At 38.3% G+C, this 57,671-nt stretch carries 54 protein-coding genes, 3 tRNA genes and 1 pseudogene (1 of these 58 running past the window's edge); 28 read left to right on the top strand and 30 right to left on the bottom strand.

Translation table 11 applies throughout. The features are described 5' to 3' along the window. The 3 genes from B091_RS0105460 to B091_RS0105450 all read left to right on the top strand — a co-directional run. A protein-coding gene (locus tag B091_RS0105460) for a uracil-DNA glycosylase family protein (protein ID WP_018109002.1) crosses the window boundary here: on the top strand, positions 1–50 show its final stretch. It extends 544 nt beyond the left edge of the window; the window shows 50 of its 594 coding nt (coding positions 545–594); the start codon falls outside the window, past its left edge; the stop codon is at positions 48–50. Between the two features lie 11 nt (positions 51–61). Next, the gene (locus tag B091_RS0105455) at positions 62–418 is read left to right on the top strand and encodes an arsenate reductase family protein (protein ID WP_018109001.1); all 357 of its coding nucleotides are present in this window, start codon (positions 62–64) and stop codon (positions 416–418) included. 60 nt (positions 419–478) lie between these two features. Further along, a tRNA-Trp gene (locus B091_RS0105450) sits at positions 479–551 on the top strand. A gap of 66 nt (positions 552–617) precedes the next feature. Here the strand turns inward: B091_RS0105450 and B091_RS0105445 are convergent. From B091_RS0105445 to B091_RS0105430, 4 genes are all read right to left on the bottom strand, one after another. Further along, positions 618–1,202 carry a LutC/YkgG family protein gene (locus B091_RS0105445; RefSeq protein ID WP_018109000.1) on the bottom strand — a complete coding sequence of 195 codons (585 nt, stop codon included), beginning with the start codon at positions 1,200–1,202 and terminating at the stop codon, positions 618–620. Next, on the bottom strand, positions 1,199–2,581 hold the full coding sequence (locus B091_RS0105440; RefSeq protein ID WP_018108999.1) for a lactate utilization protein B: 1,383 nt from the start codon (positions 2,579–2,581) through the stop codon (positions 1,199–1,201). Before B091_RS0105440 ends, B091_RS0105445 begins: the two co-directional genes overlap by 4 nt. Beyond that, complete coding sequence (locus tag B091_RS0105435; RefSeq protein ID WP_025069479.1) at positions 2,578–3,318, bottom strand: (Fe-S)-binding protein; 741 nt, start codon at positions 3,316–3,318, stop codon at positions 2,578–2,580. Before B091_RS0105435 ends, B091_RS0105440 begins: the two co-directional genes overlap by 4 nt. A 336-nt stretch (positions 3,319–3,654) precedes the next feature. After that, positions 3,655–4,221: a 5'-methylthioadenosine/S-adenosylhomocysteine nucleosidase family protein gene (locus B091_RS0105430; RefSeq protein ID WP_018108997.1), complete on the bottom strand. Its 567-nt coding sequence runs from the start codon at positions 4,219–4,221 to the stop codon at positions 3,655–3,657. 422 nt (positions 4,222–4,643) lie between these two features. Between B091_RS0105430 and B091_RS0105425 the strand changes: the two genes are divergently transcribed. The 10 genes from B091_RS0105425 to B091_RS0105380 all read left to right on the top strand — a co-directional run bounded on the left by B091_RS0105425 (position 4,644) and on the right by B091_RS0105380 (position 14,746). Further along, positions 4,644–4,937, top strand: coding sequence for a hypothetical protein (locus tag B091_RS0105425; protein ID WP_018108996.1), 294 nt, complete (start codon positions 4,644–4,646; stop codon positions 4,935–4,937). Positions 4,938–4,959: 22 nt separating this feature from the next. Beyond that, on the top strand, positions 4,960–5,307 hold the full coding sequence (locus B091_RS0105420) for a cell division protein ZapA (protein ID WP_018108995.1): 348 nt from the start codon (positions 4,960–4,962) through the stop codon (positions 5,305–5,307). Between the two features lie 111 nt (positions 5,308–5,418). Next, positions 5,419–6,984 carry a ribonuclease Y gene (gene rny, locus B091_RS0105415; protein ID WP_018108994.1) on the top strand — a complete coding sequence of 522 codons (1,566 nt, stop codon included), beginning with the start codon at positions 5,419–5,421 and terminating at the stop codon, positions 6,982–6,984. Between the two features lie 79 nt (positions 6,985–7,063). Continuing rightward, complete coding sequence (locus tag B091_RS0105410) at positions 7,064–7,810, top strand: copper homeostasis protein CutC (RefSeq protein WP_018108993.1); 747 nt, start codon at positions 7,064–7,066, stop codon at positions 7,808–7,810. A 56-nt stretch (positions 7,811–7,866) separates the two neighbouring features. Further along, positions 7,867–10,779 carry a golvesin C-terminal-like domain-containing protein gene (locus B091_RS0105405; protein ID WP_026166324.1) on the top strand — a complete coding sequence of 971 codons (2,913 nt, stop codon included), beginning with the start codon at positions 7,867–7,869 and terminating at the stop codon, positions 10,777–10,779. A 66-nt stretch (positions 10,780–10,845) separates the two neighbouring features. Continuing rightward, positions 10,846–11,187, top strand: coding sequence for a hypothetical protein (locus B091_RS0105400; RefSeq protein ID WP_018108991.1), 342 nt, complete (start codon positions 10,846–10,848; stop codon positions 11,185–11,187). Further along, positions 11,174–11,386, top strand: coding sequence for a hypothetical protein (locus B091_RS0105395; protein ID WP_018108990.1), 213 nt, complete (start codon positions 11,174–11,176; stop codon positions 11,384–11,386). Before B091_RS0105400 ends, B091_RS0105395 begins: the two co-directional genes overlap by 14 nt. Then, complete coding sequence (locus B091_RS0105390; RefSeq protein WP_018108989.1) at positions 11,387–11,728, top strand: hypothetical protein; 342 nt, start codon at positions 11,387–11,389, stop codon at positions 11,726–11,728. 228 nt (positions 11,729–11,956) lie between these two features. Further along, positions 11,957–12,739, top strand: coding sequence for a glucose 1-dehydrogenase (locus tag B091_RS0105385; protein WP_018108988.1), 783 nt, complete (start codon positions 11,957–11,959; stop codon positions 12,737–12,739). Between the two features lie 165 nt (positions 12,740–12,904). Then, positions 12,905–14,746: a YgiQ family radical SAM protein gene (locus B091_RS0105380; protein ID WP_018108987.1), complete on the top strand. Its 1,842-nt coding sequence runs from the start codon at positions 12,905–12,907 to the stop codon at positions 14,744–14,746. 46 nt (positions 14,747–14,792) lie between these two features. On the opposite strand, the gene mfd is transcribed toward B091_RS0105380, so the two are convergent. Next, positions 14,793–18,167: a transcription-repair coupling factor gene (gene mfd, locus B091_RS0105375; protein ID WP_025069480.1), complete on the bottom strand. Its 3,375-nt coding sequence runs from the start codon at positions 18,165–18,167 to the stop codon at positions 14,793–14,795. Between the two features lie 120 nt (positions 18,168–18,287). Here mfd and B091_RS0105370 point away from each other — a divergent pair, with 120 nt between their 5' ends. The 4 genes from B091_RS0105370 to B091_RS0105355 are packed head-to-tail and all read left to right on the top strand — an operon-like array spanning position 18,288 to position 22,179. Next, positions 18,288–19,031 carry a polyprenol monophosphomannose synthase gene (locus B091_RS0105370; RefSeq protein ID WP_018108984.1) on the top strand — a complete coding sequence of 248 codons (744 nt, stop codon included), beginning with the start codon at positions 18,288–18,290 and terminating at the stop codon, positions 19,029–19,031. Next, positions 19,028–20,374: a dihydroorotase gene (locus tag B091_RS0105365; protein ID WP_018108983.1), complete on the top strand. Its 1,347-nt coding sequence runs from the start codon at positions 19,028–19,030 to the stop codon at positions 20,372–20,374. Before B091_RS0105370 ends, B091_RS0105365 begins: the two co-directional genes overlap by 4 nt. Beyond that, positions 20,371–20,982, top strand: coding sequence for a vitamin B12 dependent-methionine synthase activation domain-containing protein (locus tag B091_RS0105360; protein ID WP_018108982.1), 612 nt, complete (start codon positions 20,371–20,373; stop codon positions 20,980–20,982). The genes B091_RS0105365 and B091_RS0105360 overlap by 4 nt, the downstream gene beginning before the upstream one ends. An 18-nt stretch (positions 20,983–21,000) precedes the next feature. Beyond that, a complete protein-coding gene (locus B091_RS0105355; RefSeq protein ID WP_018108981.1) occupies positions 21,001–22,179 on the top strand; it encodes a metallophosphoesterase in 1,179 nt (392 codons plus the stop codon). A gap of 176 nt (positions 22,180–22,355) precedes the next feature. Here B091_RS0105355 and B091_RS0105350 read toward each other — a convergent pair whose 3' ends face one another. Then, entirely contained in the window at positions 22,356–25,289 is a 2,934-nt protein-coding gene (locus B091_RS0105350; RefSeq protein ID WP_018108980.1) for an AAA family ATPase, read from the bottom strand. A 6-nt stretch (positions 25,290–25,295) separates the two neighbouring features. Then, positions 25,296–26,537, bottom strand: coding sequence for an exonuclease SbcCD subunit D (locus B091_RS0105345; protein WP_018108979.1), 1,242 nt, complete (start codon positions 26,535–26,537; stop codon positions 25,296–25,298). 85 nt (positions 26,538–26,622) lie between these two features. Between B091_RS0105345 and B091_RS0105340 the strand changes: the two genes are divergently transcribed. Beyond that, positions 26,623–27,387, top strand: a complete 765-nt coding sequence (locus tag B091_RS0105340) for a lysophospholipid acyltransferase family protein (protein ID WP_018108978.1) — start codon at positions 26,623–26,625, stop codon at positions 27,385–27,387. 408 nt (positions 27,388–27,795) lie between these two features. On the opposite strand, the gene rplT is transcribed toward B091_RS0105340, so the two are convergent. The 8 genes from rplT to B091_RS0105300 form a co-directional block, all read right to left on the bottom strand. Then, positions 27,796–28,146, bottom strand: coding sequence for a 50S ribosomal protein L20 (gene rplT, locus B091_RS0105335; protein ID WP_018108977.1), 351 nt, complete (start codon positions 28,144–28,146; stop codon positions 27,796–27,798). A gap of 95 nt (positions 28,147–28,241) precedes the next feature. Beyond that, complete coding sequence (gene rpmI / locus B091_RS0105330; RefSeq protein WP_018108976.1) at positions 28,242–28,439, bottom strand: 50S ribosomal protein L35; 198 nt, start codon at positions 28,437–28,439, stop codon at positions 28,242–28,244. Between the two features lie 83 nt (positions 28,440–28,522). Then, the gene (gene infC / locus B091_RS11800; protein WP_018108975.1) at positions 28,523–29,050 is read right to left on the bottom strand and encodes a translation initiation factor IF-3; all 528 of its coding nucleotides are present in this window, start codon (positions 29,048–29,050) and stop codon (positions 28,523–28,525) included. Between the two features lie 119 nt (positions 29,051–29,169). Continuing rightward, positions 29,170–31,110 carry a threonine--tRNA ligase gene (thrS, locus tag B091_RS0105320; protein WP_025069482.1) on the bottom strand — a complete coding sequence of 647 codons (1,941 nt, stop codon included), beginning with the start codon at positions 31,108–31,110 and terminating at the stop codon, positions 29,170–29,172. A gap of 90 nt (positions 31,111–31,200) precedes the next feature. After that, on the bottom strand, positions 31,201–33,168 hold the full coding sequence (locus B091_RS0105315) for a tetratricopeptide repeat protein (protein WP_026166323.1): 1,968 nt from the start codon (positions 33,166–33,168) through the stop codon (positions 31,201–31,203). A 286-nt stretch (positions 33,169–33,454) separates the two neighbouring features. Next, positions 33,455–34,021 (bottom strand): peptide deformylase, encoded by a 567-nt coding sequence (gene def, locus B091_RS0105310; protein WP_018108972.1) that lies wholly within the window; start codon positions 34,019–34,021, stop codon positions 33,455–33,457. Positions 34,022–34,043: 22 nt separating this feature from the next. After that, positions 34,044–34,463: a Holliday junction resolvase RuvX gene (gene ruvX / locus B091_RS0105305; protein WP_018108971.1), complete on the bottom strand. Its 420-nt coding sequence runs from the start codon at positions 34,461–34,463 to the stop codon at positions 34,044–34,046. Between the two features lie 92 nt (positions 34,464–34,555). After that, positions 34,556–35,005 carry a NanQ anomerase/TabA/YiaL family protein gene (locus B091_RS0105300; RefSeq protein ID WP_025069483.1) on the bottom strand — a complete coding sequence of 150 codons (450 nt, stop codon included), beginning with the start codon at positions 35,003–35,005 and terminating at the stop codon, positions 34,556–34,558. Positions 35,006–35,292: 287 nt separating this feature from the next. On the opposite strand from B091_RS0105300, the gene B091_RS0105295 reads away from it, so the two are divergent. The 4 genes from B091_RS0105295 (at position 35,293) to B091_RS0105280 (ending at position 38,754) form a co-directional block, all read left to right on the top strand. Then, a complete protein-coding gene (locus B091_RS0105295; RefSeq protein WP_018108969.1) occupies positions 35,293–36,501 on the top strand; it encodes an ROK family transcriptional regulator in 1,209 nt (402 codons plus the stop codon). A 145-nt stretch (positions 36,502–36,646) separates the two neighbouring features. After that, complete coding sequence (gene mltG, locus B091_RS0105290; RefSeq protein ID WP_025069484.1) at positions 36,647–37,690, top strand: endolytic transglycosylase MltG; 1,044 nt, start codon at positions 36,647–36,649, stop codon at positions 37,688–37,690. Positions 37,691–37,703: 13 nt separating this feature from the next. Then, a complete protein-coding gene (gene xpt, locus B091_RS0105285; protein ID WP_018108967.1) occupies positions 37,704–38,270 on the top strand; it encodes a xanthine phosphoribosyltransferase in 567 nt (188 codons plus the stop codon). A gap of 13 nt (positions 38,271–38,283) precedes the next feature. After that, the gene (locus B091_RS0105280; protein WP_018108966.1) at positions 38,284–38,754 is read left to right on the top strand and encodes a PaaI family thioesterase; all 471 of its coding nucleotides are present in this window, start codon (positions 38,284–38,286) and stop codon (positions 38,752–38,754) included. A gap of 66 nt (positions 38,755–38,820) precedes the next feature. On the opposite strand, the gene B091_RS0105275 is transcribed toward B091_RS0105280, so the two are convergent. After that, positions 38,821–40,689 (bottom strand): NAD(+) synthase, encoded by a 1,869-nt coding sequence (locus B091_RS0105275; protein ID WP_018108965.1) that lies wholly within the window; start codon positions 40,687–40,689, stop codon positions 38,821–38,823. Between the two features lie 406 nt (positions 40,690–41,095). Here B091_RS0105275 and B091_RS0105270 point away from each other — a divergent pair, with 406 nt between their 5' ends. Continuing rightward, the gene (locus B091_RS0105270; protein WP_018108964.1) at positions 41,096–41,506 is read left to right on the top strand and encodes a Fur family transcriptional regulator; all 411 of its coding nucleotides are present in this window, start codon (positions 41,096–41,098) and stop codon (positions 41,504–41,506) included. 37 nt (positions 41,507–41,543) lie between these two features. Continuing rightward, positions 41,544–42,101: an NADH peroxidase gene (locus B091_RS0105265; RefSeq protein WP_018108963.1), complete on the top strand. Its 558-nt coding sequence runs from the start codon at positions 41,544–41,546 to the stop codon at positions 42,099–42,101. Between the two features lie 113 nt (positions 42,102–42,214). Here B091_RS0105265 and B091_RS0105260 read toward each other — a convergent pair whose 3' ends face one another. Continuing rightward, positions 42,215–44,245 (bottom strand): protein-disulfide reductase DsbD family protein, encoded by a 2,031-nt coding sequence (locus B091_RS0105260; protein ID WP_018108962.1) that lies wholly within the window; start codon positions 44,243–44,245, stop codon positions 42,215–42,217. 24 nt (positions 44,246–44,269) lie between these two features. Continuing rightward, positions 44,270–44,569 carry a Dabb family protein gene (locus tag B091_RS0105255; RefSeq protein WP_018108961.1) on the bottom strand — a complete coding sequence of 100 codons (300 nt, stop codon included), beginning with the start codon at positions 44,567–44,569 and terminating at the stop codon, positions 44,270–44,272. Positions 44,570–44,667: 98 nt separating this feature from the next. Between B091_RS0105255 and udk the strand changes: the two genes are divergently transcribed. After that, positions 44,668–45,288, top strand: a complete 621-nt coding sequence (gene udk / locus B091_RS0105250) for a uridine kinase (RefSeq protein WP_018108960.1) — start codon at positions 44,668–44,670, stop codon at positions 45,286–45,288. Positions 45,289–45,301: 13 nt separating this feature from the next. After that, on the top strand, positions 45,302–46,702 hold the full coding sequence (locus tag B091_RS0105245; RefSeq protein ID WP_018108959.1) for an MltF family protein: 1,401 nt from the start codon (positions 45,302–45,304) through the stop codon (positions 46,700–46,702). Positions 46,703–46,712: 10 nt separating this feature from the next. Here B091_RS0105245 and smpB read toward each other — a convergent pair whose 3' ends face one another. The 4 genes from smpB to B091_RS0105225 all read right to left on the bottom strand — a co-directional run bounded on the left by smpB (position 46,713) and on the right by B091_RS0105225 (position 49,054). Next, complete coding sequence (gene smpB, locus B091_RS0105240; protein ID WP_018108958.1) at positions 46,713–47,165, bottom strand: SsrA-binding protein; 453 nt, start codon at positions 47,163–47,165, stop codon at positions 46,713–46,715. Between the two features lie 7 nt (positions 47,166–47,172). Further along, positions 47,173–47,745, bottom strand: coding sequence for a Yip1 family protein (locus B091_RS0105235; protein WP_018108957.1), 573 nt, complete (start codon positions 47,743–47,745; stop codon positions 47,173–47,175). A gap of 4 nt (positions 47,746–47,749) precedes the next feature. Next, entirely contained in the window at positions 47,750–48,484 is a 735-nt protein-coding gene (locus tag B091_RS0105230; protein WP_018108956.1) for a hypothetical protein, read from the bottom strand. A 66-nt stretch (positions 48,485–48,550) separates the two neighbouring features. Then, complete coding sequence (locus tag B091_RS0105225) at positions 48,551–49,054, bottom strand: DMP19 family protein (RefSeq protein ID WP_018108955.1); 504 nt, start codon at positions 49,052–49,054, stop codon at positions 48,551–48,553. A gap of 229 nt (positions 49,055–49,283) precedes the next feature. Between B091_RS0105225 and B091_RS0105220 the strand changes: the two genes are divergently transcribed. Next, the gene (locus tag B091_RS0105220; RefSeq protein ID WP_018108954.1) at positions 49,284–49,991 is read left to right on the top strand and encodes a hypothetical protein; all 708 of its coding nucleotides are present in this window, start codon (positions 49,284–49,286) and stop codon (positions 49,989–49,991) included. Between the two features lie 206 nt (positions 49,992–50,197). Here the strand turns inward: B091_RS0105220 and B091_RS0105215 are convergent. The 8 genes from B091_RS0105215 to B091_RS0105180 all read right to left on the bottom strand — a co-directional run bounded on the left by B091_RS0105215 (position 50,198) and on the right by B091_RS0105180 (position 57,329). After that, a tRNA-Phe gene (locus tag B091_RS0105215) sits at positions 50,198–50,270 on the bottom strand. A gap of 116 nt (positions 50,271–50,386) precedes the next feature. Then, entirely contained in the window at positions 50,387–51,424 is a 1,038-nt protein-coding gene (gene thiL, locus B091_RS0105210; RefSeq protein ID WP_018108953.1) for a thiamine-phosphate kinase, read from the bottom strand. A 3-nt stretch (positions 51,425–51,427) separates the two neighbouring features. Further along, complete coding sequence (locus B091_RS0105205) at positions 51,428–52,234, bottom strand: purine-nucleoside phosphorylase (protein ID WP_018108952.1); 807 nt, start codon at positions 52,232–52,234, stop codon at positions 51,428–51,430. Continuing rightward, complete coding sequence (gene lpxK / locus B091_RS0105200; protein ID WP_018108951.1) at positions 52,206–53,303, bottom strand: tetraacyldisaccharide 4'-kinase; 1,098 nt, start codon at positions 53,301–53,303, stop codon at positions 52,206–52,208. Before lpxK ends, B091_RS0105205 begins: the two co-directional genes overlap by 29 nt. A 6-nt stretch (positions 53,304–53,309) precedes the next feature. Further along, a complete protein-coding gene (sppA, locus tag B091_RS0105195; RefSeq protein WP_018108950.1) occupies positions 53,310–55,076 on the bottom strand; it encodes a signal peptide peptidase SppA in 1,767 nt (588 codons plus the stop codon). A 317-nt stretch (positions 55,077–55,393) separates the two neighbouring features. Continuing rightward, positions 55,394–55,466: transfer RNA gene (locus tag B091_RS0105190), tRNA-Gly, on the bottom strand. A 169-nt stretch (positions 55,467–55,635) separates the two neighbouring features. Continuing rightward, the gene (locus B091_RS0105185; RefSeq protein ID WP_018108949.1) at positions 55,636–56,892 is read right to left on the bottom strand and encodes a Y-family DNA polymerase; all 1,257 of its coding nucleotides are present in this window, start codon (positions 56,890–56,892) and stop codon (positions 55,636–55,638) included. Then, positions 56,889–57,329, bottom strand: a complete 441-nt coding sequence (locus B091_RS0105180; RefSeq protein WP_018108948.1) for a LexA family protein — start codon at positions 57,327–57,329, stop codon at positions 56,889–56,891. The genes B091_RS0105185 and B091_RS0105180 overlap by 4 nt, the downstream gene beginning before the upstream one ends. A gap of 146 nt (positions 57,330–57,475) precedes the next feature. On the opposite strand from B091_RS0105180, the pseudogene B091_RS11795 reads away from it, so the two are divergent. Then, positions 57,476–57,671: pseudogene (locus tag B091_RS11795) on the top strand (hypothetical protein); the annotation flags it as partial.

Here is a 57,671-nt window from a genome sequence, read left to right as displayed (position 1 = left end):
CAGATGCCTACCGAACTGTGTTCAAATCGTATTTTAATATTAACCCTTAAAACAGAAGATTATGCACGTTTTATTTATTCAATATCCAAGTTGTAGCACGTGTCGTAAAGCAAAAAACTGGCTTGCGGAACATAAGATAGCTTTCGAAGACCGACATATTGTTGAGAGCACACCAACTCTCGAAGAGTTGACGAACTTTTATCAAAAGAGTGGACTTGCGTTAAAGAAGTTTTTTAACACAAGTGGCCTTGTTTATAAAGAGCTAGGACTCAAAGACAAACTAGCAAGCATGAGTGAAAAAGAGCAGTTAGAACTTCTCTCAAGCAACGGAATGCTTATTAAAAGACCACTCCTAATAACAGATAATACGGTCTTGGTGGGTTTTAAAGAGGCTGATTGGAGCAAAGCACTTATTTGATTGATATTTTACAAAACTGTTTGGAGGATTGAAATAATCTACTATCTTTGCACACGCAATACGGGTGTAGTTCAGTTGGTAGAGCACTAGTCTCCAAAACTAGGTGTCGGGAGTTCGAGCCTCTCCGCCCGTGCAAAAATAAGCCTGTCAGATTCTTCTGACAGGCTTATTTTATATCTATATGCTAAAACTATTACAATCAAGTAAGAATAACCAATACTTGTCGAGCACCATGCGCACCAAATACTAAGGCTTGCTCAATATCGGCTGTCTTCGATGGTCCAGAAATAAACGCGCCAAACTTATAATCGTGTTTTTCGAGCCAAGCATAAGCTTCGTGCATATTAGTCTTTATCTCATTTCTATCAACTAAAACTACTAAAGCTTCGGCTATAAAATAGATCGCTTTATAAGTTTCAAGCTCTTGCGACACCCAAACTGCAGCATTCTCGGCCACGCCAATCTTTCCTTGCACTACAGCTACATCGGTTCCGTTTAAGTCTTGAACTTTCTCAACCTCATTGGGGTTATAGGTTGCACATTTTATAAAAGGCAATACCGAACCAATGCGCTTAGCATCGGGAAAATAAGTTTTGATAACCTGATCAATATCTTCACCCTGTTTTAGGACATGCGCTGTACCTCCTACTATTTTTTCCATATCGCAAAAGGCCTGAATATTATCAGCATAAGTAAGGGGATTAATAATCTCCAAACTAGGCATCTCATGCTTAGCCTTCGTATGCTTTTTGATACTTTCTAAAATTGATTCTCTACTGCTCATCGTTTAACCTCCCCTTGAATTTTATTTTTCTTCCACATCGTATTGAAGCTCTCTTTTGCAAACTCAGGTAACTCTCTACCCTTACCCCAATCGTTTAATCCATTATATTTCATAAAACGAGGAGTTACGTTGACTATCGGCGCACATTTTAGGGCGAAGTTAAAGAGCTTGGGTCGTTCAATAACAAATTTTAGTCCACCCGAAATAACTTTTTTCTCTTTCGAGGCCTTACCCACCGAGTCGAGCTTTTGTCGCCACTTATAAATTTGTTCTCCCAAATCAATTCGTGAGGGACAAACTTGCGAACACGACAAGCAAAGTGAACAAGCCGAAACGTTATCCGAATATTTGCGAGGATCCTTAGCCATTGACAGGTTTACCCCGATAGGGCCAGGAATAAAGTAGGTATAAGAATATCCACCACTACGTCGATAGACTGGGCAAGTATTCATACAAGCACCACAACGCAAACAGTTGAGTAAATCAACGTGATCAGCATCTGCCAAAAGCTCAGAACGCCCGTTATCAACAATAATGATATGGTATTCACCACCTTGGCGAGGATTTCTATAGTGTGAAGTATAAGTAGTGATTGGTTGACCTGTGGCTGAGCGTGCTAAAAGACGTGTAAACACACCGAGTGATTCAAGATTGGGAACAATCTTTTCGAGTCCTAAGGCTGCAATGTTCAATGTAGGACACGAAGTCCCCATATCTGCATTACCCTCGTTTGTACAAACTACAACATCTCCCGTTGAAGCTACAGCAAAATTACACCCCGTCATAGCAGCTTGTGCATGAAGGAAATTATCACGAAGGCTTTTACGAGCTGCATGTGTTAGGTAAGTAGGATCGGAGTTTCCTTTTTCGGTACCGAGCTTTTCTTCGAATACCTCACCAACTTGCTCTCTTTTAATATGGATAGCAGGAAGGACAATATGACTTGGTGGCAAATCCATAAACTGCAAGATGCGTTCACCTAAATCGGATTCAACCACGTCAATGCCTTTTTCTATGAGGAAAGGGTTTAAACCACACTCTTCGGATAACATTGATTTACTCTTAATAAATCGTTCTACCTTGTGGTTCTTCAAAATTTTATAGACGATTTCGCGATACTCTTCGTCGTCTTTGGCCCAATGCACAATTGCACCATTTTTGGTAGCATTTTCTTCGAACTGAACCAGAAGTTCAGCCAAATGGCTATTGGTATATCTTTTAATGTCTTGAGATTTATGTCGTAACTGCTCCCACTCTGGGACTTCCTTGCTTATTTTATCTCTCTTTTCTCGAACCATCCACAAGGTCTCGTTATGCCATTGAGCTTGTGCTTTGTTCTTTAGGAATTTTTCGGCAGCTTTTGAATGTTTTGTACTCATAATCCTGATGCTAAAATTTCAACAATGTGAATGATTTGAATCGGGAACTTATCACGCTTGATTACCCCCTGCATGTGCATAAGGCAAGAGCTATCGGGTCCTGTAATATAGGTTGCACCTGTGCTCATATGGTCTTTAACTTTATCAATTCCCATTTGGGTCGATACAGCTTCTTCTTCGATAGCAAACATCCCACCAAAACCACAACATTCGTCAATATGCTTAGGCTCGACAATTTCGATATCACCGACAAGTTCGAGTAAATCTCTTAATTTATTTTTGTAGGGCATATTCAGCTCACTGGCTGTCGATAAACCCAATTCACGTACTCCATGGCAACTGTTGTGAATACTTACTTTGTGAGGAAATTTTGCGGGCAGGGATTTAGGTTTTACCACATCGTGAATAAAGTCACAGATGTCATATATCTTTTTTGCACTATGGCACTCATGTCCTTCTTTTTCAAGGATATGAGGGTGATTCTCTTTCACAAAAGAGACGCAACTAGCCGAGGGCCCCACTACGTAGTCATACTTAGCAAACTGTTGATCAAAACGCTCAGCCACTTTGAGCGCCTCACCTTCAAAACCTGCATTGGCCATAGGTTGTCCACAGCAAGTCTGATCTAAAGGATAATCAACATCAAGTCCAAGACTTGTTAGTAACTTATATGATGCTACTCCGACGTTAGGATATATAGCATTCACATAACATGGAATAAACAATCCAATTTTCATAAGTGTATTTTTGTTGTTGTAAGAATTATTTAAGCCCAAGATATTCAAGGGTATCTCAACAAATGTAACATAGTTTATGAAGAAATCTTAATAAAAAAACTTGTTATAAAACATAAAACCTATGATAATCAAATTATTTCATTTTCGCATGTATTATTCAAAGAGATCATACTGAATCAAGGATTCACGCTTAAGCACTAACATTAAAACGAGTAGGTAGCAGTTGTGCTGCGAGTAATAGACATCACATAAACCACTAGTTCGTTTTACTGAGTAGAATAGGACAAAAAGCCCCTATTTGAATATTCAAATAGGGGCAGTAATTAGAAGCCTTGATTAAAGCTTAATAGATTTTATATAGTTGGCAAGATGTTCTTTAGCTTCAGTTAGCTTATCTTCCCAGTGTTTTACAGAGTTTTGACCTATAATATCCGTTACGCATTTAATAGATACAAAAGGGACACTGTGCTTTTCACAAACCCAAGCCTGGGCAAAAGCCTCCATATCGACTACATCTCCTTCAAGACTTTCAACATCGGTTACAAAACTATCGCCTGTATTGCAAAGACCTTCACCTGGCCAGTTTAGCGCTATACCTTTTTCCATCAAAGGCAGACTCATATCTACACGATAACTCAAACCCAGATCTCTGGCTTTATACAAATCGCGATCAACAAACTGAGTACAGTAAAACACATCCCCCACTTTATGCTCTACCGAGCCTGCGGTACCTATATTAATAACTAAATCTGGCTTAAAGTTGAGAATAGCAGAGGTTAAATAGTAGGTTGATTTCATCTTTCCAATACCTGTTCTTAAGTAATAGAATTCGGCATCGGGCCATTCAAAGTTAACCATCTCTTGGGCTACAGCATAGGTTACGAGTATTTTCTTTTCTTGCATAACTAAAAGTGTTTACTAACTAGGTAGTCAAAACTGACTACCCTAACTTAGGGCTAAGATAATATAAAACCTAAATTAAGACCCTCCCGGGAAAGTAGAAAGTTAAATTAATAAATCATCTAAAACCTTCGGACTCTATAATTAGTAATTTATTAGGACAACTAATTCGGCAAACAATTTGAGAATAGACTAGATAAAAAAAACACCATTGAATATAAGAACATCACTGACCTAGGTAAAACATAAAGTAGGAAAAGTTTCAAATTGAATTTATTTTGCATTAAAAAAAAATAAACACAAGTATTTATATATCATCTAGTGAAAATATGCTATGTTTGGTACTATTACACATGAAATTAAGAACAAAAAGCTTTTGATATTTCTTAAGAAATAGTATTTTTGTGTATAAATGAGGTGTAGTGATGGCAAACAGTAATAAAGATTTAATAAGCTCTTTTGAAGCAAAGCTACGTCACTTACTTTTTCTTTACGATAAAGTAAAGGAGGAGAATATCAATTTACAAAAATTACTTGCTCAAGAGAAGCGTAAATATTTGGAATTAGAGAATAAGCACAGATGCTTAGAAGGTGATTATACCCATTTGAAAACAGCCTTGACAATCAATCCCAATCGAAAGGATATCAAAGAGACCAAAGAACGGTTGTCAAAGTTGGTGCGTGAAGTCGACAAATGCATTGCTTTGCTAAATATATAGTGCTTGTTTAAGGAAGCTATGTATGGACGATAATAAGATTAAAATTAATATATATTTAAACGGTCATCACTCCTCTCTAACGGTTAACCGAGAAGACGAAGGAGATGTAAGAGCCGCTGCGAAAAAGGTAAATGAGTACATTATCAAAGCTAAAAAGTATTTTGATTCTCCACAACTCGGCGAAGATAGATTACTAGCAATGGTTGCGTATCAATTTGCTTTATCAGGAATACGAGCTGAGAAAAAAGCTAATTCTCAACAATTTATCAACAAAATAGAAGAGTGGGATAAATTACTTGAGCAACAGCTATTATCTGATTATACAGATGATATTGCCTTTGTAAGTAAGAGAAAGAAAGAAGAAGAGTAATCTTCTGATTATAAATATATTTGAGACGTTAATATTCACGCACTGCATTATCTTGGTTGGCTATACTTCAAGATAAACAGTGCGTTATTTTTTATAAATAATATAAGTACAATGACACAAATAGTGGTAGGAATAATTTGCTTTATCCTAGGAGCTGGACTAGTCTTTCTCCTAAATAAAACTGCACTCAAAAAGAAGATTGATTCGACTTTAGAGAAAGCAGCAGGTAAAGCAGCAAATACGCTAAAGGAAGCTGAAATAGAGGCCGAAGTAATAAAAAAGAATAAACTCCTTGAGGTAAAGGAAAAATTCTTAAATAAGAAGGCGGATTTAGAAAAAGAGGTAGCAATTCGCAACCAAAAGATTCAGCGCGTAGAAACTAAATTAAAGCAAAGAGAACTTTCAATCAAACAAGAATTTGATGAAGCTCGTAAAAAACAAGGTGAAGTAGATGCTATTCGCCAAAATTTAGATAATCAACTCGCTATAATTGAGAAGAAACAAGAAGAGCTTGACAAGATCAAAAATCAAAAGATAGAAATCTTAGAAAACCTTTCTGGTCTATCAGCTGACGATGCTAAAAGTCAACTCATCGAATCACTTAAAGAAGAGGCTAAAACAGAAGCTCAATCCTATATCAATGATATTATGGACGAAGCTAAAATGACAGCCAATCGTGAAGCAAAGAAAATCGTAGTACAATCTATTCAACGTGTGGCTACCGAAACAGCTATTGAGAACTCAGTAACCGTATTCCACATTGAGTCGGATGAGATTAAAGGACGAATTATCGGCCGTGAAGGACGTAATATTCGTGCACTAGAGGCTGCCACTGGAGTTGAAATCGTTGTTGATGATACCCCTGAAGCAATTGTACTTTCGGCTTTTGACCCTGTCAGAAGAGAAATTGCTCGTCTTGCACTTCACCAATTAGTGACCGATGGCCGTATCCACCCTGCTCGTATTGAAGAGGTAGTGGCTAAGGTAAAAAAACAAATCGAAGAAGAAATTATTGAAACAGGTAAACGAACAACTATTGATTTGGGTATTCATGGTCTTCACCCCGAACTCATTCGTTTGGTTGGTAAGATGAAATACCGTTCATCTTATGGGCAAAACCTGTTGCAACACTCACGTGAAACGGCCAACCTTTGTGCTGTAATGGCATCGGAACTAGGACTAAACCCTAAGAAAGCCAAAAGAGCTGGTCTATTACACGATATAGGTAAAGTGCCTGATGAGGAGCCAGAATTGCCTCACGCACTACTTGGTATGAAACTTGCTGAGAAGTTTAAAGAAAAAGCAGACATCTGCAATGCTATCGGTTCTCACCACGACGAGATCGAGATGACCAGCCTTATAGCTCCTATCGTACAGGTATGTGATGCTATTTCGGGCTCAAGACCAGGTGCACGTAGAGAAATTGTTGAAGCTTATATCAAACGTCTGAACGACCTTGAACAACTTGCTTCTTCATACCCTGGTGTAACCAAAACTTATGCTATCCAAGCGGGTAGAGAGTTACGTGTTATCGTTGGCGCTGACAAGATTAACGATATGGATACAGAAAAGCTATCTCACGAGATTGCACAAAAAATTCAAGACGAAATGACTTACCCAGGACAGGTTAAGATTACGGTAATCCGAGAAACTCGCTCGGTTAGTTTTGCAAAATAACGAATTAAGATAACTTATTATCACAGATATAAAAGAGGGCGGTGGATTTACTATCGTCCTCTTTTTAAATATAAGTCGCATGAAGAAATACAAATTTGAAATCTGCACCAACTCTGTAGAGAGTTCAATAGCCGCCCAAGCTGGGGGTGCAAATAGAGTCGAACTCTGCGCAAGTATTCCTGAGGGAGGTACCACACCATCCTACGGAGAAATCGTAATGACACGAAAACTTCTTAACATCAAAGTACAAGTCATTATAAGACCTCGTGGTGGTGACTTTTGCTATTCCCCACTCGAAATCCAAACTATGATTAAAGACATAGAGCTTTGTAAAGAGCTTAAGGTTGATGGGGTGGTTTTTGGCTGTTTAAATACAGATGGTTCTATAAATATGCCAGCCATGAAGCAACTTATGGATGCGGCCAAAAATCTATCGGTAACTTTTCATCGTGCATTCGATGCCTGTAAAGACCCAAGCACTGCTCTAGAACAAATCATATCCTTGGGATGTGATCGAGTTTTAACCTCAGGGCAAGAAACAAATGCTGAGCTTGGCATTCCGCTACTAAAGTCAATCAATGAGCAAGCAGCAGGCCGTATCATTATTTTAGCAGGATGCGGAGTGAACGAGCAAAACATAAAGAAGATAGCTGACCAAACAGGTATTAGAGAGTTTCACTTTTCAGCCCGTGAAACAGTTCCAAGCCTGATGACATTCCGAAGAGAAAGAGTGCCCATGGGAGGAGCCGTAAAAATTGATGAGTTTAGCCGCGCTATAACTACTGAAAAGCGAGTGAAAGAGACCATAGCAAAGCTTTCTGAATAAACTTAACAGACTACCAAAGCGTTTAGTAATCGTAAATAAAACACAGCAGACTTATGATGAATAGATTGATTATTGCCCTGCTCCTTGTCGTGTTGAGCGGAGCGTCAGAAGCACAAGCACAAGACCTTGACAGAAATGTACGCCAACGCTTAGAGCAGTTCTTCAACGAATATAAAAGTACTAATGTTGACTTGGGTAAGACCAAACTCGAACGCATCGAAGTTGATCACTCCAACCGTAATCTTCTTATTTTTGCCGATAGCCGTTTTGGCTACCAACCTTTTCGAGAAGAGAATGTACAGGCCATATACAGACATATAAAACAGATTTTACCTGGGCCAGTAGCAAATTATAGAACAACCATAATGGTTGGTAATAAGAGTATCGAAGATCTAATCCCCAACTACTACCGCAGCAAAGACATTGACCCCACCCGCCTATACGAACCTATCAGTAAAGGTACTACTCCCTGGGTTAGCCCACTGTCGAAACCTTATAAAATTACCAAAGGCTTAGAGGGAAGACACCTCTCACTTTGGCAAAGTCATGGCAAGTATTATATCAATAAACTCGACCGTTGGGGGTGGCAAAGACCTAACCTTTTCTGCACCAACGAGGATTTATTCACACAATCCTTTGTAGTGCCCTACCTGATTCCAATGCTAGAGAATGCAGGTGCTGTGGTTTTTACTCCCCGTGAACGAGATACCCAAGTCAATGAAGTCATTGTGGACAATGATGTTAAAACCAGCTCAATCTATAATGAGGAAAACCATAAAAAACACCGATGGACTAGATATCAAGGTGCCGGTTTTGGCTCAAGCCAATCGTATTATCATCTAGACGAAAATCCATTTTTAAGGGGAACTAGTCGGATAATAACAACACAAAAGTCCAAAGCTAAAGCCTTTGCTCAATGGGTACCAAACATCCCGCAAAAAGGACAATATGCAGTTTATGTGAGCTATCAAAGCACTCCAAACAGCGTATCTGATGCTAAGTACATCGTCTTTCACCAGGGTGGAATATCAGAGTTCTCAGTCAACCAAAAAATTGGCGGCGGCACATGGGTATATCTAGGTCACTTCGAGTTTGCTAAGGGTAATAGTCCCCTAGGCATGGTTATCTTAACCAACGAGAGCAAAGAGGGTGGCGTAGTTTCTGCTGATGCTGTGCGCTTTGGTGGAGGTATAGGCAGTATAGTACGTGGTAACACAACTAGTGGTGTTCCTCGATACCTCGAAGGAGCTAAATATAGTGCCCAATGGTATGGACTACCCTCGGAAGTCTATAATGGGAAACAAGGTAGTAACGATTACACTGATGACATCAATACCCGAAGTAACGCTATAAACTATCTTTCGGGAGGATCGGTCTTTAACCCTAACCAAAATGGATTGGGAGTACCTCTAGAACTTAACTTAGCACTCCACAGCGATGCAGGATATAAAATCAATGATAAGATAGTAGGAACACTGGGCATCTATACTACCGTAGACAATAATAAAGCCTTAGGTACAAACCGTGAGCGCATCAGCTCAAGAGACTTTGCCGATATTGTGCTTACGAATCTTGAAAAAGACATACAAGCCAATTTTGATATCAGTTGGACTCGCCGAAGTTTATGGGATAAGAACTATAGTGAAACCCGTCTACCCGAAATCCCCTCAATTATCATTGAGCTACTTTCACATCAGAACTTTGGTGATATGCAGATTGCTCACGACCCTAATTTCAAGTTTGTGGTGAGTCGATCCATCTACAAATCAATCTTAGCCTACCTGGGGGACCAACGACGAAAAGATTATGTGGTACAGCCTCTCCCAATACGTGCTTTTTCAGCACAACTCAAAGACAAAAACAGGGTAAGCCTCAACTGGAGCCCTATGCCCGACCCTACAGAACCCTCGGCAACTCCTCAAGAGTATGTGGTCTATACAAAAGTAGGAAACACTGGTTTCGATAACGGGACCCTAGTACGTAGTACGCACCATACAGTAGATATTAAACCAGGACTTATTTATTCATTCAAGGTCACTGCCGTCAACCGAGGAGGTGAAAGCTTCCCCTCCGAAACTTTGGTAGCCTATAAAGCACCTAAAGAGAAGTATGAAGTACTGATTGTAAACGGATTTCAACGGATCAGTGGACCTAAAACAATAAACACCGATTTTGAAGCTGGCTTTGATCTTTATGCCGATCCTGGAGTTTCGTATCTCTACAATATTTCTTTAGTGGGTAGTCAGCAAAACTTCCGTCGCACTGGAGCAAACAAATCGGGGTCGCAAAGTTTGGGACATAGCAGTAACGAGCTCGAAGGATATAAGTATGCGGGGAATAGTTTCGACTATCCCTATGCCCATGGCAAAGCCATGCAAGCCGTAAAAGGAATTAGCTTCTCGTCGGCAAGTCGTGAAGCCGTAGAACTCGAAAAGGTAAACTTGAATCACTATCCGATGGTCGACTTTATCATGGGTTTGCAAAAAGTAGAAAATTATAACCCGCATAGCAACCAATACTATAAGACATTTACACCCAAACTGCAAAGCTTAATCAACGCATACACCCAAGGAGGTGGAGCAGTAATGGTAAGTGGCTCTCACATTGGTTCAGATATGAATAAAGATGAGGGCGACAAGGAATTCATACAATCGACACTGAACTACGACTATGCTTACGCAATCGAAGATAAGAGCTATGACCAAATCACAGGGCTCAATCGTACCGTACGCATTCCTCGCCAACTTAACGAGCATATTTTTACAGTATCACAACCGGAGGTGCTAACTCCTGTTGGACAGGCTTTCCCAATCATGACGTATGATGGGCTAAACCACCCTGCTGCAATTGCATCGGAAGGAGCATATAAAACATTTGTTATGGGTTTCCCCTTTGAGACCATTTCAAACTCAAAAGACAGAGCTAACATTATGGCTTCGGCTTTATATTTTTTATTGAATTTAGAGTAGAGCATATGCTTAAGTGAATTATTCTACTATCTTTGTTTACACAGAAACCTTAAAAAGATTGCCAATATGAATACAATTCAAGCCAATAATCACGGTACCCGTTTCATCGAAGTTTCGGATGCCAACCTATCAACAATACAAAAATACAACCTATTCAATCAGTTAACATCAAGTCATGGTATAATTGATGAGGATGTTCTCGAAAAACTTCGACTCACGATTCGCTCACTTATTGCACACCAAGAGGAAGATTCTAACGATCTACTCGACTTGTGTATTGATGTGATATATCATAAAGATATGAAGGCTTTTGGGCTAAAGCAGCTTATCAAGCTCTACGGAGATAAAGCAACTCTAGCAGTTAGCCAAGATGAAAGTACGGAGGAACCTAGCCATGAAGACAGTTGATACAAGAGATCAAAAACGCTATAACCCTTTGATTCCTGCATTGGAAGCAATCTTATTATCGCCCAAAGATTCATCTTTAGAACTTATATTTAATAATTTAGGTTCTGCAAAAGATATTAAGGAGTATCTGATGGAAAAGGAGATTGGGTTTAGAGAGATCTACGACAGAGACATAATAATATTACAATTTAAAGTATAAATGAGCCAAACAAAGAAAAAGCTTTCCGCTTTGCCCTTACCACTTAAAGGTAAGTTAATAGAAACTTTTGGTAGCTTAGATAAATTCTATGCCACAGTTTATCTTATAGCAAGAAATGCACATCAAGCCGAGATAACAAATATCCCTGCTGCTCAGCAACGTTTAAAAACGATCAAGGCCTATCAAGGAATGATTCAGTTCCAACTCGATGAAGCAGGAATAGACGGTAAAGCTTTAATGGACGATATTACGAGCGATTACTTAGAAGACTTTGTTCAATATAAAGAGCAAGATTTTGGTCTTACAGACGAAGAGTTTATAGCCATTATAAAACGCATCTAACGAAACCTCATACGTATATAAAGCCCTGTTTGTTACAATAAATTCAACAAACAGGGCTTTTCTGTATCCCAAAGGCTCGAATTGTGAACGCAGTAATTATGTTACCCAATAATAAAATAAAGGTGCAGTTCTGTTAAACTTTACACATCTAGTATTGGTTTAACTGTTAAAGATAGAAAGAACTGTAGCTGATGAAAAGTAAACCATAAACACTTAACTAGAAAAACTATGTATAAAGATTTAAAAGACAAGGTTGTAGTCATTACAGGAGCTGCTTCTGGAATTGGTGCAGCAATTGTAGACAGACTCGCTAAAGAAAAGTGTAAAATAGTTATCAACTATTTTAAGGAAAAGAAAGTAGCTGAAGAGATGGTCAAAATCATCAAAAATAAAAAGGGCGACGCTATTGCTGTCTATGGCGATGTTGGTAACGAAAAAGACATCAAGAACCTCATGGCAGAAGGTATTAAAGCTTTTGGAGAGGTTGATATTTGGATTAATAATGCAGGCCACGAAACACCCTATCCTACCCATGAGATGCCACTCGAAGCTTGGGAATCTGTAATAAATACAAATCTTACTGGTGTGTTTCTGGGTGCTAGAGAAGCCTTGCGCCACTTCATAGAAACAAATAAAAAAGGAAACATCATCAATATATCAAGTGTACACGAGGTTATACCTTGGCCACGGTTTGCGCATTATGCAGCAAGTAAGGGAGGAGTAAAGCTTCTAACCCAAACCATTGCTATGGAGTATGCCGAAAAAGGCATTCGTATCAACTCAATTGCTCCAGGAGCAATCGATACACCTATCAATGCTGATAAATTTGCCGATCCTGAACAACGAGATAGTGTCGAAGGACTAATTCCTATGGGGTATATCGGCTCGGCACATGAGGTAGCTAATGTTGCTGCTTGGCTTGCTTCTTCAGAGGCGAGTTACGTAACTGGTACTTCAATTATGGTTGATGGTGGTATGACGCTTTATCCTTCTTTCAAAGACAATGGATGATTAAAGCTATATTTAAGCAAGTAAATAGTTTCTAAGAGTCCCAGTCTTCGTGATCAATTAAATCTGATTCAATCGAATGACTGGGATTTTTATATTTAACACCAGAAACTTAACTTCTTAAAATATTTTATATTTCAGGCCCATAATATTGATTATCTTTGTACCATGACAAAATATGATTTAACCGACTGGTTGCCAACAACCAAAAAAGAGATGAAGATTCGTGGTTGGGAAGACGTTGATGTTGTTCTCTTTAGCGGTGATGCCTATGTGGATCACCCTTCTTTTGGAGCAGCAGTCATAGGACGTATTCTTGAAGCCGAAGGTTTTAAAGTTGCTATCGTACCCCAGCCCAACTGGCGTGACGACCTACGCGACTTTAAAAAGATGGGGCGTCCACGTCTATTCTTTGCTGTGAGCGCTGGGTGCATGGACTCTATGGTTAATAAATATACTGCCAATAAGCGACTACGTAGCGAAGATGCTTATACTCCTGACGGACGTCCTGATATGCGTCCTGAATATCCTAGCATTGTCTATAGTAATATTATCAGAGAACTTTTTCCTGATGCTCCTATTGTATTGGGAAGTATTGAAGCAAGTATGCGTCGCCTTACGCACTACGACTATTGGCAAGATAAAGTCCACAAAAGTATACTTTGCGACAGTAAGGCCGATTTATTAATCTATGGTATGGGTGAACTTCCCATTATCAAACTGGCCAAAGATTTAGAGGCTAAACTTCAAGCCAATCCTGAGCAAGAACATTTAACTCGAGATATGGTCGATGTAAGTGATGAACCGCAAATAGCTTATATAACCAACAACTATACTCCTAAGGAGAATGATATCGTACTCTATAGTCATGAAGAGTGCCTAGCTGACAAGAAGAAACAGGCTGCGAACTTCAAGCATATTGAGGTACAAAGCAACAGTTACGAAGCCGATCGAATCATCCAACAGGTAGATGGTAGATATGTAATAGTTAATCCACCCTACCCTCCAATGAGTGAAGATCAGCTCGACCGCTCATTCGATCTGCCCTATATGCGTATGCCCCATCCCAAATACAAGGATAAGAGAATACCTGCCTACGATATGATTAAGTTTTCGGTTAACATGCACCGAGGTTGTTTTGGTGGTTGTGCTTTTTGTACCATCTCGGCTCATCAAGGCAAGTTTATTGCCAACCGTTCTCGCAAGAGTATTATCGGGGAGGTAAAGAAAATTATTGATCATCCTGAGTTCAAAGGTTATATCAGCGATTTGGGTGGCCCATCAGCCAATATGTACCAAATGGCGGGCATTGATAAGGAGATTTGCAAGAAGTGTAAGAAACCTTCGTGCATTCACCCTAAGGTGTGCAAGAACCTAAACACGAGCCATCAGGCACTACTCGATATCTATCGCGAGGTCGATGCTCTACCAGGAATAAAGAAAAGTTTCATTGGTAGTGGGGTGCGTTATGACCTGCTATTGCATGATAATCCCGATAAGAATATCAACCGCATTAATAGAGAATACACCAAAGAACTTATTAAGAATCACGTAAGTGGTCGACTTAAAATTGCCCCAGAACATACAAGCGATAAGGTACTCGACATCATGCGAAAACCGAGTTTCAATCAGTTCTACGAGTTTAAAAAGATATTCGATCAAATCAACAAAGAGACGGGACTCAAGCAACAATTGATCCCCTACTTCATCAGCAGTCACCCTGGCTGTAAAGAGGAAGATATGGCCGAACTAGCCGTAAGGACTAAACAACTTGATTTCCATTTGGAGCAAGTGCAAGACTTTACACCAACTCCGATGACCATTGCTACTGAGGCTTGGTACACAGGCTATCATCCTTATACTCTTGAACCTATCTACAGTGCAAAGACTAAAGATGAGAAGTTGGCTCAACGCCAGTTCTTCTTCTGGTATTCACCCAAAGAGAAGGCAAGTATCATTCGTGAACTCCGCAAAATAGGAAGAGAGGATCTTATTAATAAACTCTATTAATAAACCCCTCTCCTCAAAATCTTGTATTCAAACTATTATATAGCTCTTAGTTACTGGGTGTAGCAAGTATCTCTTGAAGAATACTTACTGCATCCTTTACAGAGGTTACCTCTTTGATTAACATCGAACGCTTACCGTTTTTCTCTCTTAAGTCACAACGTTTGGTGTGTGCCATCATGTAATTGATTAGACGACCAAACATCTCACTCTGATAATAAGTACTACTCGAATCGGACACCAAGAAGAGTGTCATACGCTTTCCTTTTAAGAAGACACGCTCTATACCAAGTCGTGCAGCAATTCGGCGTAATGGAACAACACGAAGTAGCTCCTCAGTTTCGGCTGGGACTTCCCCAAAACGATCAATTAGTCGCTGTCTGAAGGTTTCGACATCTTCGTCAAGTTTCAGATTGTCGAGTTCACGGTAAAGTAACATTCTTTCGCTGCTACCTGTAACATATTTATCTGGAAGAAGAAGTTCTAAATCACTCTCTAGCTGAGTTTCAAGTACAAACTGCTCACCCGTAATTTGTCCTGTCTCTTCATTCTGATCTTCGAGGTAGAGATCTGAGAACTCGTCTTGCTTGAGTTCATGCATCGCTTCGGTAAGAATCTTCTGATAAGTTTCGTAGCCCAAGTCGGCAATAAATCCACTCTGCTCTGCACCCAAAAGGTTTCCAGCACCACGGATATCCAAATCTTGCATAGCAATATGAATTCCACTACCCAAATCACTAAAGTTCTCGATGGCTTGCAAACGTCTGCGAGCCTCATCAGTTAAACTCGTCAGTGGTGGAGCTAACAGATAACAAAATGCTTTCTTATTGCTTCGACCTACACGACCACGCATCTGATGCAAGTCGCTCAGTCCAAAGTTTTGAGCCTGATTGATAATAATCGTATTGGCATTGGGGATATCAATTCCACTTTCAATGATTGTAGTGGCTAATAGCACATCATAATCATAATTTACAAAGTCCAGAATCACTTTTTCGAGTTCTTTGGGATCAAGCTGACCATGCCCAATACATACTCTACAATCGGGAATATTCTTCTCAATCATAAACTTAAGGTCAATCAAATTGGCTATGCGGTTATTGACAAAAAAGACCTGCCCATTACGGCTCATCTCGAAGTTGATTGCATCCACAATAATCTCCTCATTAAAGGTATGTACCTCCGTTTGGATGGGGTAACGGTTGGGTGGTGGTGTTGAGATGATACTCAAATCACGAGCACCCATTAGTGAGAATTGCAGTGTACGTGGAATCGGAGTTGCCGTTAGCGTAAGGGTATCAACGTTCACCTTAATCTGACGTAATTTCTCTTTTACAGACACACCAAACTTCTGCTCTTCGTCGATAATTAGAAGTCCTAGGTCTTTGAATTCTACATTCTTACTCAATATCTTATGTGTACCAATGAGAATACTAACCTGCCCCTCTTTGAGTTCTTTCAATACCTGTTTGGTCTGACTTGCACTACGAGCTCTCGAAAGGTATTCAACGGTACAAGGGAAATCTTTTAAACGATCTTTAAAGGTTTGGAAGTGTTGATAAGCCAGAACAGTGGTTGGTACCAAAACTGCGACCTGCTTATTATCACATACCGCCTTGAATGCTGCACGAATAGCAACCTCGGTCTTACCGAAGCCCACATCACCACAGACTAACCTATCCATAGGCATACTGCCTTCCATATCCTCTTTCACTGCTTGAGTAGCCTTGCCCTGATCGGGGGTGTCCTCGTAAATAAAGGAGGCCTCTAACTCACGCTGCATAAAAGTATCGGGACTAAATGAGTAACCTTTCTCTTCACGCCTTTTAGCATATAGCTTGATTAGATCACGCGCTATATCCTTGATCTTATCTTTGGTCTTGTCTTTTATCTTTTGCCAAGCACCTGTACCTAGCTTGTTTAAACGTGGAGCTTGCCCTTCTTTGCCTTTGTATTTGGAAACCTTATGCAACGAGTGAATCGAAACAAACACAACATCTTCGTTCTGATAGACAAGCTTTATAACCTCTTGTGTAGTATCACCATTGGGAAGACGAATCAGCCCTTCGAATCGACCAATACCATGATCGGTATGGACAATGAAGTCGCCAATCTTAAATTCGTTAATCTCTTTGAGTGAAAGTGTAACTTTGCCCGAACGAGCGCGATCACTCTTGAGGTTATACTTGTGGTATCGATCAAAAATTTGATGGTCTGTAAAGAAACAAACCTTTTGTGTATTATCCGCAAAGCCACCGTGAATGGTTTTTTCGACCGAAGTAAAACTGATTTTATCTCCTCGATCTTCAAATATTGACTGAATACGCTCAGTCTGCTTCAGGCTATCGCTACAAATATAGAGGGCATAACCTTTGGCTTGATACTCCTTAAGCGCATCGGCTACAAGATCAAAGTTTTTATGGAATATAGGTTGCGGTGTAATATCAAACTTTAGAGTCAAATCTGTATCTTCGAATGAAGAAGAGCTTCCAAACTCGACAAGCCTCAACGGCTCTAACGCCTGTTCCAACTCAGCCTTACTAACCAAGACAGGTACCATAATATGACTATCGTCTTCGGCAGCGCTCGCAATAATGGCTTGATTGGAGGTAGCTTCATTGCCTACAGCATCTACACGCTGAGTCAACCAAAAATAATCTCGCAAAAAGACCACGCTATCCGAAGCTAAGAAGTTGAAAAAAGAGATATTTTTGCTACCCACCGTATTAAGGTTAGGTACAACAGTTACTTCATTAAACAACGCTTTAGAAAGCTGAGTATCAACTTCAAAACTACGCAAGCTATCAATTTCATCACCAAAAAAGTCAATACGATAGGGATACTCCGAAGAGAACGAAAAAACATCGATTATGCTTCCTCGAACGGCGTATTGACCTGGTTCATAGATATAGTCGGTATATTCAAAACCCAATTCGTGCAAACGATTCGAAACTGTCGATAACTCTAAACGATCTCCTTTGGTGATTTTAATCGATTTACTAACCAAATCGGTATGAGAAACCACCTTCTCAGCCAAAGCATCGGGGTAAGAAACAACACAAATACCCTTAGTACCTTTATTGAGGGTACTCAATACTTCGGTACGTAAGACCTCATTGGCAGCATCTTTCTGACCATATTTTATGGCTCGACGATACGAAGAGGGAAAAAATAAAACTCGCTCAACCCCTAAAATTTGGCATAAATCATGATAGAAATATCCAGCTTCTTCCATGTCATTTAAAATAAAAAGACTGGGAGGGCTTGAGGGTTTTATCAAGCTTGAAAACAAAAATGGTGGAGCCGAGGCCAACAAGCCAGAACAGTATATATGCTTAACCTCTGGACTACTTAGCCCCTGAGCTAATGATTTTATAGAAGTACTGGAAAGTCCATACTTTTGTTGTATTTCGGATATTGTCATAGTCGATAGCTTATGGATTGCAAAAGTACAAAAAAATAGCCAGAATTTAATATCATACTTTTCCGAAGAAGTAGAAAAAGGGCTACATTTGTATAAAACCCAGTCAAACATAAAGCGCCTATGTATAAAAGCGATAGCATTGTCATTATTCCCACATATAATGAAAAAGAAAACATTGAAAATATCATTCGTGCCGTCTTCGAGTTGGAGAAGCAGTTTGATATTTTAGTTATTGATGATAACTCACCCGATGGTACGGCATCAATAGTTGAGAAGCTTCGAAAAGAGTTTAACAACAGACTTTACATGATAGAGCGAACCGGTAAACTAGGGTTAGGCACTGCCTATATCACAGGCTTTAAATGGGCGCTAGAGCAAGAATACAATTACATATTCGAAATGGATGCTGACTTTAGTCATGCACCCAAAGATTTGCTTAAGCTCTATGCTGCTTGTCACGACGATGGAGCCGATGTTTCGATTGGTTCACGCTACGTAAGTGGTGTGAATGTAGTAAACTGGCCGATGGGCAGGGTCTTGATGTCTTTTTTTGCATCAAAATATGTACGCTTCATTACAGGTTTACCTATCCACGATACTACCGCTGGATTCATCTGTTACAAACGAAAAGTTTTGGAAACAATAGACTTAGACAATATCTCATTTAAAGGTTATGCCTTTCAAATTGAGATGAAGTTTAAGTCTTACCTCAACCGATTTAAGATTACCGAAGTTCCAGTAATTTTTATTAACAGACGACACGGAACTTCTAAAATGAATAGCAGCATCTTTGGAGAGGCCGTATTTGGTGTAATTAAGCTTAAAATAGATAGTTGGTTTACAAAATACCCCCCTAAAAAATGAGAAGAACTTTAATAAAAGAGGCTACCCTTGTCAACAAGGGCAAGCAGTTTGTGGCCTCAGTGCTTATAGAGGGTGATATAATTTCCCGAATTATCCCTCATGGAGACGAATTACCAACTCAATGCGATGAAGTAATTGAAGCCAAGGGACAGTATCTGATTCCTGGTGTTATTGATGATCATGTTCACTTCAGAGAACCTGGTGTAACTCAAAAAGGAGATATTGCCTCGGAGAGTCGTGCAGCCGTTGCAGGAGGGGTTACTTCGATTATGGATATGCCCAACACATCGCCACAAACCACTAGCCTTGAGGCTTTGGAAGCCAAATTTAAGTTGATGGGCAAAAACTCATTAGCCAACTACTCTTGCTATTTTGGAGCAACCAACCAAAACACCGAATTACTATCGAATCTTGATAAACACGAAATTTGTGGAGTTAAGGTATTTATGGGTGCAAGTACAGGCAATATGTTGGTCGATCGCATAAAGAGCCTTGAAGCTATTTTCGAAAACTCTAATCTACTGATTGCTACACATTGTGAAAATCAAGATTTGGTAAGACAAAACACCAATCATTATAAAGAAGAACTTGGAGCGACAGAAGACCTGCCACTAGCCTATCATCCACTGATCCGTTCGGCAGAGGCTTGTTTTCAATCTACTTCACTGGCCGTAGAGCTTGCAAAGAAACACAATGCCCGTCTACATGTATTACACCTCTCTACAGCCAAAGAGCTGGAACTATTCCGAAACGATATTCCCTTAGAGGAAAAACAAATTACTGCGGAGGCGTGTATCGGGCACTTAATGTTTTCGGATAAAGATTATGAAAAGTTTGGTACAGGTATCAAATGCAACCCTGCCATTAAGACTATAGACGATCAATCTGCTTTACGAGCAGGAGTTATGAACAATTTAATTGATGTAATAGCAACCGACCATGCACCACATCTGCTAACCGATAAAGAGGGTGGTGCACTCAAAGCAGCTTCGGGTACTCCAACCATTCAGTTTTCACTAGTGAATATGCTGAGTTTGGTTGACCAAGGTATCTTTAACATTGAAACCGTAGTAGAGAAAATGTGCCATGCTCCTGCTACCATCTTCAAGATAGAAAAGAGAGGTTACATTAGCGAAGGCTATTATGCTGACCTGGCTTTACTATCTAAAAACAATCCCTGGACAGTGTCGAAAGAGACTATTCAAAGCAAATGCGGATGGAGTCCTTTCGAAGGCACGACATTCAATTGGAAAGTCGACAAGACATTTATTAATGGGCACTTAACCTTCAACGATGGAGTTATCAACAGCGACATCCGAGGAAAAAAACTAAAATTTAAATGATAATCAAACATAACTTTCGTGACCTAATATCTAAGATCAATTGGGAAGCCTATTTCATGGACTGGAAATATCACAAACGCTTTGCAACAATTGCTAATGCGCAAGGGTGTGATGTAGTTAAAGCGAGTTGGCTAATCGATTTCGAAGAGAAAGACAGGGCTACAGCTTCTGAAGTAATGCAGTTGCTCAAAGAGACCTATCGAATTCTTGAGCAACTCGATAGGGACTACACTATTTCAACACTACACGAATCTACTCATGCCCTACCCGCATCGCTTCAAGAGTTAATTGCGATCGAGCGCCAACCACAACCTTTTACGTTAATGGTTGCAACTTCAGATCCTGAAATAGATTTGTTATATGCCAATAACCCTCGCAACCAAAAGATTGTTAAAACTGTGACAAACAGAATGGTTGAAGCTGCTATAATTGCTTCACGCGAACAAATAGAGGAGAATCTTAGTAGCTTTGCTATAGACCCAATGGGTCAACGCCCACGACTTTGGGTACAACTTGACGAACTACTCGATTTCAAAAAGATTGGAGTTGAGATTGGTTCGGATGGTAACCTAAGCCCTCAATCTGCACATTGTGCAATCATTATGTGATATTAATAGTTACAGTTTATGCTCCTATTTAAGATATTTGCAATTTTTAGTTTAGTCGCAACTTTGCCCTCTTTTGTAGTCTTTTTTAGGCTAAACATAAAGAACAGCAAAAGTAAATTCCTCAAACGCTATTTTTGGGTTATCCCCATCGTTATAGTTTTGGGGCTAGCCTATATCTCGTTTATTGCTCCAAAGACCTTTATCAACGATCATTTTGTGGGTGGATGGATGATTATCATTTATCTAGCACTTATTACCCCTCGACTCTTGCTCAGCATTGTACTGCTTATAAGTTGGCCCTTCAAGATTGCATATAAAGGACTTACTCGCCCCTTACTAATTGTTACGGCTATCCTAACTCTTATTGTAGAACTGTGCATTTTTTATGGTGTATTTATTGGTCGTTACAAGTTTGAGGTCAAAGAATTTACCTACGAGTCAGCCCAACTACCCAAAGCCTTTGACAATTATAGAATAGCACAGATATCCGATATCCACATCGATAGTTGGAAAAACAATAAAGGTGCATTAGAGCGCTTTGTAAAGCTCGTTAACGATCAAAAGGCCGACATGATTGTCTTTACGGGAGATTTAGTAAGTGGACGTACCAACGAACTCGATGGTTTTGATGACATACTTGCTAAACTTCAGGCTAAAGATGGTGTTTTTTCTATCTTAGGAAATCACGATTATGGCGATTATTACCGCTCATGGAGTAGCCCCGAAGAGGCTGAAATGAGCTTCCAAGACCTTCTAAATCGCCAAGCTAAAATGGGTTGGATTTTGCTCAATAACGAACACCAGTTTATCTACAAAGATAACGATAGTATAGCTCTGATTGGTGTGGAAAATGTTGGAGAGCCTCCATTCTCAAATTATGGTGACTTACCAAAAGCAATGCAAGGTACTGAGGAGTCTTTTCAGCTCTTATTGAGCCATAACCCATCGCACTGGAGACGTGAGGTACTACCCAAGACTGATATCGACCTGATGCTCTCTGGCCACACCCATGCCATGCAGTTAGAACTATTCAACCGTTCTCCTGCAGCTTGGGCTTACGAAGAGTGGCAAGGAGGCTATACCTATGGCAACCAAACATTATATGTTAACATTGGTGCTGGTGAGGTAGGAATCCCTTTACGCTTTGGAGCTTGGCCCGAGATTACGATTATTACACTAAAGCACAAGAGTAAATAAACTAAGCTTGCCAAAACACATTGTACCTAGCTCGCTATCACAAAAGTACTTACTCACACTAATCAAACGACCTAGTCGTTTTAAATAGCGAGTTTAGTAAAAAGAATAAGGCCCCCCATGAAAGAATATACTGCTTTCACGGGAGGCCTTATTTATTATAATTGATACAAAATGCCCTACTCTATAACGATTCGGCTTCGACCTTGATCTTCTTTGACCAGACGGATTTGAACAGGTATGCGTTCGCTCATCTCTTGGACGTGCGATATTACTCCAATCTTTCGGCCTTGAAGTTGGAGTTGCTCTAAAGCATCCATAGCTGTATTTAGGCTATCCATATCCAAAGAGCCAAAACCCTCATCAATAAATAGCGATTCAACTTTAAGGTTATTGCTCGACAAAGACGAGAGTCCCAAAGCCAATGCTAGCGAAATCAAAAACGACTCTCCACCCGAAAGGGATAAAATGGTACGTTCCTGATTCAACATATCACAATCGATGATTTGTAAAGAGAGCGAATCTCCAATCTGTTTCAACTGATAGCGACGAGCTAAATACGAGAGGTGCTTATTGGCATGGAGCAATAAAATCTTAAGGGTATAACTCTGAGCAATAACCTTAAACTTGGCTCCTGTAGAGCTACCAAATAGGTCGTTAAGCTTAGCCCAATTCTCCATCACACCAAATAGTTTTTCGAGACTAGCTCTCAGCTTTTTAACCTCGATAAGATTGGCTGCATTTGTTTTTAGAGCATGATCAAGTGTAGATTTCTGATCTTCCAAAGTTTTAATCTTGACTGACAATTCCTCTATCTGCTTAGTACTGGCCTGGGGTGAATCGTCTTCAACCTGTTTTTCGAGCTCCACAAGACGCTCTTTAAGTTGATCAAGACGCCCAGTAATCATACTTTGAGACTGAGATAGCTCCAGATGATTTTTCGATAACGCGTCCAGTTGAGCTTTTTGGTTCTTCTTTTCTTGCTCAATAAATGCTCTAACCTCTTTTACCGATTTCCCCTTAAGCATCTTTGCTCGATCAGAAAGATAGACCTCAAGAACAGCTTTTTGCTTTGCTAACTCTTGAGCCTGTTGATCAGCAGACTTCTGGAGGCTTTCTTGTTTCTGAGCTGCCAACTGGAGAATTGAGGTCCTCGATTTGATTTCATCGACAAGCGTAGTCAAAACCGTAGTTTGTTTGTGTAATTTGTTTTGTTGCGCAACTAATAAATCAACCTGTTTTTGAAGTTTGGTATGAAGCTGAATCTGCTTATTAACAGTAGTTTCACTAGTTTCAAGTTCCTGTTCTGCTACGCTGATAAAGTTTTGCGTAAACTTAGAAGCTTCGTGTTTTCGCTTTACCCCCTCAATTCCCTCTTTCTGAGTTGTTATATTCTTCGAAAGCTCCATCACTTCGCTGGCCAAAGACTTTAACTCTTGATTTTGAGTAATGAATAAGTTATTAGTTTTCTCAAAAGCTAGCTCACTCACCCTATAATTATCCTCAAAAATCTTGAAGAGGTTTTCGACAGCTTGATTGGTAAACTCGTGTGCCTTACTTCCACAAACAGGGCAAGGATCGCCCTCTTTTAAACTTGCACGTAGGGCTTGTACATCTTTTGACACCTGAAGTTGAGCCTTATGATAAGCTTCTTTAGCCGAGAGTAATGTTTGTTTCTGCCCCTCAAGCTTAATTTTCAGAGACTCCAGATTGGTAGTACCCGCCTTAGTTTTAGTTTGTGCCGACGCTAAAGCTGATTCTAACTGGGTGAGTTGACGAGTTTTTTCAGCAAAAAGCAAGTAGTCCGACTTCAGCTGATTAACAGCTTGTCGCTCTTTTCGTAATTTAACCTGATGGAGATAAACCTGATCTATACCAATCTGATTCTTTTGGCCATTAAGCTGATTCTGCTGAGCCAAATTAGCCTTAACTTGCTCGGATAAATCGGATAAAATCTGCTCTACGGAGATATCTGATGATACTTCAAACTCTTTATAAAGTGCACTAAGCTTAGCCTTAGCAGCATCTAAGTCCCTCTTCTTAGCAGCCAAGACAGTATTAGCCTCTGCCAATTCTTTAGTATGAGTAGTGTGGGTATCTGATATTGTTTTTAAAGCTTCTTGGCGAGTTTGAATCACAGCATCAAGTTGTACAGCTTGCTCAATTTCGGTCTCTTTCGCCTTCGTCTGAACTTCGAAGCGTTCAATCTTAGTCTTATGGTTTTCAATCTCAACCGTAAGAGCTGATAACTTAACCTTATTAGCTTCAAAAGCTGCACTTAATTCTACTCTTGACGAACGCAGCTTGAGAAGTTCAGCGAAAATAGTTTGCCGCTTTTTAGCTTCTTCAAGAAGCAGACGATGGGCAGCCAAGGCTTTATCAGCATTAGAGAATTCTGAAGTTAGGTGAGCCAACTCCTCATCCGATAGTAATTTTACATTATTGAGTAAGGACTTCTTTTCGTCGTAAGCCTGCTTTGCATCACGAAACCTACTGAATATTTCAACGGATATTTTAGAGTAGATATCTGTACCCGTTAGCTTTTCGAGCAATTCGGCCTTATCGTTCTCACTGGACCTTAAAAAGGTAGCAAAATCGTTTTGAGCTAAAAGTACGGTTCGTGTAAACTGTTCATAACTCAATCCAATCAGCCCAACGAGCTGATGGAGAATTTCCGACTTAGTACCTTGCAACTCCTCACCACTGCTGAGGTTGAAGACTTGGAGCGTCTGAGCACGAAGGTTTCCATCGGCCTTACCGTAAGCTCTTCGCACAGTCCAAACCGATCTGTAAGTCAAATCATCCGTAGCAATAAACTCAACCTGCGCAAAACCATCAGCAGCACCACGCCTAAGAATATTACGTACATCATTTTGTGTAATCTCTGATTTACCATTATCGCTGACCTTAGCACTACCAGCCGAACGCTCAAAACGTGGAATCTTATCGTATAGAGCCAAACACATAGCGTCTAAGATTGTCGATTTACCAGCACCTGTAGGACCTGAAATCGCAAATATACCTGTGGACAGCAAAGGCTCTTGTTCAAAGTCGATAAGATAATCGCCCTCAATAGAGGCCAAATTGGATATTCTAATTTTTGATATTTTCATCTCTAGCTACTCAATATTTATATCTCTACAAACCTCATTAAACATATCGATAAGTCCTTGAGGCATCGGCTCGTCGTACTTATCATTAAACTCTTGCTTTGCAATATCCAATGGAGATAGGGTTTGCAAGCCCTCAAGCAGATGCTCACTAACCTCCCGATCGCTTGTTCCAACACGGTATTGATTCTGGATACGAGCCAACCTTACAGCCTTATGGGCTATAATATCATTGATTTTAACAAGTAACATGGGTTCGGGTTCCGTCTTTTGGACTTTAACTTCTAGAAAAGGATAAGTTAAGGGATCGTCAAGCGCTTCGTCTTTGTTGGGCAAATCCTCTAAAAGCTGAAGTAACTCCTCGGGCTGAGCAAAACCTTTTGAGGGTACACTCATCATTCTTACTAGAGGTTCATAGCTAAGCACATTCACTTCGAGTGTCTTGCCTTGATCGATAATAACTTTTACTACTCCATGTTTATAATTCTTCTCGGCAAAAGACATGGGTAGTGGGCTACCAGCATAACGAATATACTCACAACCCGAAAGACGCTGAGCCTTATGAATATGCCCAAGTGCCGTATAATTTAAATCCACAAAAGGAGATGTAGAGATAGCCTCTAAGCCACCAATGATGAACTTTTCACTATGATCAGTCTCGGAAAACTCACTACCAATGGTTTGCATATGCCCCATAGCTATAACACCTTGACTATCGGTCTTAATCAATTTAACACACTTGATTAGTTCTAAATACAAGGCGTTAATCCCTGCTGCATAAGCGTTTTCAGCCTCAACCTTGGGGTAATCACCCTGTCTTAAAAAGGGAACAACTAAACAATATGCCTCGATTAAACCTTCTTTGTTATACAGAGGTTGAATCAGCTGATCATAATCAATTTCAGAATCAACTTTGGGCACCAATCCTTTGATATGAGTTCGCTTATCCGAAAGCAAAGGCAATGGGGCTTCTAAACGTGATGCTGAATCGTGATTACCTGCAATTACGATAATTTGTAATTCGGGAGATGAATTAGTCACCTCTTGAATAAATTGATAAAACATTTTTTGAGACTGAGCCGATGGGTTAGAAACATCGAACACATCACCTGCGATGAGTAAGACATCGATATCTTCGTCAATAAGAGTTGTTTTAAGCCAAGCAAGAAAATGCTGATGTTCGTGTCTTCGGTCGTAGTTCATAAACGTATGACCAAAATGCCAATCAGCAGTATGTAGTATGCGAATCATAATCTTAGTGTTTGGTTAAAGTTAAATATAAAAAAATACAATACAATTATATTTTTATCTACATTTGTTATATAAACGTTTTCTTATGCGCATTCTATATATCATTTATGTTCTTATAGTAGCGATACCTATTCTACTTATTGCTACACTATTAACAGCCATAATTACTATAGTTGGCTCGATTATTGGAGATTCACGCTTTTGGGGATATATTCCAGGTAAATATTGGGCAAAGCTAATCTGCTTGCTCCTACTGATTCCTGTAGAAGTCACTGGAAGAGAGCATCTAGACCGAAATAAATCTTATGTCTTCGTTTCAAACCATCAAGGTGCTTTCGATATTTTTCTAATTTATGGACATCTACATCGCAATTTCAAGTGGATGATGAAGAAAAGTCTGCGTAAAGTCCCGTTCATTGGTAAAGCTTGCGAAAGTGCTGGGCATATTTTTGTAGATAGATCAGGTCCACAAAAGGTAAAGCAAACCATTGATATAGCTAGAGAATCTCTTACAGACGGTGTATCACTAGTCGTATTCCCCGAGGGTGCTCGAACATTTACGGGCCATATGGGCTACTTCAAACGAGGAGCTTTTCAGCTAGCGAGTGATTTAGAATTGGACGTTGCTCCACTCACCATCAACGGATCATTTGATATCCTCCCAAGAACAGGAAAATTTCCAAATCGAAATAAACTAACACTTACCATACACGAGCCCATACCATATAAAGGTAGTGAAGCCAAACTTATCAAAGAAACCCTCAATGAAGCCTACCATATAGTGGAATCAGCTCTTGTAGAGGAGTATCAAGGTATGGTAATCAATGCTGACCAAGAAGTTGTAGACTAAGTCTTTAAATTACATCAACAGTCTAAAATAGAAAGGAGATACTTATTAAAGTATCTCCTTTTATTATAAGAAGCCGCATTGATTGATGCGATGAAACTCCGATTGACATGATTTGAGTGCCCTGTACTCTTTGTAATCCGCTGATCCGCCTAAACGAATACCCGAAGGTTGCGGCCCGCCATTAAATATAGAAGCTTGTCTCGGTTTTCTGTTTTACTTGATGAGTTACCCAGTCTATCAATGCGGCTAATAAGCTTCACTATTCTGTAACAAATATAACTACTTTCTAATAGATAAACAAGACTTGAAGTCCTTTTGTTTAACATCCCTACGTTTTAGTAAAAGAAAACAGAGATGTTTTGAATCTCAAAACATCTCTGTAATATCTCTATTTAAAGCTTAACTTACTTAAGCAGCTTTTGCTTTAGAAACGATTGCTTTAAAAGCTTCAGGATGATTAACTGCTAAGTCTGCAAGGACTTTACGGTTAATTTCGATTCCTGCTTTGTGAAGAGCACCCATTAGTTTAGAGTAAGTTGTACCCTCTAAACGAGCAGCAGCGTTGATACGTTGAATCCATAAAGAACGGAAATTTCTTTTCTTGTTCTTACGGTCGCGGTATGCATAGGTCAATCCCTTTTCCCAAGCATTTTTCGCTACTGTCCATACATTTTTTCTAGCACCAAAGTAACCTCTGGTATTTTTCAAAATTTTCTTTCTTCTTGCTCTTGAAGCAACATGATTTACTGATCTTGGCATAGTTTTTAATAATCTTTGAAGGTTAGCGCCGTTCTACACGGACTTTTGAGCTAAACATTCGGTTAATAATTAATTTGGAACTCTAGTTGCTTTATTTATTTCAGAGCTAAAAGTTCTAAAACATGAAGTTCGTCACTAGGATGAACTAATCCAGATTTAACTAGATTTCTTTTACGCTTATTTGTTTTCTTAGTCAAAATATGACTGTGATAAGCATGCTTTCTTTTGATTTTACCTGATCCGGTAAGAGTAAATCTCTTTTTGGCACCGGAGTTAGTTTTCATCTTTGGCATTTTAATTTGAATTTAAATTAATAATAAAAACATGGTAACGCACTATACCTGCGTTACGCATAGTTCTTGTATATCTTATATTCTTAAGATTTCTTTTTTGGCGAAAGTTGAATAATCATACGTTTACCTTCTAGCACTGGTAATTGCTCAACTTTAGCATATTCTTCGAGATCGTTCGCAAAGCGGAGTAGAAGTACTTCTCCTTGTTCTTTGAACACAATTGAACGGCCTTTAAAGAATACAAAAGCTTTCACTTTATCACCACCCTCTAAAAAGCTAATGGCATGTTTTAACTTAAAGTTATAATCGTGATCATCGGTTTGAGGACCAAAACGAATCTCTTTCACTGTAACCTTAACTTGTTTGGCTTTCTGCTCTTTTTGACGTTTCTTTTGTTGATAAACGAACTTTGAAAAATCAATAATTCGGCAAACAGGAGGTTTGGCCTTTGGTGAAATCTCAACAAGATCCAATTCTCGGTCTTCAGCCATTTTAAGAGCCTGTTCAATCGGATACACTTCTGATTCTATATCATCACCGACCAAACGGACCTCTTTCACTCGAATTTGTCCATTAACTCGATATTGCTCTTTTAAACTGTCTTTTTTCATAAAAAAACCTCTACCTCTTTTTTGTTTCTTGTTTATTATAGCCAAATTATTATTTTTTAGATTGAAAGCTTTCTTTAGAACACCATTTTAGTGTTATGCTTTCTTTTCCGAACGCAAAGTTACCACTTATTTATCATATTTTGAACTTCTTCATTCAAAATTTTAGCAAATTCATCAAGTTTCATAACTCCTTTATCTCCATCACCTTGCTTACGCACAGCGACCTCTTTATTTTCGGCTTCTTTTTCACCTACAACAAGCATATAAGGAATACGTTTTAACTCATTATCTCTAATCTTTCTACCGATTTTCTCGTTACGATCGTCAACTTTTGCTCTGATGTTTTGAGAGTCTAGATATTTCTTGATCTCGTGAGCATAATCATTAAAACGTTCGCTGATAGGTAAAATACTTACCTGATCAGGTGTCAACCATAATGGGAACTTACCAGCGGTATGTTCAATCAACACAGCTACGAACCGCTCCATAGAACCAAAAGGTGCACGGTGGATCATTACAGGTCTGTGCTTTTGGTTATCAGCACCAGTATATTCTAGTTTAAAACGCTCAGGAAGATTGTAGTCTACTTGAATAGTACCCAACTGCCATTTACGACCTAGTGCATCACGAACCATAAAGTCGAGCTTAGGGCCATAAAATGCAGCTTCGCCATATTCGATCTTAGCTTTTAAACCTTTTTCTTGACAAGCATCAATAATAGCTTGTTCTGCTTTTTCCCAGTTTTCGTCGCTACCAATATATTTCTCGCGATTAATAGGGTCACGAAGTGAAATCTGAGCCTCGAAGTTTTTGAAGTCCAATGCCTTGAAGATAATAAAAATAATATCCATTACACTTAAGAACTCTTCTTTAACTTGGTCTGGACGACAGAAAATATGTGCATCATCTTGAGTAAACCCGCGAACACGAGTTAAACCGTGAAGCTCACCGCTTTGTTCGTAACGATACACAGTACCAAACTCAGCCAAACGCAAAGGAAGATCACGATATGAACGTGGAGTCCATTTGTAAATCTCACAATGGTGAGGACAGTTCATTGGTTTTAGCAAATATTCTTCACCCTCCTCAGGAGTTGTAATAGGCTGAAACGAGTCCTTACCGTATTTAGCATAGTGACCTGAAGTTACGTAAAGAGCCTTACTTCCAATATGTGGAGTAATTACTTGTTCGTAACCAAATTGCTTTTGAATATTCTTCAAGAAGTCTTCAAGACGCAAACGGAGTGCAGTACCCTTAGGTAGCCACATCGGAAGACCTTTACCTACGGTTTCAGAGAACATGAATAGCTCCATCTCTTTACCAATCTTACGGTGGTCACGTTTTTTGGCCTCTTCAACAAGCTCAAGATATTCAGTTAACTCTTTTTTCTTTGGGAATGTTATTCCGTAGATACGAGTTAACATTTTTTGATCTTCTTTACCTCTCCAATAAGCACCTGCAACTGTTGTTAGTTTTATTGCTTTAATTGGGGCAGTTGATGGAAGGTGTGGCCCACGGCAAAGGTCAGTAAAATCACCTTGAGTGTAAGTGGTTATTTGACCATCTTCTAACTCAGAGATAAGTTCACATTTGTAGGTTTCACCTCGATCTGCGAAATATTTTATGGCATCAGCTTTGCTGATACTTCTGCGAGTCAATGTTTCTTTTTGAGATGCAAGTTCTTGCATCTTTGCCTCTATCGTAGATAAATCTGATTCTTTGATCGTTGCCGTTCCTGGGTCTACATCATAATAGAACCCTTGCTCAATAGCAGGACCTATACCAAATTGTATACCTGGGTATAAAGCTTGTAATGCTTCAGCTAGAAGGTGAGCACTTGTATGCCAAAAAGCATGCTTTCCTTCTTCATCTTCCCATTTGTAAAGTATGATCTCTGCGTCTTCTTCGATTGGACGAGTTAAGTCATACGTTTCTCCGTTCACGCTACAAGCTAACACTTCTTTAGCCAAACGAGGACTAATACTTTCTGCAATCTGCAAGCCAGTTATGCCCCTTTCATAGTCACGAACAGAGCCGTCGGGGAATGTAATCTTAATCATCATATTATTTTATTACCTGTTACTATAATATATAGTTTACAAAACTAATTAATTCAAATTTAATATTCCTAGAATTACCTAAAAATGTGCTTATTCTGTTTTCCTGAAACGCTTTATAATGCTATACGAATTAGCAATACCAAGCTCCCCAGCTTTACTCAAATCAGCAATACCTTCTTTATTATTGCCCAAGAAGATATGTATTATGCCCCTGTTGAAATAAGCCTCAGCAAATTCGGGGTAAAGTTTAATAGCCTCTGTATAATCGGCAATAGCCGCAGGGAAATCCTTTAAGTCAAAATGAAGTCGAGCCCGATTGTAATAAGCATAAACAAAATCGGGGGCAAGCTGAATCACTCGCTTTAAGTCATTCATGACAACCTCATAATCAACAACTGAACTGTTGCTAAGTTCATTGGTCAGCTTTTCCTCTGATTTCTGATAATCGAGTTGTTTAATTTTAGCTACCGAACGCATAAAATAGGCTGGATAGAATGTGTTATCAAGCTCTATAGCTCTACTAAAATCCTCTAAAGCATCGTCAGTGCTCTGCACTAAAAAGAAGTTAAGCCCACGCGTAAATCGAGGAATTACATCGTTAGGGTTTTTATCAATTTCTCCCGACTCTTCGTCGATAAGCTTAAACAGCTTATTAACCTCAGTCTGATTCAATGGTTTTTCTTGATTTGTTATAAGCAACAACTCCGGCAAAACCTGCCTGGCATTCAAATCTGTAATGAACTTATGGTAGTGAATAACATTGCGCACTTCACTAACATCGGCATAATAGGTTAAGATGAAGTAGGGTTCAGCCTTAACCTGTACTGTTTTATTTTGAATTTTTCCACGCAACTCATTTGTGTAGTTCCGACTTATATCGTCTTTATCAGCCACAACCAGTTTACGGTAGTTCTCAACATTCTTGTCCGATCGCTTACGAGTTTCTTCACCTTTATCTTGCTGAACACCTCTTGACTTATCGATTTGCATTTGCAGCAACATCAGTTCATCTTGCTGAGCACCAATATTGTCACCTAGCATCTTTCTAACTTCCATACGGTAAAGGTAACCAGCATAGAAATTAGGATAAACATCAAGTACTCGAGTAAAGTCAGAGTTAGCACCTGAGAAATCTCCCGAACGTGTACGCAACAGTCCACGATTAAAAGTGGCCATCATATCGTCAGGATTTACCGAAAGCACAAAATCAAAGTCCTCAATAGCACGGTTAGTATCTCCCACGCGAGCTCTAAGCAAGCCTCGGTTATAATGTCCAAAGAAGTTACGGGGATCAATGTCGAGTGCCAAGTCGTAATCGCTCATTGCTCCACGCAAATTGTTTTGATGGAATCGAGCTAGAGCTCTGTTTATATAGTGACTCGCTTCGTGTCCACCCAAATGAGTAGCCTCATCCAAGTCTTTTTCAGCTTGAGCGTAATTTTGTTGCATTAAGTTGAGCTGCCCACGTGCTCCCCATATATTGGAGTCATATTTATCGATTGACAAAGCCTTATCAATATTGGCAATTGCCTGAAGGGTATCTTTCTGACGAAGTGCTACATCACCCTTCATTAGGTAAGCAGCAGTGTATTTTGGTGCAACTCGGGAGAGTTCGTCTAGAGTTGCATTAGCCTGGTCATAATCCTCACTATAGATATATGATAGAGATAAGTTGTTTAGCACTGGAACATTTTCGGGTTCATACTTCAATGCTTCTTTATAATCTTCAATAGCTTCTTTATACTTGTTTTGTTGAATACGAGCCAACCCACGGACTTGATAGCCCGCCACAAAGAACGGATTTATCGCTAAGAGTTGATTACTATCTTCTTCTACTCCAGTAAAATCGTCAAGTTCTAGCTTTGCCAATGAACGAAAGAAGTAAGGCAAATGAAGATAGGGTTTAGCATTGATTACTTGATTAAAGTATTGGATGGCTAGAATATATTCTTCAAAATAAAGGGCACTTCGACCTTTAATCATTACTCTCTCAGTATTGATTTGGCCAAACAATATTGTTGGTAATAAAAGCAGTAGGGCAAGAAGTGTTCTTTTCATATTTATGTTGATGTCAGCTAGATTCATAATTAGACAAAAGCAAAAGTAATAAATCTAACTAGCTAATATAGAAATAAAAAGCAAAAGCTTTCTTAAATACAGATGATATATGAGCCTGCGGATTCAATTAGCTTAGCCATTTCAAAAACAAGTAAAACTAAAACGATAAAACTTAGTACTTAGTTCGATCCGAATATACGCCAAAGTCAAATTGAAACAATCAAAAAAGCACAAAGTAAATGACTTCACCTTGTGCTTAAATATTCTTGGTCTGAATGCTAACCTCTTATTTGAGCTTCGCATTTACACTTTTAATCTTGTAGTGTGTACGTGCAGTACCTTTTACAAGCTTCATCAGTTTGTTGCGAATCATTTGCTTGCGAAGAGGTGAAATGTGATCGATAAACATTACACCATCAAGATGATCGAACTCATGCTGCATCACACGAGCTAGATAACCTTCAACGCGTTCGGTGTGTTTTTCGAAGTTTTCGTCGTAATACTCAACGTGGATTACATCAGGACGAGTTACATCCTCACCTACACCAGGTAGGCTTAAACATCCCTCTCCCATTGTTACGTCATCACCATCAACTTCGATAATATAAGGGTTGATAAAGACTTTTCTAAAGTTTGCAAACTCGGGATGGTCTTCAGATAAAACATCTAAATCGACTACAACCAAACGAATAGGTAATCCTACTTGTGGCGCTGCAAGCCCAATTCCATCTGCATGCTCCATCGTGTCGAACATGTTTTGAATCAGTTCTTTTAAGTTAGGGTATTCAGCAGTTATATCCTGCGCAACCTCTCTCAAAACGGGCTGACCGTATACATAAATTGGTAATATCATATAATTATAAATCTATCTTTAATTAGAATAAACGTTTACTTTCCATAAATGTTTGGAGAATAATAGTTGCACTCACCTCATCGACTAAAGCTTTATTTTGTCGGTCTTTCTTTTTTAGACCCGCTTCTAGGATTGCACGCTGAGCCAGTACCGATGTAAAACGCTCATCTACAAATTCAATAGGTAAGTCGGGGAATTTCTTCTTAAAGTGAACGACAAACGGCTCGATATACTTCATGCTCTCGGAAGGTGTATTATCCATCTGTTTGGGCAGACCAATAACTACACGCTCTACCTCTTCACGACCAACATAATCAAGTAAGAACTTCATTAAATCGTGTGTTCTGACTGTAGTCAAACCATTTGCAATGAGTTGTAAGGGATCGGTCACAGCTATTCCAGTACGCTTCCGACCATAATCTATCGCTAATATTCTTGCCATATATTCTGCAAAAGTACGACTTATAATTAAAATAATAAGATATAGGAGAGTCAAACTTATAAAAGATAGGAATTTATAAGTTAATGCTACCCTTAGTCTAACCGAATCTTAACGACTAATTTCCGAATTAATCCCTGGCCAATAATCGGAGCATGAGCATCTTCAGGATATACAATAACAAAATCACCAGGCACTAATGTGAGGTAAGTAGATGGCTGATCTGTATAAAAAGCAAAATCTGTATCCTCTTTAAAAGGAGTTTTGAGCTGTTTAAGTTTTTCGGCAGGTAACCAACCAAAAATCTCTTCGCCCGATAGCATCACATGAATATCAATATAACGACGATGGATTTCGAGTATTTGATCCTCCTTCTTAACACCTTGTACTGCTGAATTATTTATAAAAAGTAGATCACCCTCTAACTCAATTCGACCCAGTTCGGCATCCAAAAGATTATGTGATTTAATATAGTCGAAAGCCTGTTTAAAAAGAGGGTTCAAGGACTCAACCTGCTGGCTATTTTGTAGTGTACCTAAAATCATAAGTGTTGTTTTTTTAATCATATTGAACCATAAATTAGTTCAAATTTTAAATCAAAAGTACACTATTATTTGAAAGAAACTTTTATGTTTCACCTTAAATATTCATACTATTTCGTGTGATTTAGCCATAAACCGTGACTACATAAAAGTAAACTGAATAGGATAAATATATTCACTACTTACTTTTAGCATATAATAAGCCCAAAGACACTTCTTTTTAGTGAATAAACTCCTTTATTTAATTTCATATTTATATATTTGTCTAAGCATTAATAAATAAATTAATTATGAGGCATCAATTACTACAACAAATTGAAAAGGGTTCTAAAAATGCCCTCATGAAGAAAAGAATTATTACACATTATATATATAATGGCAATTCCACAATCACAGATTTAGCGAAAGAACTAGATTTGAGCATTCCTACGGTCACGAAATTTATAACAGAAATGACCGATGAAGGCTTTATCAACGACTACGGTAAACTCGAAACTAGTGGAGGTAGGCATCCTAGTCTTTATGGGCTAAACCCTGATTCTGGTTATTTCATTGGTGTTGAACTAAATCGAGATGCCCTTAATATTGCATTAATTAATTTCAAAGGAGATTTAATTGATTCAAAAAGGGGTATCTATTATCATTTCGATAATAATGAAAAACGAATTGATGATTTAGTAACCATTATTCGTGACTACATAAATCAACTCAATTTAGATCACAACAAAATTCTAAATATTAATGTAAGCATTGCTGGTCGAGTAGACCCCGACAACGGCTATAGCTACAGCAACTACAGCTTTGAAAAGGTATCACTCGCTGAAATCTTAACCAAAAAACTCAGTTATCCTGTATCTATCGATAACGATACACGTGCTATTGCCTTTGGTGAATTCATGAAAGGAGCTGTAGAGAACGAGAAAAACATCATCTTCATCAACCTCAGCTGGGGAATTGGAATGGGGATCATTATTAACGGTAAACTATATACAGGTAAATCGGGGTTTTCGGGAGAATTCGGTCATGTCAATACATATGACAACGAGATAATCTGTCATTGTGGTAAAAAAGGCTGTTTAGAAACCGAAGCTTCGGGTATGGCATTTCATAGAATTTTACTCGAAAGAATAAAGAATGGTGAAAATTCGATCCTATCGGAACAGATTAAAGCCAACAAGGAGATAACACTTAATCAACTGATTGATGCAACCTTGAGAGAAGATATGCTTTGTATTGAGATTATAGAAGAGATTGGAGAAAAGCTAGGTAAGCAGATTTCTGGACTTATTAATATTTTCAATCCAGAACTTGTTATTATCGGTGGAGCTCTTGCGCAAACAGGAGATTATATTACGCAACCCATCATAACTTCAGTCCGTAAATACTCATTGAACTTAGTAAATAAAGATTCTAAAATAACAAGTTCAAAACTCCTCGACCGAGCAGGAGTAATTGGTTCGTGCATGTTGGCACGTAGCCGTGTTTTTGAAATTGATTAGAGTTCTATTACAATCACAAATTAATCAAGGGGGATATTCTTGCAATATACCCCTTGATTAGTTTTATAAAGCCCCGTTTCTACAAATAGAATTGTTCTTTGTATATTTGCAGGATATCCTAAAATCAACAACTAACGATATGAGCATGCGTAAACGAAATAAGAGGCTACTGGTTGCTTTAGTAGTACTCCTTTTTATTATAGGTATATCTACATATGCCACAATACACACGCTTTTTTTTAAGCCTATTAATGGGCAGCTAAGCCAGAGTCGCTTCCTATATATAGATCAAGATGACAATATAGACTCAGTTGAACAAAAAATAGTAAAAACTTTCGATATTAAAGAGCTACCTAAAGGCTTCAGCATTCTAAACAACTACAAGTCGTACAGCCAAAATATTCGCACAGGCAAGTATAAGATTACACCTGATGAAACAACCTACACTCTTTTTGTTAAGCTACTTCGTGGACATCAAATTCCAACTCGACTAGTAATAAACAATATAAGAACGCTTGATCAACTATCGGCTAAATTAGGTGATCAACTTATGCTCGGCTCTCTGGAGTTTCAATTTTATTTTAAAAATGAAGATGCGCTAGCTAAAATAGGTTATACCCCTGAAACCTTACCAGCCTTTTTTATACCCAATACCTATGAAGTTTATTGGAATATGGATATGAATGACTTTATCGGGCGAATGAGTAAGGAATACAATACCTTTTGGAATGAAGAACGACTTAAAAAGGCTCAGAAGATAGGACTCACTCCTATCCAAGTAGCCACATTAGCATCAATCGTAGAAGAAGAAACCAACGATAAAGAAGAGAAACCTGTAGTTGCTGGCCTATACATGAATCGACTTAAGAAAGGAATGCCACTTCAGGCTGATCCGACCATAAAGTTTGCATTACAAGATTTTGCCATGAAGAGAATTACCAATAAAGATTTGACGGTCAATTCTCCCTACAATACCTATCTAAACACAGGGCTCCCTCCAGGCCCTATTCGTCTTGCGACAATACATGGCTTGGAGAGTGTGCTTAATTATACAGAGCACAACTATCTTTATATGTGTGCAAAAGAAGATTTTTCGGGCAAACACAGCTTTGCTACAAACTTAAATGACCATATGAATAATGCGCGCCGCTATTGGCAAGCGCTCAACAAACTAAAAATATATAAATAAAACAAGGAGATAAATGGACTTACTAAAGAAACGTATTCTAGAAGATGGCAAATGCTTTGAAGGTGGAATCCTTAAAGTAGATAGCTTTATTAACCACCAAATGGACCCTATCCTAATGAAATCAGTTGGGGTGGAGTTTGTGCGCCGATTTGCATCAACAAATATTAATAAAATCATGACTATTGAGGCTAGCGGCATTGCGCCAGCTATTATGACTGGATACCTTTTAGAGTTGCCTGTGGTATTTGCTAAGAAAAAATCTCCTAAAACCATAGAGAACATTTTAACTACTCGTGTACGTTCTTTTACTAAAGACCGTGAGTACGATGTCATTATTAGTCAAGACTACCTTACTCCTGAAGATAACGTTTTGTTCATCGATGACTTCCTTGCCAACGGCAATGCTGCTTTAGGCGTAATAGACCTAATAAAACAAGCAGGAGCAAACCTGGTGGGAATGGGCTTTATTATTGAGAAATCGTTCCAACACGGACGAGAGGTCTTAGAAAAACAAGGTGTTCGTGTTGAATCTTTGGCGATTATAGATGACTTGTCGAACTGTACAATCAAAATAAGATAAAAACTAAAGTATTATGAAAAAATTAACTAATCCTTGGAAAGGAGTAAAAGGATACAACTGCTTCGGTTGTGCTCCTAATAACCCTGCGGGTGTGAAAATGGAGTTTTATGAAGATGGAGATGATATCGTAAGTTTTTGGAAACCATTACCTCAATTTCAAGGTTGGTTAAACACGCTTCATGGTGGAATCCAGTCGGTGCTTTTAGATGAAATCTGTGCTTGGGTGGTCATCCGAAAGAAACAGACTTCAGGGGTAACCTTCAAAATGGAGACTAAATTCCTTAAGTCAGTAAGTACGGAATCAAAGCAAATTACACTAAGGGCACGCATTAAGGACGAAAAACGTAATGTGGTATTTATAGAAGCTGAACTGTTTAATGAAAACAACGAGCTTTGTAGCCAAACCCTTTGCACCTATTTCACAATCCCTCAAGAGCAGGCTAAGAAAGAATTCTTTTTTACCTCTTGCGACACTGAAGAGTAATAATATAACAAACATAAAAAACGAGGTCTAAGCAATATTTTTACTTAGACCTCGTTTTTTTATGCTTTAAAGCTGTTCTATTTCATGTAGCCACGTTGTAGCACTCGCATCACTCGCCATAGCCCAACCACCACGCGGACTAAGCGAGACACCTGTTACATCAGGCCCATCGGGTGAACAAGAGCGTTTAAACTGCTGCATAAAGAAGCGTTTGTAAAACTGCTTCAACCAGTGTTTGATTACCTTATCGGTATATTTATCGCCAAAGGCAAGCAAACTTCTTTTGTATATTAGTTGGGGAGAAAAGCGATAATTCATCATGTTAAACAAGAAGAAATCGTGCAACTCATAGGGCCCTACTACACTTTCGGTCTTCTGATCAATTAGTCCATCGCTATCTGTTGGTTTAAGTTCAGGACTAATCGGAGTAGCAAGCACATCAAGCAGTGCATCACTAAGCATCTTATCGGACTCTTTATTAGCTGCCCAAAGCACCAAATCTTGGACTAGTGTTTTTGGAATACTCGCATTCAAGTCGTACATCGACATGTGATCGCCGTTATAAGTAGCCCAACCCAAAGCCAATTCCGATAAATCGCCTGTGCCTATGACAAGCGCATTCTCCATATTGGCTACATCCATTAAGATCTGAGTCCGTTCACGAGCTTGGCTGTTTTCGTAGGTTATGTCGTGAGTCAGTCCATCGTGATTGATATCTTTGAAGTGCTGGATACAAGAATCCTTTATACTAATTTCTCGTGTAGTTATACCGAGTCTATCCATCAAAATCTGAGCATTCTGATAGGTACGCCCCGAAGTACCGAAACCTGGCATCGTAATGCCTATAATATTTTTTCGATCAAGCCCCATCGCATCGAAAGTACGAACGCATGAGAGCAATACCAATGTGGAATCTAACCCTCCAGACACCCCAATCACCACTTTCTCACCATGGATATGTCGCATTCGTTGTGCTAGGGCACAAACTTGTATGTCAAAAGCATCGGCATAGTCTCTATCTTTATTCTTCGATAAGAAAGGAGTTTTATCAAGCTCTCTATCCAAAACTTCAATTTCGGGAGCTTCGTAGTCGAGCGATTGTGCATAAGATATCCCTATGTTACGTTTACTCATGATACGCTCAGCCTGAATGCGAGCAAGATCAACATCAGCAAAAGTCACGGCACCCTCAAAGCTGAAACGAGGCGATTCAGCCAGCAACTCACCACATTCAGCTATAAAACCTGTACCACTATAAACCAAATCTGTTGTAGATTCACCAAAGCCAGGAGCTGCATAGAGTACTGCATTTTTATATTTTAGAGATTCACCAAGGATCAATTGAGAAGTTTGCCCATAAAGCCCCATCTTATCCGAAGCATTAGAGAGATAGAGATTTAAATCAGTAACTCCAACTTGATTGTTTGGCACATTATATTCGTTCCAGAAGTTTAGGGTAAAAGTAAAGTCAGAGGTCTCAAAAAGGCGATTACTAGAAATTTCCACCTCTTGACCACATAATAGATGTTCTAAAAACCAATTTTCAGGGCGATTTGAAAAAAGACGACAAGCTGCATCATCCATTTTGGGGATTACACTGCAAATCACACCCTGTTTACAAACCACAGCTACGTTCAATACCGTGTTAGAGACTAAGATAGGCAACCCTACTACAAAGATAAGGTTATACTTTTTGCTGTCGGTCAACAATTGTAACAATGCCTGCTGAGCTGAAGAGAGCAATAAGCTATCAGTTAAGAGATCTCCACAGCTAACAGAGGTTAGCGAAAGTTCAGGAAACAAAACCAAAGCTGCTTTTTGCTGAGCAGCATGCTGTATTATTTCAGAAATTTTCGACTCGTTGAAAAAACAATCGGCGACCCTTACCTTAGGGTTGGCAGTAACTAAGCGGATAAAATCTCTTTTGACTCTCATAATCGATCTTTTTAATTGTTGAATAAGATAGCTGTTTATGCAATCACATCTACAAAAATAAGCAAATCTTTAGGCTAGAAGGTTAATCGTAACTCTTTATTGTATCCCTAATTCCTAGTTTTTTACTTCAACAACCTCCCTTAGCTAAAATAACCTAGTGGGAACAAGCGACTGACTTACTCGCACGCCCTAAACGACTAGTTCCTTTTTTAGGCATAAACTGAAGTCAATCCCTGATTGACAAGAAAGTAACTCTAGGATCAATAGCTAATCTTAATTTAGACTAAATCCATATTTCGTGTGTGATCGACAAATACTCTCAAAAGGTTTGGCTACGATTTATTAGACCACTATATTTGCAATGATAATAAAGTTGTAATTATTATAATTCCAAAATCAATAGAGTATGAAAGCGTTAGAAAGGTTACAAGTGCATAATATCAAGCCCTCCATGCAGCGAATAGCAATTATGGATTATCTCCTTGAAAATTATACGCACCCAGCTGTTGATGAAATTTATACTGCTCTATTTCCTAAGATTCCAACTCTTTCGAAAACAACAGTATATAATACACTCAAGTTATTTGAAGAACATGATGCGATTAAGATGTTGACCATAGACGACAAGAACACTTGTTTTGATATAGACACATCACCTCACGCACATTTCTTTTGTAAGAAATGCAATAAAATTGAGGACTTTAACCTCATGAAACCCGAACAGCTCAAAGGATTAGATCAAAGTAATCATTTGGTTACTGAAGTCCACCTCTACTATAAGGGAGTTTGCCAAGAATGTTTAAGGTCTGAAGAATGACCTTACTTAATAATACTAATTTAAATAATCCGACAAAATGAAAAAATTTAGATGCATCGTATGTGGTTACGTACACGAAGGAGAAACTGCTCCAGAAAAATGTCCATTATGTAAAGCTCCTGCTAACAAATTTGTAGAAGTAGTAGAACAAGAAGGCGCATTAACTTTTGCTGACGAACACGTTATTGGTGTTGCAAAAGGTTGTGACGACGAAATGATCAAAGATCTACAAATGAACTTCATGGGCGAATGTACAGAGGTAGGTATGTACCTTGCTATGAGCAGACAAGCTGACCGTGAAGGTTATCCAGAGATTGCTGAAGCATACAAACGTATCGCTTTTGAAGAAGCAGAACATGCTGCTAAATTTGCAGAACTTCTTGGCGAAGTGGTTTGGGATACAAAAACCAACCTTAAAAAACGCATGGATGCAGAGCAAGGTGCTTGCGAAGACAAGAAAAGAATTGCAACTCGTGCAAAACAATTAAACCTAGACGCTATCCACGACACAGTTCATGAAATGTGTAAAGATGAAGCTCGTCATGGTAAAGCTTTCGAAGGTTTATACAACCGTTTCTTTGGTCAAGACAAATAAGAATAGTCTAGGCTAAAAAAAGAAACTTCAGCTTAAAGTGTTTAAAGAAAATAACCCCAGGAGTAAATTTACTTCTGGGGTTATTTATATTATTAGGTATCGATAAATCTTATCTACTTCCCTAATTTATAGTTTTTCAAACCTACTTCTAAGAAATTAACGTAGGCAGGAATATCTTCGTTATAAGCATAGGAGCTGTTCAATGGCACACCATTATTGTCAATCAAGACATAGAAAGGTTGCGAGTTAGAACCAAACTTCACACGTTGCAGGTAGCTCCATTTATCACCAATGGTACGTAATTTACGTGTACGTCCATTTTCTTCAACCTCAATAGGCTCAGGTAAAGGCTGTTTATTATCAACATAAAGTGTAATTAATACATACTCTTCATTGATGAGTTGACGCACCTGGGGGTCAGTCCAAACAGCCAACTCCATCTTACGACAGTTTACACAGCCGTATCCAGTAAAGTCAAGCATTACAGGTTTATTTTGCTGACGTGCATACTCCATACCTTGATCATAATCATCGAATTTAGCCTCTACTGCACCATCGTATAGATTAAAATCTTGTGTGTACATGGGTGGTGCAAAAGCACTAATGGCCTTCAACGGTGCTCCCCAAAGTCCTGGAACCATATAGATAGCAAAAGACAGAGGCACTAAGGCTAAGAAAAATCGAGTAACCCCTACTTTATTGTTGTCATCATCGTGCTCAAACTTAAGTTTGCCTAGCAGATAGAGACCAAACAAACCAAAGATAACAATCCACATAGCGATAAAGACCTCACGATCAAGAATTCTCCAACCGTAAGCCAAATCGGCTACAGATAAGAACTTCAATGCCAAAGCTAACTCTAAAAATCCTAGAGACACTTTAATCACATTCATCCAACCACCCGATTTTGGCATTGTTTTGAGCCAAGATGGGAATAGAGCGAACAGTGTAAATGGAAGAGCCAATGCCAAAGCAAAAGCAAACATACCAACAGCTGGTCCAAATACACTTCCCGTAGTACTTACCTCTACAAGTAATAATCCAATAATAGGACCAGTACAAGAGAATGAAACTAAAGCCAGCGTAAAAGCCATCAAGAAAATACTCAGAAGACCTGAAGTCTTATCGGCTTTACTATCAACAGCCGTACTCCATTTGGCAGGCAACTTAATCTCAAACGCTCCTAAGAAAGAGGCCGCAAAGACCACCAACATCAGGAAGAATATTATATTAAACACCGCGTTGGTTGACATGGCATTAAGTGCACTGGGACCAAAGAGGAGCGTAATGATTAAACCTAAACTCAGATAAATAACAATGATTGAGATACCATAAATAATTGCATCTTTAAGTGCACGTTTTCTATCTTTATTACGCTTTAAGAAGAAACTTACAGTCATCGGGATAATTGGCCATACACAAGGTGTAAGTAGAGCCAAAAGACCACCTAAGAACCCGTAAATAAAGATATACATTATCGTTCTGTCTTGAGAAGAATCTTGCCCGCTATAAGCATTAAGCTCGCTAATAACAGGTTTCCAATAATCTGAATCACCACCTACAACATCGGTTGCAACAGGACTCTGAGCAGGAGATTCCTGTCCAAGAGTCCCGAAGCTAAAGCTAGGAACATCAGCTTTTGGAGCTTCACCACTACCCTTAGTCGAACCTGCTACCACGGCAGCCTGATCCATATTAGTATATTTCACGTCAACCTGAGTTGGAGGCAAACAAGCTTCATCGTCGCAAGCACCATACTCAAGATAACCTTCAATAAAATAGCTGGCATCTGTTAGTTTAACTTTTTGAGTAAACTTTACCGACTTCTCAAAATAGCGGAGCACCTTCTGGAAGGCTTTATCAAACTGCTCTATTTCATGACCTTCGGCAACTAAGCCACCAACTAATTCAACGCCTATTCCTTTTTCTAGAACAAAAGTCGCCTCTGTCGGTCCAGCATTATTCAAGTTAGTAGAATAAACATGCCAGCCTGGATCAATTTCCGTATTGAATATCAACTCCCCACTAGTTTCTGAAATCTTTTTAAATTCGGATTTAACATGTACAGGATCATGAATTTGAGCCCCAACATACGTTAGTCCCGAAAAAACAAAAAGAACTATGAGTGATATAAACTTTCTCATTCTTATAAATATTAATAATTTGTATTAAACCTCATAATCCACGCAAGACCTATTTTCCTTAACATTGGCCAAGATTTTGGCAGCTTCAACATGATCAGGATGAACTGAATATGCCTTAACATCATCAAGCGTATCAAACTCACTGTAAAGTGCAATATCCCAAGATTCAGCGGGATTACTGTTTAATCCGACCTCAATTGCTCTGATAAAAGGGATTTTAGCAGGAAGTAATTCTATTGCTTTTTTGAAACTATTCATTACCTGTAATTTCTCTTGTGCAGGTAGATCTTCCTTTAACTTAAACAATACAATGTGCTTAATCATAACGTTGGTATATTAATTTAATGTAAGTATATTTGTCACGTAAACTGCTCTAATAAACACAAATGTACTTTATTTGTTTCTAAAACAACAATTATCAAATGTTAATAATCGGAATTGCAGGCGGAACGGGATCAGGTAAAACCACCGTTGTGCGTAAAATAGTAGAAAGCCTGCCAGCAGGTGAAGTCGTACTATTGCCTTTAGACTCTTATTATAAAGACAGTAGCCATGTGCCTGTAGAAGAGAGGCAGAATATCAACTTTGATCATCCCGATGCCTTCGAATGGCCCCTTTTGGCCAAACATGTCACCATGTTAAAGCACGGAGAGGCCATAGAGCAACCCACCTACTCTTACTTGACCTGTACCCGACTTAAAGAAACAATTCACATAGAACCACGTAATGTGGTAATTGTAGAGGGTATCCTTGCACTGTCCAACAAAAAGTTGAGAGATATCATGGACATCAAAGTCTTTGTAGATGCTGATCCTGACGAACGACTAATTCGCGTGATTCAGAGAGATGTAATTGAAAGAGGTAGAACAGCAGAAGCCGTTATGAATAGATATACTCAAGTGCTAAAGCCAATGCATCAGCAGTTCATCGAACCCTGTAAGCGATTTGCCGACTTGATAGTTCCTGAAGGTGGAAGTAATCAGGTTGCTATAAATATTCTGACCATGTATATCACAAAGCATCTTACTTGGCCAGAAGAATAAAACCCACAAGAATATGCGTTTAAACTGTTTAACACTGACCTTTATATTTTGCTTGGGATTAATCTCTTGCAAAAATAGCCCACCCAAAAGTAAAGAAAAAGAGACAGTTGCAGTACAGGATTTGCCTCAAATCCTAGAAAAAGGAGAGTTAACTGTAGTAACCATGTATAGCTCTGTGGACTATTTCAAGTATCGTGGGCAAAACATGGGGATTCAATACGATTTGAGTCAGCAGTTTGCTAACTCATTGGGACTATCCTTAAATGTATTAACAGCAAATACAGAGTCGGAGTTGCTAGAGATACTTGCTAGTGGTAAAGCTGACCTTATTGCTTATAATCTGCCTGTAACCAAAGAGCTTAAAGATAGTATTAGTTATTGCGGAGCCGAAACACTTACCCACCAGGTCATCATTCAAAAAAACAAAAAAGGAGAAACTCCCTTACGAGATGTGACTGAGCTTATTGGTAAAACCGTCCACGTCCAACCTGGCAAATATCATGAAAGACTTAAAAACCTGAATGAAGAGCTTGGGGGGGGCATTAATATCACACTTATTGATAGTGATACCATAACCTTAGAGGACATCATAACACAGGTAGATGAGGGTAAAATCGAATATACTGTTGCCAACAACTACATTGCAAAACTAAACAAGACCTACTATCCGAGCCTAAATATAGATTTAGCTATTAGTTTTGATCAAAAGTCCTATTGGGCTGTTCGAAAAGAGTCTGTATTACTCGAAAAAGCAATTAGTGAGTGGCATAAAAACAATGCGCAGTCTCCTAACTACACAGCGAGCCTCAAGAAGTATTTTGAAATCAGCAAGAACAACTATATACACTCCCCCATACAATCAATTGAAAAGGGGGTGATATCGCCCTATGATGCCTACTTCAAGAAATACGCAAAGACCATAAACTGGGATTGGCGACTACTAGCATCGCTAGCTTATACCGAATCGAACTTTAAAAAAAATGTCGTTTCATGGGCTGGAGCGGTAGGACTAATGCAACTCATGCCTCGAACGGCAAGAGCCATGGGCGTACCCCGTGGCATGGAAACTGATATCAATGAAAATATCAAAGGAGCAGTCAAGTATTTAGGGATAACAGACCGAGCATTAAAGGAGGAAATACCCGATGATCAGGAAAGAATAATGTTTGTATTGGCATCCTACAATGCAGGAATGGGGCATATATTGGATGCCATGGCATTAGCCGAGAAGTATAATAAAGACAAGACAATCTGGTTCGACAATACAGAGGCTTATTTATTACTAAAAAGTAATCGGAAATATTTTGCAGATCCTGTTTGTAAATATGGATACTTACGTGGAATAGAAACCTATAACTTTGTTAGAGATATTATGGGCCGCTACAAAATATACAAAGAAAAAGTACCTCTATAACTCTACTTCTTTACTGCTTAAACATGCGATCAATATCACGACGCGCATCCTTTTCTTTTAAAGACTCACGTTTATCGTATTGTTTTTTACCACGTGCCAAAGCAATTACAAGCTTAGCAAAACCTCTATTATCCAAAAACAGTCGCAATGGAACGAGTGTATTGCCTGTTTCACGAGTACCACGACGAAGTTTATCCAACTCTTTCTTAGTTAGTAATAACTTACGATCACGTCTGACCTGATGGTTGTTGTACGAACCATAAAAATACTCTGTGATGTGCATGTTCTTAACCCACAATTCATCATTGATAAAGTAACAGAAGGTATCAACTAAGCTAGCCTTTCCCTGACGAATTGACTTAATCTCAGTACCGGTCAAAACCATACCAGCAGTATAAGTTTCAATAACTTCGTAGTCAAATGTAGCTCTACGATTCTTTATATTAATTTGATTCTGTTTCATAAATTATTTATCCTAACAAGATAAGTTTACCAAATATAAACTCTATCACAAAGGGGCATAAAAACACACCACTAAACAAGAAGACAGTAGCCTTTAAGCGATCTTCTTCTTTTACCTTTAAGAATATGGGTATAGCTTCCCACAATATATATAAGGCGTAAAACTGAAGAATATACACAATAAATCTAAAGTCAGGAAGCAACCCAATACATATTGTTTGTAAAAAAGTTAATGTGAATCCATAACCAATAATCTTCAAGCTCGTATTTCGGTCAATTTGCACATCTAAAAAACGTGAGAATAATTGCTCAGCAACAAAAGAAGCAAGGTAAAGACCACCAAAGAGTGATACTAGTACAATACAAGCCTGCGTTAAAGCACCAGCAAATATCCCAGCAGCATTTTCAGCATCAGAACCCAGGAGTTGACCAAGAAACACGGCAATACCAGATAAAGCAAGTAAAGGATAAACAAAAGAAGTCATCATCTTTTGTTTATCCTCTGTCTGAATTAGCCTCCAAGCCTCCTGAGGCTTAGAGATAATTAATGATATTCGATTAAATAATTGTTTGTAGTTCAATCTTTCAATTAAATTTTATTTCTAAAGGCTCAAGTTTCCTTAACCCTCCATGATGTTCTTCTACAGAAATATTTACAGTTATCAGGCCAGATAAAACTAAGTTTGTTTTCTGACTTAACAAATCTTGATCAAGTTTAAAACTCACAAAACCATTTATCGCCTGACCTAACAGCAAGTCTTTCTTTTCTCGAGTGTCTATTAATCGCAAATTTAATGTATTCTCAGAACTATCTTCAACAAAAAGAGTAATATCTTCAGTAGAAAGTTCTTTTGAGGAAGGTGTTGAGAAAGGAATATTAATATAATAAGTATCCGCCCATGACTTATCTACTCGAATAAATGGAACGTAAATATTTTCCTCTTCAATATTCAAATCACCTGGACCGTACTCCAAATCATTAACTGCCAAAGGCTGAACTTGAACAACATTCACGGTACGTCGGGCAGGAAGTCCTCCATTCGTTTTTGTAGAACCCGCTTCAACATACTTAAACCACATTAAAGCACGCTCATACTCATAATTATCTCCATCAATTGTTTTGATACGCATTTTCTCGGGATTCATTATACTATATTCAGTACCTGAATCGGCATATGCCCTCAAATAAGAACCTGGATCAAGACGCACATATTCAATACCGTCATACGAGCTACCACCACTACTTGAATCCAGACAAGAGCTAGTAAGCATTACTAAAAAACCTAAAGCAAACGCAAAGAGAGTATTAATTTTATTCATAATATTAGTTTATATATTTAATGTAAATATTTAAGGTTAAATGAGAAGATAGTTTAAATACTGCACTTATTCTTTAACTATTTCTGCAAACTCATCTAAATGGTCATCTACATAAATAGCGATACGAGTAGTAATTGATTCTTCGTCTTCTAAAAACTCTTCTTCAATTTTATCAAAAGCCTCATAAGTTTCATACATAGCCATAAATTCATCATCTGTACGCTCTCTAGTCAAATCCTCTTTATGCTCATCATAAATAACTTTAGCGCTATAGACTAATTTGGAAAAATCTTTCAATCCCCATAGGCGCATAGCTTTTGCAAAAGGGTTATCGAAAATGTATGGACCATAACCATTCTGTATCAACTGACAGAAACCACCTTCGTTGATTTCTTCAATAAAATAACTATAAGCTAAAAGTGTGTGCTGACTACCGTTAAGCTCTTGCATTTTATCAAGCGAGAAATCGCCAGCAACAGAAGCTCTATATGCATCAGTAAAAACCTTTATAAAAGCATCCATACCTTCTAGAGTAGCTGCTTTAATATCTTCTTCTTTAATCTTTATCATGATCTGTATTTAATTATTAAGCAAAGATAGCGAATTCAACTGATGTCGACTTAATTAAGTTTGTGAAATATCAAAGTCAACGCTAGTTTCAAATATCCTAACAGTCAGAATTTATAAAACACAAAATCACCATGCAGTAATTTGAGGGTTAAAGCATTTACCTATCAGAATCGATTCTACTGTTAACATAATTAACGGTTAAACAATTACAAACATTTTAAAAACTTAAATGAAAATGAACATCTTGAAAAGTACACAAAAAACACTATTCGCAGTAGCACTAATGTCTTTATCATTAGTTGGATTCACATCTTGTTCAGATGATGATGACGATAACAACGACAAACCAAACAACGAGCAGCTTGAGTCGGAAATGGGCGTATTTGGATCTTATAAAGGCACTTACGAAATAATAGATCCTGCAACAAAAGCTGAAGGAGAAGGTGAAGGTGAAACAGAAGAGCCACAACCAACATATGTTAATATGGTTGTAGAGCTAAATCACGACATAAAAATGGAAGCTTACCCACTTAACGAAGTAATTGCCGATCTATACGAAACAGAAGATGAAGCTAATGCTGTACTAGAAGAATTGGGTGATATTAATACAGAATTCAAATTTGAGTCTAAAGACATCAATAAAGAAGAAGGTACTCTTAGTCTAGAAATTGACACTAAGGATATCGAGAAAACTTTAAAAAATGGTGACATTATCAAAATTGACTTTGATACAAATGACCAACTAGGTAAGTTTAACAACAAAGACGAAGGAACTAAAATAGCTTTCAATTTAGATGTTAAAGTAGAATTATTCAAAGCAGCAGTAACTCCAGAAGAGCCTGTAGAACCAGAAACTACAACTAGAGAATCTGAAGTAGAATCTACAAAAACAGCTCAAGCTAGCCAAAGCTTTACTTTTAACAAAGTAACTAAATAAGCTTGACCTAATAAGAAACTAAACTTTAGTACAATAAATAAGAGCCGCTCTGTATTATACATTGTGGCTCTTATTATATAGGTCCAGATACTATTTGATTACGATTTAAGTTAAAGAGCAAGATTCAGGGCTCCCCAATGCTACAAAGTGATAACGTCACATAAAAAAGACTCCCTAAATAACGATGTAATTTAGGGAGTCTTTTGTGGTACCACCTGGAATCGAACCAGGGACACAAGGATTTTCAGTCCTTTGCTCTACCAACTGAGCTATGGCACCTTTTCTTGTTTGCCCTACAAAGATAAATAAAATATTTAGAATATAACAAACTTATTTAATAGAAATTGAGATAGAAAGTAAACAATTTTCTATCTCAATTCACCATTATAGTTTAATTACTTAGTGCTTAAAGGGTTCCAACCCTGAGCCTGTAGTTCAATTTCTTTACCATCTTTTGTTATTAATGCTACTCCCAGTTCTTGCTTTGTAACATGACCTATAAGTTTGACTCCTGGTATCTGAGTTATCTTTTCGTGGTCCGTAAGCGGCACAGTAAATAGTAACTCATAATCTTCGCCGCCATTAAGTGCAGCAGTCATCGGGCTTAAACCAAACTCCTCAGCCATTATAGCTGTTTGATAATCAATGGGGATATTCTCTTCATAAATTCGACAACCAACCTTGCTTTGATCAGCAATATGTAGCAATTCTGAAGATAGTCCATCGGAAATATCCATCATTGCAGTTGGTATGATTCCTTGTTTTGCCAATTCATCGATAATATCTTTGCGAGCTTCAGGCTTGAGTTGTCTTTCTAAGATATACTCTTTACCAGAAAAATCGGGTTGAATATCATCTTTCTTACTCTTACCAAAAACAAGTTTCTCTCGCTCTAGCAATTGTAAACCCATATAGGCAGCACCCAAATTACCTGTAACACAAATAAGATCGGTCTCTTTAGCTCCACTACGATATACCACGTGCTTTGAGTCAGCTTCACCAATACAAGTAATACTAATAGCAAAACCGGTTAATGATGTTGTTGTATCACCACCAATGATATCGACACCGTGTTGCTCACAAGCAAGTTTTATTCCCTCGTAAAAATCTTCTAAGTGTTCAATATTGAACCTTTTTGATATTGCAATAGAAACTGTTATCTGTTTAGGATAGCCATTCATTGCATAAACATCAGAGAAGTTAACCATTGCTGACTTATATCCTAAGTGCTTAAAGGGAGTGTATACTAAATCAAAATGAACACCCTCCATCAGCATATCAGTAGTAACTAAAATCTGCTTATCTGCAGGGTAAGATAAAACTGCAGTATCATCACCAACTCCTTTGAGAGTGGAAGGATTGACTAATTTTATATCTTCTGTAAGTCTTTTAATCAACCCAAACTCTCCTATTGTAGCTATGTCTGTTCCCATCAATTAAGCTCTACTGATAAGTTCACGCATGATAGCTGTCATCTTAGGCTGTGCAGCATCAGCAGCTTTTTGAACCTCTTCGTGAGAAGCTTCAACAATCTTACCTTCAACACCTAAGTCAGTAATTACTGAACAACCAAAAACTTTAATTCCTGCATGGTTGGCAACAATTACCTCAGGTACAGTTGACATACCCACTGCATCTGCACCCCAAATATGGAACATTTTATATTCGGCAGAAGTTTCAAATGTTGGACCTTGAGTACCCAAGTAAATACCTTGTTGTACTTTAATATTTAATTCTTTAGCAATCTCTTTAGCTTTAGCAATTAGTTCATGGCTATAAGGCTCACTCATATCAGGGAAACGATCGCCATAAATATTTTTACCTCTAAGCGGATGCTCAGGGAAGAAATTTATATGGTCCGTAATAATCATCAGGTCACCAATAGAAAATTTGGGATTCATACCACCACATGCATTAGATACAAATAGGGTTTTGATACCAATCTCTTTCATTACACGAACAGGAAAAGTAACTTCCTTCATATCGTAGCCTTCGTAGTAGTGGAAACGACCTTGCATAGCCATAATATCCTTACCACCAAGTTTTCCAAAAATCAACTTACCACTATGTCCTTCAACTGTAGATACTGGGAAATTAGGGATGTCAGTATATGAAATTTCATGCTTATCTTCAATCTCATTCACTAAACTACCCAATCCTGTACCTAGGATAATAGCTGTTTCGGGCTTTGTAGTCATCTTTCCTTTAAGGAAACTAGCTGTTTCTTTGATCTTCTCTAACATAATCCAGTATATTTTTATTAAACTCAATTTGCTTATCCTGAAGAATCTCAACTTCAACAGGGATAGCATATAATGCTTGTTTTATAGAATCTTGTAAATCGGGCATATTCAAAAATCGCATAGCATCCTTTTCGGTCGTTAGAATGATTTTCTTATGACCTTTAAGGCTCGCAAACTTCTCATCAATAGCCTCTAAATCTTTCTTAGAAAAGTTGTGATGATCTTGATAAGTCATGGCTTCGAGTTGCTTACAATGGATTGACAGCTCCTCTTTAAGGTAAAGAGGATTTGCTATGCCCGTAACTAGTAGAACATCATCGAGGGATAAAAGGTTTTCAATTGCAAGCTTATCCGATTGATCACCAAAGACTGGGTATATTCCGCCATATTTGAATGTTGAAAAGTATAGACGATGAAATGGATATAAATTCAATCGTTTGGTCACGATATTATAATCAATAGGCTTTATATCAGATGGACATTTAGTTACAATTACAATATTAGCTCGATGTCTGCCATGAAGAGGTTCGCGTAGATTTCCAACTGGCAGCAATTTATCATCACATATTAGTCGATTATAATCCGTCAACAGTATATTTAGTCCTGCCTTAACATAGCGATGCTGGAAAGCATCATCTAGCAAAACAACATCAACCTTAGGCTCTTTAAGAACGAGCAACTTCTCAATTGCTCGACATCTATTGCCATCTACTGCTACTAAAGCAGATGGGAACTTATACTTTATCTGAAAGGGTTCGTCACCAATATCCTGAGAGGTACTGCTTTGAGTAGCCATCAAGAAACCTTTTGTTTTCCGTTTGTACCCCCTACTAACAACCGCCACATTAAGTGACTTAGTAAGAAAAGAAAGAAGGTATTCGGTATGAGGAGTTTTCCCAGTCCCACCAACAGTCAAATTACCGATGCTAATAACAGGCAACGGAAAAGTACGAGACTTCAAAATATTCCAATCAAATAATTTATTACGTAGCATAACCCCTATGCCATAGAGTGAGGCAAAGGGGTAAAGCCATTTATTTAATTTGATATGGCGATCAGTATTTTTCATTTATCTTTATAAACTTTGAAAATTAAACTCATAAGGCATACGTGCCTGAAGTGGTGAACGCTCAGTGAGGCGCTTAAATTCTTCGGCCTTTACAAATATATCCTTATAAATACTATTATTCAAGTAGACTGATACTGCATCCTTAGACGTCATCTCCATCAGCTGCTCAATAAGACTAGGCATACTTGGATATGATTTTCTTCTATATTGAGTAATACCAGCTTTATCTGCGGCCAAAGCAATCGCTACTTCAATTCCGCCTAATTGGTCAACTAAACCAAGTTCTTTAGCTCTTGCACCTGTCCAAACTCTTCCTTCAGCTATGGCTCTAATAGCTTCATCACTCATAGATCGACCTTCGGCACATCGTTTAACAAATAGGTCGTATCCATTTTCAACATAATTCTGAAGTAATTGCTTTTCACCTGAGTTCATATTACGATAAAGAGCACCAAAGTCAGAAAACTCATTAGTCTTAACCACATCGAAGTCTAAACCTACACTATGCGCAATTTTACCAAAACTAGGTATCATAGCAAAAATACCAATAGAACCTGTTAAAGTTGTTGGTTCGGCTACTATTAAATCAGCAGCAGCTGAGATATAATAACCGCCTGATGCAGCATAGTCACCCATAGATACAACCACAGGTTTCTCAGCCTTTAGGTTCATTATAGATTTCCATATTTGCTCAGAAGCAAAAGCACTTCCACCTGGTGAATTAACGCGCACTACAACAGCTTTTATATCCTCATTTTCTTGAAGTTTTTTCAAGTCCTTAATCACCTTATTAGCTACAATTTCTGAGTTAAAAGAATTACTTGAAGAATCGACAATCGTACCCTCTGCATAATAAATAGCTATATTACCCTCATTCTTAATTTTGGGATCTACAGCGACTGGGACATTTTTCATTTGATTAAAGCTTATAAAACGAGGCTTATCACCATTGAGTTTGTCTTTGATGACTTCATCCATATCAGAGCGATAAGATAGTTTATCAACTAGTTTATGTTCCAAACTTAGAGCTGTGGGTTGAAATAACATCATTTGATTAGCTAGATTTTGTAGTTCTTCAGTTGAGATATTACGAGCAGAGGAAACTCCTGAAACCATATGAGACCATAAATCATTAAGAAATACCGATGTTTGTTCACGACTAGCTGGACTCATTTTAGTCTCAGTATAAGGTTCTACGGCCGACTTATAGGTACCAACCTTAAATATTTGCATATCAACACCAATATTTTTGAGCAAATCTGTATAAAACATAGGTTGAACTGCCAATCCAGCCCATACAACTCCGCCTTCAGGATTCAAGTGAATTTCATCAGCTACAGAAGAAACATAATATAAACCTTGAGTATACTGATCGCCATAAGTTATAACAAACTTATCCGATTCTTTAAAATCAATCAAAGCATTCCGAATAGCCTCCAACGATGCAAAAGAAGCTGACATACTGCCAGCATCTAAATATATTCCTTCAATATTCTCGTTCGTTTTAGCCTTACGAATCGCATTAAGAATATCATTTAAACCAACCGTTGAGTTTTGAGAAGACATAAGCTCCATCAAAGGATTATCTATTGCTCTCTCACTTAATGATCCATTAAGCTTTAAGGTTAGTACACTAGACTCTTTTACTTGTACTTCTGTATCCGAAGTGGCAAGCATAGCAACAAGAGTCGAAAAGGCAAAGAAAAACAGCAAAACACCAGTCAAAATAAGACCGGTTATAGTTGCTAGAGTGTATTTAAAAAAATCTTTCATAGGAAATGGGTAAAGCGTTAATTTCGTATTATTTTACAACTTTTAAAGTCTGACCACTGGTATTTAGCCTATAGTAAGCAAGTTGATTTTAATGACTTGGTTCAGCAATTTAAGATAACTTCTGATAATTGACATAAATCAGCTTATCCTTAATCTCAAAAATACATATTTAAATGTTTATTAAACAAGCTCCTAAGAGATTTGTTTCATTTATGAATCCTTGATTATAACATATCATTAATACACTGTAATAGTTTAAGTCTTAAATGTAAACAAAAAAAGAGGCTGAACCAATTTTGGACAGCCTCTTTTTACTGAGCGAAAAACGAGATTCGAACTCGCGACCCCAACCTTGGCAAGGTTGTGCTCTACCAACTGAGCTATTTTCGCAGATAAAATAAACATCACAAGATCTTGTCTTGATCAGCAATACAAAGATAAGGAAAATAATTTATTAGATACAAATATATAAGCATAAAAATTTAGGACAAGGCTGGAGAAACTGTAAAATCAGGAAGTCAGGACTTAATAATTTTAAGGCCTACAGAAATTAGATAACTTAAGAATCAGCTGAAACAGAGATTATATCACTAAAGTTGGTGGTATAATGCTTAGAAACAAATTTTCGATCCATGTAATTTCCCAATTCAAAAGAACCTTGAGAGGCAATCTTAAGCATATCTTCACCATTCTTATTTTTAATTTGCTCAGCAACCTTAAGTAATCTGTTTTGTCGCTCCCGATCGACCACATCAAATAAAGAAGCCTGGGCTACGCCTGTAATATCAGACACAATAACTCCAGCTTTTTTATAACCTGTTCCTTGATTAAAAACCAGTTGAAGTGCTAATCGGGCAGCTTTAATCAATTCACTTGGGTGTGAACTAGCGACATCAAGAGTAACTTTTGCCGCGTTTGATTGTGCATTGCTACCAGCATATCTAGTATCGGTATAAAGGAAAACAAGTAAAGTCTTAGCCATACTCTTCTGCTCTAAGAGCTTACGAGAACAAGCAGCTGCAAAGTTGGCTACAATTTCTAATAACTCATCGAAGCTTGTAAGTTTGCGATTAAAACTTCGAGAAGTAGTTATGCTTTTTTTAGCACTTACAGACTCAAAATCAATACAAGGGATTCCATTTAATTCTTTCCATGTTCGTAAACCTGTAACTGTATAATTGTGTTGAACCCAACTTGAATCTTTTTGGCTAAAGTCAAATGCTGTTAGCACACCATGCTGGGCCAAAGATGAAAAAGTTCGTCTTCCAATACCCCAGATTTTGTTTACAGCTGTAACCTGAAGCGCCTTAGATCGCTTTTCTGGGTTATCAATCAGACAAACCCCATCGTAAGCTTTATATTTCTTAGCAAAAGTAGCTGCAAGTTTAGCCAAAGTTTTGGTAGGTGCAAGACCGATACTTACGGGGATGCCAGTACCTTTAATTATCTTAGCTCGTAATTCAACAGCAAATTGCTTTAAATTAGTGATACCCTCTAAGACTACAAAACATTCATCAATGGAATAAACCTCTAACTGCGGCACAGAATCGCGTACTAAAGTCATTACACGTCGAGACATATCACCATATAGCGTATAGTTGGATGAGAAAACATGTATATTCTTTTGCCGAACTAAGTCACTTATTTTAAAGAAAGGCGCACCCATCTCTACACCACAAGCTTTTGCTTCGTTACTCCGAGCAATAACACAACCGTCGTTATTAGAAAGAACAACGATGGGTTTACCTTGCAAAGAGGGATTAAATACGCGTTCACAACTCGCATAAAAATTATTGCAGTCAATCAGACCAATCATCTTCTTTTTTGGGCTTTATGAATGACATAAGTTACAACTCCCCAAATAATCAAATCTTGATCAGCAGTAACATTGATAGTTGGATAAAGTGGATTTGCAGGAATCAGAGACACCCTATTTTCGGTAACTTCAATATACTTTATCGTAAATTCACCATCTATATAGCAAACAGCCATATCTCCACTTTGAGGCTCTAAAGATTTATCAATGACAAGAATATCACCATCAAAGACATGAGCATCCTGCATAGAATCACCCCTAACCCTACCATAAAATGTAGTAGAAGGGTGACGAACCAACTCTTGGTTTAAATCAATAGCAATGTCCATATAGTCTTGAGCAGGTGAAGGAAATCCTGCTTTAATCCCAGCATCGGCCAAAGGTAGTGGTAAGCTGGTACTAATATCAATAGTACTAATGGTTATTTTATCATTCATAGTTAGCAAAGATACAATCTAAATGGAAGTACTTAAATATTGTAGCGTTAATTAGTTGGAAAACATCTCAAAGATGAGATAACGGCTCAGTTCATAAAGTTGGGGATTTAACATATGGTTAATGATAGAATAATTACTTTTGCTCCATGAGACCACAACATCACATCGACTACAAAGCAGTACTTTCTTTATTTCTACCTAAAGGGTTATTGGAGTATTTTGAGATTATTGATTTTTCAGATATGGGTAGTTATTATTTAATCTCCTTAGAGGAGAATAATGAAATACCTGAGTCTTTAAGACATCTTAATTTGCAATCTAAAGGCTTTTATCCCGAAATTA

This window comes from Bacteroides propionicifaciens DSM 19291 = JCM 14649, assembly GCF_000375405.1.
GTDB classification, from domain to species: domain Bacteria; phylum Bacteroidota; class Bacteroidia; order Bacteroidales; family Bacteroidaceae; genus Bacteroides_E; species Bacteroides_E propionicifaciens.
The sequence above is the reverse complement of the archived record's forward strand: the minus strand, read 5'-3'. Positions and strand labels throughout refer to the sequence as shown.

Bases quoted from the DNA above. Each gene is read 5' to 3' on its own strand.
- B091_RS0105455 (WP_018109001.1), top strand. From the start codon at position 62: ATGCACGTTTTATTTATTCAATATCCAAGTTGTAGCACGTGTCGTAAA.
- B091_RS0105445 (WP_018109000.1), bottom strand. From the start codon at position 1,202: ATGAGCAGTAGAGAATCAATTTTAGAAAGTATCAAAAAGCATACGAAG.
- B091_RS0105440 (WP_018108999.1), bottom strand. From the start codon at position 2,581: ATGAGTACAAAACATTCAAAAGCTGCCGAAAAATTCCTAAAGAACAAA.
- B091_RS0105435 (WP_025069479.1), bottom strand. From the start codon at position 3,318: ATGAAAATTGGATTGTTTATTCCATGTTATGTGAATGCTATATATCCT.
- B091_RS0105430 (WP_018108997.1), bottom strand. From the start codon at position 4,221: ATGCAAGAAAAGAAAATACTCGTAACCTATGCTGTAGCCCAAGAGATG.
- B091_RS0105425 (WP_018108996.1), top strand. From the start codon at position 4,644: ATGGCAAACAGTAATAAAGATTTAATAAGCTCTTTTGAAGCAAAGCTA.
- B091_RS0105420 (WP_018108995.1), top strand. From the start codon at position 4,960: ATGGACGATAATAAGATTAAAATTAATATATATTTAAACGGTCATCAC.
- rny (WP_018108994.1), top strand. From the start codon at position 5,419: ATGACACAAATAGTGGTAGGAATAATTTGCTTTATCCTAGGAGCTGGA.
- B091_RS0105410 (WP_018108993.1), top strand. From the start codon at position 7,064: ATGAAGAAATACAAATTTGAAATCTGCACCAACTCTGTAGAGAGTTCA.
- B091_RS0105405 (WP_026166324.1), top strand. From the start codon at position 7,867: ATGAATAGATTGATTATTGCCCTGCTCCTTGTCGTGTTGAGCGGAGCG.
- B091_RS0105400 (WP_018108991.1), top strand. From the start codon at position 10,846: ATGAATACAATTCAAGCCAATAATCACGGTACCCGTTTCATCGAAGTT.
- B091_RS0105395 (WP_018108990.1), top strand. From the start codon at position 11,174: ATGAAGACAGTTGATACAAGAGATCAAAAACGCTATAACCCTTTGATT.
- B091_RS0105390 (WP_018108989.1), top strand. From the start codon at position 11,387: ATGAGCCAAACAAAGAAAAAGCTTTCCGCTTTGCCCTTACCACTTAAA.
- B091_RS0105385 (WP_018108988.1), top strand. From the start codon at position 11,957: ATGTATAAAGATTTAAAAGACAAGGTTGTAGTCATTACAGGAGCTGCT.
- B091_RS0105380 (WP_018108987.1), top strand. From the start codon at position 12,905: ATGACAAAATATGATTTAACCGACTGGTTGCCAACAACCAAAAAAGAG.
- mfd (WP_025069480.1), bottom strand. From the start codon at position 18,167: ATGACAATATCCGAAATACAACAAAAGTATGGACTTTCCAGTACTTCT.
- B091_RS0105370 (WP_018108984.1), top strand. From the start codon at position 18,288: ATGTATAAAAGCGATAGCATTGTCATTATTCCCACATATAATGAAAAA.
- B091_RS0105365 (WP_018108983.1), top strand. From the start codon at position 19,028: ATGAGAAGAACTTTAATAAAAGAGGCTACCCTTGTCAACAAGGGCAAG.
- B091_RS0105360 (WP_018108982.1), top strand. From the start codon at position 20,371: ATGATAATCAAACATAACTTTCGTGACCTAATATCTAAGATCAATTGG.
- B091_RS0105355 (WP_018108981.1), top strand. From the start codon at position 21,001: ATGCTCCTATTTAAGATATTTGCAATTTTTAGTTTAGTCGCAACTTTG.
- B091_RS0105350 (WP_018108980.1), bottom strand. From the start codon at position 25,289: ATGAAAATATCAAAAATTAGAATATCCAATTTGGCCTCTATTGAGGGC.
- B091_RS0105345 (WP_018108979.1), bottom strand. From the start codon at position 26,537: ATGATTCGCATACTACATACTGCTGATTGGCATTTTGGTCATACGTTT.
- B091_RS0105340 (WP_018108978.1), top strand. From the start codon at position 26,623: ATGCGCATTCTATATATCATTTATGTTCTTATAGTAGCGATACCTATT.
- rplT (WP_018108977.1), bottom strand. From the start codon at position 28,146: ATGCCAAGATCAGTAAATCATGTTGCTTCAAGAGCAAGAAGAAAGAAA.
- rpmI (WP_018108976.1), bottom strand. From the start codon at position 28,439: ATGCCAAAGATGAAAACTAACTCCGGTGCCAAAAAGAGATTTACTCTT.
- infC (WP_018108975.1), bottom strand. From the start codon at position 29,050: ATGAAAAAAGACAGTTTAAAAGAGCAATATCGAGTTAATGGACAAATT.
- thrS (WP_025069482.1), bottom strand. From the start codon at position 31,110: ATGATTAAGATTACATTCCCCGACGGCTCTGTTCGTGACTATGAAAGG.
- B091_RS0105315 (WP_026166323.1), bottom strand. From the start codon at position 33,168: ATGAAAAGAACACTTCTTGCCCTACTGCTTTTATTACCAACAATATTG.
- def (WP_018108972.1), bottom strand. From the start codon at position 34,021: ATGATATTACCAATTTATGTATACGGTCAGCCCGTTTTGAGAGAGGTT.
- ruvX (WP_018108971.1), bottom strand. From the start codon at position 34,463: ATGGCAAGAATATTAGCGATAGATTATGGTCGGAAGCGTACTGGAATA.
- B091_RS0105300 (WP_025069483.1), bottom strand. From the start codon at position 35,005: ATGATTTTAGGTACACTACAAAATAGCCAGCAGGTTGAGTCCTTGAAC.
- B091_RS0105295 (WP_018108969.1), top strand. From the start codon at position 35,293: ATGAGGCATCAATTACTACAACAAATTGAAAAGGGTTCTAAAAATGCC.
- mltG (WP_025069484.1), top strand. From the start codon at position 36,647: ATGCGTAAACGAAATAAGAGGCTACTGGTTGCTTTAGTAGTACTCCTT.
- xpt (WP_018108967.1), top strand. From the start codon at position 37,704: ATGGACTTACTAAAGAAACGTATTCTAGAAGATGGCAAATGCTTTGAA.
- B091_RS0105280 (WP_018108966.1), top strand. From the start codon at position 38,284: ATGAAAAAATTAACTAATCCTTGGAAAGGAGTAAAAGGATACAACTGC.
- B091_RS0105275 (WP_018108965.1), bottom strand. From the start codon at position 40,689: ATGAGAGTCAAAAGAGATTTTATCCGCTTAGTTACTGCCAACCCTAAG.
- B091_RS0105270 (WP_018108964.1), top strand. From the start codon at position 41,096: ATGAAAGCGTTAGAAAGGTTACAAGTGCATAATATCAAGCCCTCCATG.
- B091_RS0105265 (WP_018108963.1), top strand. From the start codon at position 41,544: ATGAAAAAATTTAGATGCATCGTATGTGGTTACGTACACGAAGGAGAA.
- B091_RS0105260 (WP_018108962.1), bottom strand. From the start codon at position 44,245: ATGAGAAAGTTTATATCACTCATAGTTCTTTTTGTTTTTTCGGGACTA.
- B091_RS0105255 (WP_018108961.1), bottom strand. From the start codon at position 44,569: ATGATTAAGCACATTGTATTGTTTAAGTTAAAGGAAGATCTACCTGCA.
- udk (WP_018108960.1), top strand. From the start codon at position 44,668: ATGTTAATAATCGGAATTGCAGGCGGAACGGGATCAGGTAAAACCACC.
- B091_RS0105245 (WP_018108959.1), top strand. From the start codon at position 45,302: ATGCGTTTAAACTGTTTAACACTGACCTTTATATTTTGCTTGGGATTA.
- smpB (WP_018108958.1), bottom strand. From the start codon at position 47,165: ATGAAACAGAATCAAATTAATATAAAGAATCGTAGAGCTACATTTGAC.
- B091_RS0105230 (WP_018108956.1), bottom strand. From the start codon at position 48,484: ATGAATAAAATTAATACTCTCTTTGCGTTTGCTTTAGGTTTTTTAGTA.
- B091_RS0105225 (WP_018108955.1), bottom strand. From the start codon at position 49,054: ATGATAAAGATTAAAGAAGAAGATATTAAAGCAGCTACTCTAGAAGGT.
- B091_RS0105220 (WP_018108954.1), top strand. From the start codon at position 49,284: ATGAAAATGAACATCTTGAAAAGTACACAAAAAACACTATTCGCAGTA.
- thiL (WP_018108953.1), bottom strand. From the start codon at position 51,424: ATGGGAACAGACATAGCTACAATAGGAGAGTTTGGGTTGATTAAAAGA.
- B091_RS0105205 (WP_018108952.1), bottom strand. From the start codon at position 52,234: ATGTTAGAGAAGATCAAAGAAACAGCTAGTTTCCTTAAAGGAAAGATG.
- lpxK (WP_018108951.1), bottom strand. From the start codon at position 53,303: ATGAAAAATACTGATCGCCATATCAAATTAAATAAATGGCTTTACCCC.
- sppA (WP_018108950.1), bottom strand. From the start codon at position 55,076: ATGAAAGATTTTTTTAAATACACTCTAGCAACTATAACCGGTCTTATT.
- B091_RS0105185 (WP_018108949.1), bottom strand. From the start codon at position 56,892: ATGATTGGTCTGATTGACTGCAATAATTTTTATGCGAGTTGTGAACGC.
- B091_RS0105180 (WP_018108948.1), bottom strand. From the start codon at position 57,329: ATGAATGATAAAATAACCATTAGTACTATTGATATTAGTACCAGCTTA.